The following is a 56,561-nucleotide window of genomic DNA, read 5'->3' as shown; positions in this document are numbered from 1 at the left end:
CGTCACGGTCCTGGAGGACTGGCTCGGCGGGCGCCCGTCGTACCCGCCCGTCGTGGTGGGGCAGCAGATGGACGACGTCGTCGCGATCTCCCCGACCGGCGGGACCACCGGCGTCCCCAAGGGGGTCATGAACACCCACCGCAGCTTCTCCGTCATGGTCGTCCACCAGATGCTGGCCCTCGCCTACACCGAGGACGAGCACCCCGTGAACCTGGCCGCTGCCCCGATGACCCACACGGCGGGCCTGTTCAGCCTGCAGACCTCCGCCCGCGGCGGCACGGTCGTCGTGGTGCCGCGGGCGACGCCCGAGCACATCCTGCCGGCGATCGAGAAGCACGGGGTCACGGAGCTCTTCCTGCCGCCGACGGTGATCTACCGCCTCCTCGACGTGCTCGCGGACCGGGTCGTCGACACCTCGTCCCTCAAGTACGTCATGTACGCCGCCGCGCCGATGTCGAGCAGGAAGCTGCGCGCGGGCATCGAGCGGCTCGGGCCCGTCTTCATCGAGTGCTACGGACAGGTCGAGGCGCCGGCCGCCATCACCTTCATGCGTCCGGAGGAGCACCTGCGCGACGGTGTCGTCGCCGACGACGACCGGCTCTCGTCGTGCGGCCGTCCCTACCCGCTCGTGCGCGTCGCGATCAAGGACCCCGACGAGGGCACCGTCCTCGCGCCGGGAGAGACCGGGGAGATCTGCGTGCAGGGCGACCTGGTGATGAAGGGCTACTACCGCGACCCGGAACGTACGGCGGAGACCATCCGCGACGGCTGGCTGCACACCGGAGACCTGGGGCGCCTCGACGAGGACGGCTACCTCCACCTCACGGACCGGAAGAAGGACATGATCATCACGGGTGGCTTCAACGTGTATCCCGGCGAGGTCGAGCAGGTGATCTGGTCGCTGCCCGAGGTCGAGGACTGCGCGGTGGTGGGCGCCCCCGACGCCGACTGGGGCGAGCGCGTCACTGCCGTCGTCGAGCTCAAGCCCGGGCGCTCGCTCGACGAGGACGCGGTGGTCGCCCACTGTCGTTCGTCGCTGAGCGGCGTGAAGACCCCCAAGCAGATCGTGTTCGTCGACCAGCTCCCCCGCAGTGCCAACGGCAAGGTGCTGAAGCGCGACGTCCGCCAGCGGTTCTGGGCCGCCGCCGACCGCGCCATCTGACCCGTCGGGCACGACACACTCGAGAGGAACGACATGAACGAGCTCACCGGCAAGGTCGCCGTCGTCGTCGGTGCGGGCTGCATCGGCGAGGGCATGGGGAACGGTCGCGCCACGGCCCTCACCTTCGCCCGCGAGGGCGCCCACGTGGTGTGCATCGACCGCGACGCCGAGTCGAACGCCGCGACCGCGGCCATGATCGCGGCCGAGGGCCACGCGGCGTCGACCCTGGTGGTCGACGCGACCGACGAGGACCAAGTCGCCGAGGCCGTCCGCGCCGTCGTGCGCGACCACGGGCGCATCGACGTGCTCGACAACAACATCGGGACCGCGGCCCTCGGCGGGGTCGCGGACGTGACGCCGGAGGACTGGCGCCGCGTCTTCGCGATCAACGTCGACTCCGCCTTCCTGACCATGCGTCACGTCCTGCCCGTGATGGAGGCCCAGGGCGGCGGCAGCGTCGTCAACATCTCCTCCGTCGCCAGCATCCGCTGGAGCGGCGTCGCCTACGCCGCCTACTACGCGAGCAAGGCCGCGCTGAACCACCTGACGCGCACGACGGCCGCGGAGTACGCCGCCCGTCACGTCCGCGTCAACGCGGTGCTGCCGGGCCTCATCAAGACGCCCATGGTGCAGAGCGTCGCCGGCATCACCGACGCCTACAGCAGCGAGGACGTCGAGGAGATGTGGCGCACCCGCGACCGCCAGGTCCCCATGGGACACATGGGCGACGCCTGGGACGTGGCCAACGCGGCGCTCTTCCTCGCCAGCGACCGCGCGAAGTACGTCACCGGCGTGGAGCTCGTGGTCGACGGGGGCCTCACGCTCGGCTTCGGCAAGGGCGCGGGGTCCTGACGCTCACGCCGCCACGACCCTTCCGCGCGTGCCGACCTCCAGCACCCGGTCGGCGCGGGCCGCGCCGTACGCCCGCATGCCCACCGGGACCCCGACGCACCGCGCGATGACCTCGTCGACCGGGCCCTCCAGCGGCATGACCTGCGGCCGGGCCGCCGCCAGGGCGGCTGTCAACCGCGACTGGTGGTCGAGGTCGGTGAAGTCCCCCAGCGGCAGGGAGGCATAGCCCGTCGCCACCCCCACCGGGGCCGCATCGAGGTGGCTGACGGCCAGCAGGTCGAGGCCGCCCGACGCCCGGCACACCCGCGCCGCGTAGTCGAGCAGCACGAGGTCGAGGTGCCCGGTGCGCCAGTCGCCCTGGTAGGCGCCGTACCCGTTGTGCTCCTCCGGCAGCTCAAGCGTGCGGTCCTCCGTCGGGAAGGGGCCGGCCCCGTGGCGCGTGGCGTAGGACCGCACGGCGCCCCAGACCTCGCCCCGGCCGAGGCCCGCCTCCGCCAGCAGGGCCTGCGCCGGGGCCGGCGTCACCGTCGACCACGTCGTGTGCGGGTGGAACCCGCGCCACTCGTCGAGCAGCACGCCCTGCGAGCCCTCGAGGACGAGCGACCCGGCCGCGGCGGCCGCCGTCAGGTACGCGACGTCGGGGACGATCGCCACCGCCGCCCCGAACTCCAGCAGGTCCACCGCCATCTCCCGCAGGGTCGGCACCTCGTGGCACCCCTGCGCGAGCAGCGGCGCGTAGTGCTCCAGCAGCGCCGCCAGCTTCACGCGCAGCACGTCCGGCGCGAGGCAGTCCCGCACCCGGATCGCCGCCGCGCCTCCGTTCTCGGGCAGCGCGTAGAGCTGCGTCTCCCCGACCCCCAGGCCGCACGACCCGTGGCGCGCGTCGCCGCGCAGGTCCTCCCGCGTGCGGTTCGCGGCGCGGTGCACCGGCGTGACGACCAGGGCGTCGGGGCTGACGGCGATCATGGCGAGGGGATCCGGTACGCCGCGCGCGGCCAGCTCGTCCGCCTCGGCCCCCAGCGCCTCGGGGCTCACCAGCACGTACCGGCTCAGGTAGGACGCCACCCCCGCGAGCGTCCCGCTCCCGAACTGCCGGAACGTGTGGTGGACCCCGTCGACGACCACGTTGTGCGCCGCCTGCGGGCCGCCGGAGAAGCGGACGACCGCCGCCACACCGCCTTCCGCGCAGAGCCGGTCGACGGTCGCGCCCTTGGCCTCGTCGCCGAAGCCGAGGCCGACGACGATGCGGTGCGGCTGGGTGGTCATCGCGCTTCTCCTCTCGTTCGTGTGCTCGGGCCCGGCTCAGGCCAGGTCGTCCGGCTCCGCGCCCAGGTCGCGCGCGAGGTGAGCGGGGAGCGTGGCGGTGCCCCGCGCCGTACCGACCGTGGCGAGCGCCCGCGAGACCGCGCCGCCGCTCGTGCTGCCCACGTCGCGCAGGTCCTCGAGGCCCTCGTCGAGGTCGATGGCGTCCTCGAGCAGGCCGACCGTCAGGGCGATCAGGTCGCAGACCGCGCGCGGGTCGTCGAGGCGCAGCAGGCGCTCGCTGAGCATCGCGCGCCAGTAGTCGTTGACCTGCGGGTTGTCGTAGTGCGCCGTCTGGCGCGGCAGGATGAAGAACACCTCCCAGCGCTCCTCGACCTCGCGCCACAGGTCCTCCGACCGCACGTCCTCCCGCGCCTTCACGCCGAGGATGTCGCGCAGCTGCCGCGCCCGGATCTTCGGCTTGCCCATCTCGTCGCCGATGACGAACAGGTAGCCCTTCTTGCCGCGCTTCTCCCACGCGTCGGTCGCGGTGTGGCGGGCCATGACGTAGGCCGCCAGCTCGTAGGACTCGCTCATCTGGCCGCCGCCGTTGCCCTCGAGGAAGATCGACCGCAGCTGGGAGTCCATGCGGTTGTCCGACTCGAACTGGCCGACCTGCAACGGCACGTAGTCCGTGTCCGCGTCGCCGACCGCGCCGAACATGATCTGCGGGTCGTCGACGTAGCCCTTCCGCTGCAGCAGCCCGTGCAGCTTCGACAGCTCGCCCTGCATCTGCTGCGGGACCGTGCCCATCGAGCCCGTCACGTCGAAGAAGACGGCGATCGGGGTGCTGTTCGGGTGCTCGGCCGAGTCGCGCGACTCGCGGACGGTGAGGCCCTTCGGGTCGAGCGTCGGGTGCGCCTTCCACTGCGCGACCGGCTTGCGGCGTACGTCGTCGCTGTAGCCGAAGGCCGCCCGACCGCTGCGCTGGCGGGCGCCCGCCGATGCGGCGAAGGTCCGGTCGCTCCATGCTCCGTTGCCCATTGTCCTGTTCCTTTCGTGTCTGTCGCTTCGGTGTGGGTGTGCGGGGGCCGTTCAGACGGCCAGGTCGAGGGGGCGGAACCGCCGCGGCCCGTAGAGCCGGTCGAGCAGCTCGTCGTACTCCCCCTGCAGGTCAGCGGCCCGCGGCCGCATGCCCGGGGCGTCCTGCCGCAGGCCGGCGGAGAACCGCCGTTGCACCCGCTGGTCGGGCCGCAGCATCGCCAGCCCGAGCGCGCCGAGCATCGCGACGTCCGTCGCCGGGGTGACGACGCCACCGGTGACCTCGGGCGGGTACGCCGCGGCCTGCGACGCGACGACCCCCTCCGCCGGGCGGCCGGGCCGGGTCGCGAACGACCAGCCCGCGAGGACGACCCCGTGCTCCTCGGGATGGATGAGGACGTTCTCCGGCAGCAGCGCGCCGTGGACGATCCCGATCGCGTGGACCGCGGCGAGCGCGCGGATGATCCGCCGCTGCATCCAGGCCCAGTCCCGGCCGTCGAGCCCGTCGGGGGCCGCCGCCTGCACGGCGGTCAACGGCACGAACCCGTCGGCGCGGGTCAGCGAGCCGAGCACGTTGGCCTCGCGCTGCTCGTTCTTGCTCCCGTCGGGGCTGCGCAGGGTCGCGGTGTCGAGGAGGCGGGGGAGGTACGGCGCGAGCCAGCTCTCGCTCTGTTCCCTGAGCCGGGTCAGGGCCGTCCGCTCGTTGCGGAGGTAGCGCGACGACGAGCGCCGGCGGGCGATCTTGACGACCGCGTCGCCGCCGGGGACGGCGTAGAGGTTCGCCACGGTGCCCCGGCCGACCTGGGCGCCGATGGTCCAGGTGCCGTTCGTGCCGATGATCGTGCCCTCGTCCGTGGCCTCGACGCCGTTGCTCCACTGCTCGAAGAACGTCGTGGCCTTGGCGAACGCGGCGTCCCCGCGGGCGGCGTCGATCGTCGGGTCGCGCCGGTCGGGGTGGAGGGCGGTGGCGATGACGCGGTGGGTACGCCGCGCGCGACGCCGCGCCTGGTCCGAGCCGTCCTGCGGGCCGAAGAGGTCCGCCGGGGTGGTGGCTGCCTCGACCTGGTGGAGGAGGTCCGTGTCGGTGCTCATGACTAATAGTCTGTGCGACAATTAATCGGGAGGCAAGGGGTTTGAGTCAGATTGACAAAAAGTTTTCGGCGGTGGCGGCGGTGGCGGCGTCGCTGCGGCGTCGCTGCGGACGTCATGCGGTGCGGTGCCCGGGGCGGCCGGGGCGCATGACGTCCGCGAGCGGCGCCCTGGCCAGCTCCGGAAAAGGGTCACGTACGACGGCGGGTTGGCGCGGGCCGCTGTCGTTCGTGCCCCTTTGCGTGGTGCCCGCCTGAGCGTTTCGTGCAGCTCGACACCCCACCGGCGACGAGTCCTGCGGAACGGATGCGATTCCGACCGGGCCAGAACTGCACCTGTTCCGCAGGACTTCCGTCCGGTCAGGCCGGGCGGAGGGCGGCCGCGAGCTGCTGGTGGACCGCCGCGACGTCGAGCAGCGCTCCGCGGGGCTCGGTCACCATCGCCGCCAGCTTCTTCGGCCACAGCACCTCGACCCCGCGGGTCACGAAGGCTCCGCCGATCAACGGCCAGTCGGCCTCGACGAAGCAGAGCGCACCGCGCACCGGGGTCACGTCACCCAGCACCCCGGTCACCACCTCGACCTGCCGGAGCACCCCGTCGACGAGGTTCGTCCGGTCACGACCCGCGACGACCAGCTTCTCCACGCGCGGGCGCAGCAGCCCTCCCTCGACGCGGAGGGCGGGGCGGCCGGCGTACCGCTTCGCATCCACCACCCACACCCCTCCCGGGGTGACGACGAGGTGGTCGATGTTGGCGCGACTGCGGGGGATCCGGCGGTCGTGCAGCACGCGGACCGTCGCGGAGGCGATGCCGTCGAGCCGAGCCCCGAGGCGCTCCTCACCGGTGGCGCCGGTCGCCCACGCCCGCGTCGATGCCGGGTCGTCGGTCACCGCGAGCAGGAAGCCGCCGATGCGCGGGTGCTTCTCCCGCACGCGCTGCTCGCGCCGATCCCGCCGCCGCTCGTGCTCCCGTCGGGCGGACGCACCCGCCGTACCGGGGTCGACGACGGCGTCCTCCGCCGGGCAGGTGAGGCAGCGGACGGTGCGGCTGGCGCGTTCGTACGTCGCGGTGGCGCCGGCAGCGAGCGGAGCGGCGCACACCCGGCACGTGTCGTCGCGGCGGAGCCGCAGGACCTTCTCGGACTCGTCCCCCATGGAGACATGCTGCGCCGGGCCCGCGACCCGCCGCGCGCGTTTCTCGCAACTCGACGCACCTGCCGCGGCGTACGTGACAACTCGACGCGTCAGTCGCGGGAGTCGGCCGGCACGACCATCGGGGCGCCGGTGAGGGGGTCGGGGAGGACGGTGGCCTCGAGGTCGAACACCGACCGCAGCAGCGGCTCCGTGATCGTCGCGGACGGCGGGCCCTCGGCGACCACCGCCCCGGAGCGCATCGCGACCACGTGGTCGGCGTAGCGCGCCGCCAGGTTGAGGTCGTGGAGCACCGCGACGACGGTCCGGCCCCGCGCCACGAGCCGGTGCAGCACGTTGAGCACCTCGATCTGGTGGGGCAGGTCGAGGAAGGTCGTGGGCTCGTCGAGCAGCACGAGCGGGGTGTCCTGGGCGAGCGTCATCGCGATCCACACCCGCTGGCGCTGGCCGCCCGACAGCTCGTCGAGCCGACGCTCGGCCAGGTCGGCCACGTGGGTCTCCTCGAGCGCCGCGGCGACGGCGTCGCGGTCGGAGGCGGAGTGACGTCGCAGCACCCGCTGGTGGGCGAACCGGCCGCGGTGCACGAGCTCGCGCACGGTAATGCCCTCCGGTGCGCTCATCGTCTGGGGCAGCAGCGCCATCCGTCGGGCCCGCTCCTTCGCCGGCAACGACGACAGCGGCGCCCCGTCGAGCAGCACCCGACCCGCCGCCGGGGCCAGCAGCCCCGAGAGCGCCCGCAGGAGGGTCGACTTGCCGCAGGCGTTGGGGCCGAGGACGACGGTGAACCGGTCGTCGGGCACCACGACGCTCAGGTCGGTGGCGACGGTGCGCGCGTCGTACCGCAGCGTCAGGCCCTCCGCCACGAGGCGGGGAGGAGCAGGGGTCATCGGTCGGTCCGCATCTCTCGTCGCAGGAGCCAGGTCAGGTACGCCCCGCCGATCACCACGGTGACGACGCCGACGGGCACGGTGAGGGGGACGACGTGCTGGGCCACGAGGTCGGCCCCCAGGAGCAGCACGGCGCCGGTGCAGCAGCTCGCCGCCAGCGGGATGCCCGGCGAGCGCACGAGCCGCCGCGCGATCTGCGGCGCCGCGAGCGCGACGAACGCGATCGGTCCGGCCACCGTCGTCACCGCGCTCACCAGGGCCACGGCGAGCAGCAGCAGCGCCGCGCGGTGGCGGTCGAGCGCCAGGCCGGTCGACCGCGCGAGGTCGTCGCCGAGCTCCAGCTGGCGCAACGACGCCACGCCCCACGGCAGGAGGAGCAGGAGCACCACCAGCACAGACGCCGCCGGCCACACCGCTCCCGCCGTCGCGTTGTTGAGCGTGCCCGCTCCCCACGCCGAGGCGAACAGCGCGGTCTCGACGTCGATGCGCAGCAGGATCCACGAGTTCAGCGCGGCCAGGAACGCGGAGACGCCGATGCCGACGACGATGAACCGGAAGTCGCGGAGCCCGTCGCGCAGCGCCAGCACGTAGACGAGCCCCGCCGTCACGAGGCCGCCCACCAGCGCGCCCGCCATGATCCCGGCCCACGCCCCGCCGAGGAGCACGAGGCCGAGCAGCATCCCGGTGAACGAGCCGTTGGCCAGCCCCATCACGTCGGGGCTCGCCAGGGGGTTGCGCGTGATGGTCTGGAAGATCGCGCCCGACGCCGCCAGCGCCGCGCCGAACACGAGGGCAGCGACCACGCGCGGCAGGTGCCACTCGACGACGACGGTGTAGACGATCGGCTCCACCGCCGGGAACGGCGCCCCGAGGAGCGCACCGGCCACCTCGCCCGGCGTCACGGGGAAGTCGCCGGCCCACAGCCCGACGAACCCGAGCCCGAGCGCCGCGACGAGCAGCACCGCGCACACCGCGAGCTCCCGCCGGTCGACACCGACGTGGGCCCGCTGGCTCCCGAGGAGCAGGGGCCGGCTCACAGGCCCGTCGCCCTCGAACGGCGCGCCAGCAGCACGAGCACGGGCGCCCCGAGGAACGCGGTCACGATGCCGGCCGGCATCTCCCCGGGCAGCACCGCGACCCGGCCGACGACGTCGGCGACGAGCACCAGCACGATCCCGGCGACCGCCGACACCGCGAGGATCGTGCGCTGGTCGACGCCCACGCACCACCGCACCACGTGGGGCACGACGAGACCGACGAACGCGACCGGCCCCGCGACCGCTGCCGCCCCGGCCGCCAGGAAGGTCACCGCGACGAGGGTCAGGGCGTCCGCCCGCCGCAGGTCGACGCCCTGCGCCTGGGCCACGTCCCGCCCCAGCGCCACGGCGTTGAGCGCCGGCGAGGTGAGGGCCGCGGCGATCCCGCCGAGCACGAGGAGGGGGAGGACGGCGAGCGTGACGTCGTACCCCCGGTCGATCAGGCTCCCCGCGTGCCACGTCAGCATCCGCTCGAACGCGTCGGGGTCGCTCAGCGAGATGCCCGTGGTGAGGCCCGCGAGCACCGCGCCGACGGCGACGCCGGTGAGCACCAGCCGCGTGGGCGGCACCCGCGGGTCGGTCGGCCGCCCGAGCACCACCACGAGCAGGCTCGCGAGGAGGGCGCCGACGACGGCGAACCAGACGTACGCCGCGGGCTGCGTCACGCCGACGTACGCCACCGCGATCGCGACCGCGAACGACGCGCCCGCGCTGACGCCGAGCAGGCCCGGGTCGGCGAACGGGTTCCGCGTGTAGGCCTGCATGAGCGCGCCGGACACGCCGAGCGCGAGGCCGACGACGACGCCGGCGACGGTGCGCGGGAGGCGCTGGTGGTCGACGACGTACGCCGCGGTGGGGTCCCCGCCGCCCGTCAGCGCCGCCCAGACGTCGCCCGGAGGAACCGGGTTGGAACCGACGAACAGGGACAGCGCCACCGCCGCCGGGATCGCGGCGACGAGGAGCAGCAGCGGGAACCGCCGACGGGTCACGAGCCGGACAGGATCCGCTCGAGGTCGTCGAGCACGGCCTGGCCGCCGAGGGGGCCGACGCCGGTGATCCAGAACGACTGGTCGACGAGGTGGAGGTCGGGGAACGCGTCGGCGTTGGCCGTGAAGGCGGTGGGCAGCGTCGACGGGTCGTCGACGTCCGTCGTCGTGACGAGCACGAGGTCGGCCTGCGCCTCGAGCACGCGCTCGGGGGAGAGGTCGGACGAGATCTCGTCGGCCCACTCCGGCCGGTCGGGGGTCGTGAAGCCGGCGCACTCGAGCGTGCTGCCGGCGAACGACGTCGGGCCGTAGAGCGTCACGAGCCCGTCCCGCGGCCGCACGAGCTGCGCGGTCTGTCCCTCGGTCGAGAACTCCTCGGCGATCTCGTCGCAGCGCTCCTGGTAGCCCTCCAGCAGCTCGTCGGCGCCCTCGGGGTCGCCCAGCGCCTCGGCGACGAAGCGCACGTTGTCCTGCCACGGGTCGGACTGCGACGCCATGAAGACGGTCGGCGCCACGTCGCTGAGCTGGTCGTAGAGCGCCGAGTGGCGCGTCTCCGTGCCGATGATGAGGTCGGGGCGGAGCGCCGCGATCCGGTCGACGTCGGGCTCGGTCACCGTGCCGACGGTCTCGACGTCGGCGGCCCCGTCACCGAGGTAGGCCGGCACGCCCGCCGCCTCGTTGAGCACCGCGGCGCCGACGGGGGTCGCGCCGAGCGCGACCGCGGTGTCGAGCTGCACCGGCTCCAGCACGACGACGCGCTGCGGGTCGGCCGGCACCGCGGTCGCGCCGCGTGCATGGGTGACCTCGCGCTCGTCGTCCGCGGCGTCGTCGCCCGCGTCGGCGGGGTTGCCGCAGCCGGCGAGGGCCAGGCAGGTGAGGGCGGAGACGGTGAGCGCCGTCGCGCGGCGGTGCAGGTTCACGGGGACCCTTTCGGGTGGGACGAGCGGACGGCAGGGAAGGTTAGCAATACCTAAGTCAGGCCCGTGACGCGACCAGGTGACGACGGGTCGACGACGTCGTCCTCGCCGTTCGCGAGACGACGGGCGGAGAAGGTGAGAAGGTCGGGTCGTGCTTTCCTTACCTCAGCGCCGTACTGTAATTCGAGCTGCCGCATGGGCAGCTCCCGCCGTCGCGGTGGTGGCTGCTGCACCAGCGCACGCGGCATCCGGCACCCTGCCGGTCGGCGCGCGTCTCGACATCGTCACCCGGACCGGTGACGGGAACGTCGTGTTCCAGGCGACGAACCTGGAGGCGGACCCCCTGGTGCTGACCATCTCCCTGCCCTACGTCAACGCGACGACCTGGCTGACGTCCGCGACCCTGTGGCCCGGTTGGGCCATGGACCACAACAGCCCCGGAATCGTGGCGACGACCACGATCGCCGCCCAGAGCGCGAGTCCCCCCGTGCAGGTCGCGTGGGACCGCAGGTCGGGAGAGGGAGACATGTTCGTCACCATGACCGCCCCGGGTCGGAGCGCCGTCGTGACGGGGATCCCGTGGGCCGCTCCGACGCGGGCCGCCCGGCGCGCGCCGGTCGAGCCGCCGGCCGACGCGACCGTCCTCCGCTTCGGCTGAGGGGCGGCACTCCGGAGGCCGCGCGTCAGTCGCGCGCGCGACCCTCCCGGTCGATCCAGTAGCCCTGCGTGTGCACGCGGTCCGCACCGATCCCGACCGCCAGCAGCGAGCGGCGCAGCTCCGCCACCTGCACGCTCTCCGTGGCGAACCACCCGTAGAACGCCGGGCCCGCGGCGGCGGCGCCCGCGCCGTACCGCTCCGCCCAGGCGCGCCCCGCCTCCAGGAGCGGTACGCCGCCGGGCCGCCCCGCGCGGCGCACGTGGTGCACCTCGAGGCGGGGATCGTCGGTGGCCACGAACGGGAGGGTGTCCGCCGGGTCGGCGGCCTCGAGCAGGAGCGTCGCCGTGGTGTCCGAGTCGAGCGTGGCGAGGATGCCGGCGACGGCCGGGAACGCCGTCTCGTCGGCGCCGAGGACGACGCGGGTCGCGGTGCCGGGGTCCCACTGCACGCCGTACGACGGGTCACCGACCCCGGCGGCCGGGGCCGAGACGAGCAGCGGGTCGCCGACCGCAGCGGCGGCCGCCCACGCGCTCGCCGGACCGGCGGGCTCGTGGAGGTAGACGTCCAGGTCGAGCCAGCGCGCGTCGGGGTCGACGCGCGGTGCGGTGTAGCTGCGCATGACCGGCCGGTCCGCCGCGGCGAGCGTGCGCCAGGCGGCGCGCCACGCGGCCTCCGTGAGGCCGTCGACGAGCGTCGCGGGGTAGCCGTCCGACGTCGGCAGCAGGATCTTGACGCGCAGGTCGCGGCCGGCGGGGGCGAAGGCGGCGAGGCCCGGGCCGGTCAGGCCGAGCCGCACGAAGGAGGGCGAGAGCTGCTCCCGACGCGCGACCGTCACCGCGAAGAGACGGTTGGGCGAGTCGGCGAAGCGGGCGTCGGGCACGGGACGTTGCTACCAGTTCGGGTGACCCCGGCCGGGCCGGGGGTGTTCCGCCGAAGCGGAGAACGGGTGCTCGGAGGGCCCGATCGCGGGGGGTCGGGCGTGCGTTTTCCGCCCCAGCGGAACAGCCCTCAGCCGAGGCGCTCCGCCATCGCCGCGCCCAGCTCGTGCCCCGAGCGCCACGCGGTCGCGACGCGCGGGGTCGGGCCCCAGCCGTCGCCGCAGACGCCGATGCCGCGGTCGTCGAGGAGGTACGGCGCCGCGCGGTCCCCGGTCGGCCGCGCGAACGACCAGCGGTGGACGACGGTGTCCGCCGGCTCGGGCAGGTCGAGCAGACGACGCAGGGCGGCGGTCATCGCCGGGCCGGCCGCGTCGGGATCGTCGAGGTGCTGCCGCGCCAGCTCCGGGGTCGAGTGCGCGACGAGCACGGGGGCGTCGTCGCCGCGTCGCCGCCCGTCGTCGGCGACGAACGACAGCCCCGGACCGTCGGCGAAGACGCCGTCGACGCCCCAGGTGCGCTCCGCGAACGACGCCACGAGCGCCAGCACCGGTTCGAAGTCCCGGTCCAGCCGGGCGGCGGGTCCGCGAGCGGATCGGCCAGCAGGCGGTGGGCCTGCGGGTCGGGCATCGCCAGCACGACGGCGCGCACCGGCTCGCCGTCGACCACCGGACCCTCGGGACCGGCATCGACGGAGGTGACGGCCCCGCGCCGTACGTCGAGGGGAGCCGCCAGGTCCTCCACCAGCGAGCGCAACCCGCCGGGGGCACCCCACCGCACGGGCCCGGGCTTCGGCGTGAGGGCGCCGTCGGCGACGGCGTGGAAGGTGTCCGTCCACGCCCGCGCGAGCCCTGCCGTGCGCCACCGCTCGACCACCTCGGCGAAGGCGGGGTCGTCGTCGGGGACGGTGAAGTACGACGCGCCCAGGTCGACCGGCCGCTCCGCGATGCGCCGGGACGCCATCCGCCCGCCGACGCGGTGGCCGCGGTCGACGAGGCGCACCGGCACGCCGGCATCGGTGAGCGCGCGGCCGCAGGCGACGCCCGCGATGCCGGCACCGACGACGAGCACGGGGTTCACCGGGCCACCCCCAGCGCCGCGAGGACGGACGCCGCGGCCCGGTGACCGCTGACGAGCGCACCCTGGATGGAGGTGGTGTCGCGGTGGTCGCCGGCGACGAACACGCCGTCGCCGAGGTCCGTGCGGCGCCGGTGCGTCAGCGGCGGCAGCTGGGCCGGCAGCGCGTGGGGCACGTCGTCGCGGCGCAGGAGCCGCCACGCGCCGGCGTCCGCGCCGAGCAGCTCGGCGGCGTGGGCCCGCATGGCGGCGGACGACGGGACGGGGCGGTCGGGACCGAGCAGGGCCGAGGCCGCGACCAGGTGCTTGCCGGGCGGGGCGTAGCCGGGCGCCGCCGCCGACATCACCGCCGTGTTGACCAGCGGCCCGGTCGGGCGGTCGTGGCCGTCGACGTGGAGCAGGCGCGCCCGCTCGGGAGGCGCGGGCGGCTCGTCGGTGGTGTACCACTCCGTCACGACCCCGCGCTGCGGCGGCGCGGGCGTGCCCAGCAGGTCCTCCGCCGCCGGGGCGGCCGTGGCCACCACGACGGCGCGGGCCCGGTGATCGCCGTCGGAGGTGCGTACGACGGGGGTCCGGCCCCGCACGACCCCCTCGACCTCGACGCGGGTGCGCACGGGTGCGGCCAGGCGCGCCGCGAGCTGCCGGGGGAGCGCCTCCATGCCCTCGCGGGGCAGGGCCGGGGTGGCGGCGACGAACGAGCCGATGAGCAGTCGGGCGAACTGCGCCGACGTCGCACCGGTGTCGTCGAGCACGACCCCGGCGAGGAACCGGTCGAGCAGCGTGCGCGGGACGCCCCGCACCCCGGCGGCGTCGAGGCTGCCGGCCAGGTCGGCGTCGGGCTTCACGAGCAGGCGCGCGGTCAGCGTCCTGCGGGACGGGCGCAGGACCGGCGCGAGCCAGCGGGCGAGCCGCAGCCCGGAGGGCACGTCCCCCGCCACCGCGGCGGCCGACGCGCCCAGCAGGTGCGGCGCGTGCCAGGGGTGGCCGAGCCGCCGCGTCCCGGTCGCGTCCCGCAGGGCGACGCCCGCGTCGAACGCGTGGAGGTCGAGGGCGTCGGTGTCGACCCAGCGGCGTACGGCGGGGTATCCCGGGTTGAGCAGCTGGAAGCCGCGGTCGAGGAGGTGCCCGTCGACGGTCTCCGTGCGGATCCGGCCCCCGGGCGCGTCGGAGCGCTCGAGCACGACGACGTCGAGCCCGGCACGCTCCAGCTCGTGCGCACACCGCAGGCCGGCCAGGCCGGCACCCACCACGACGACGTCGGACTCGGTCACCATGACGCCAGCATGGGCGAGGCGGCCAAGCGGTCAGGCGATGGCGGCCTGGATCTGGTCGGCGAGGCGCTGCGCGGCCCTCTTGTTCCTGCGCCCGTCGAGGAGTGCCTTCTTCCGGCCCCGCATCGTGTCGAGGTCGATGGCCACGTGGGAGCCCTGCGGCGTCGGGGTGATGAGCACGGAGGTGTCGAGCTCCCAGGTGAAGGCCGTCTTCTTGACGTCGAACTCGTTGCGCGCACGGGAAGCCATGCGCAGCCCCGTGCCCGGCGTGCCGGGGGCCCCAACCGCCGGGCGACCTCACGTCTCGGGGCGCTGCGTCGTCGTACGGAGGAAGATGCCCGTCGACGAAGGGGGAACCGTGGCCGAGGAGACGCTCGCCGAGGTGGCGCAGGAGCGGCGGCGCCTGCTGGCGCTCGCCTACCGCATGACCGGCACGCTCGCCGACGCCGAGGACGTCGTGCAGGAGACCTACGTGCGCTGGTACCGCCTCGACGACCCCGAGCGCGCCGCCGTCGCGAACCCCGCCGGGTGGCTGACGCGGGTCGCGAGCCGGGTCGCGCTCGACCAGCTGACGTCGGCGCGGGCGCGCCGGGAGCGGTACGTCGGCGAGTGGCTCCCCGAGCCCGTCCCGGCCGACCTGTTCAGCGGCACGGCACCGGCTCCCCCTCCCGATCCGGCCGACCGGGTGACCCTCGACGACGCCGTCAGCACGGCGCTGCTCGTCGTGCTCGAGGCCATGACCCCGGCGGAGCGGGTCGCCTTCGTGCTCCACGACGTCTTCGCGGTCCCGTACGACGAGGTCGCCGCCGTCGTCGGGCGCTCGGTCGCCGCCACCCGTCAGCTCGCCACGTCGGCCCGCCGGCACGTGCGGGAGCAGCGGTCGACGGTCGTCGTGCCCCAGGACCACGACACGGTCGTGCGGGCGTTCGTCGCCGCAGCGGGACGCGGCGACCTCGACGGGCTACTGCGGGCGCTGGCGCCCGACGTCGTGCTCCGCAGCGACGGCGGCGGTCTGGTGAGCGCGGCGCGCAAGCCGGTCCACGGCGCCGACCGGGTGCTGCGGTTCCTGCTCGGGATCCGCACGAAGCAGCCGGCGATGGTGCTCGAGGAGGTCGCGACCGCCGACGGGCTGGGCTACCGGATGACCGTCGACGGGCGGATCCACGGTGTGGCGGCGTTCCGCGTCGAGGAGGGGCGGATCGTCGACGTGTGGCTGTGCGTCAACCCCGAGAAGCTGCGCGCCTGGGGCTGAGGGTCAGGGGCTGGGGGTCAGGGCCTCACATCTCGCGGGCGAGGATCGCGAGGAACTCGTCGGCCATCGCGAGCTGCCGCACGAGCTTGGCGCGGCGCTCGACGGCGTCGGCGTGGACGGCGGCCAGCTGCTCGCGGGCGGCGGCGACGGCCTCGGGGGTGGCGGCGGGGTCGCGGAGCACCTCGACGTCGGCGAGGGCGTCCCTCATCTCCTCGAGGCTGAAGCCGAGCGGCTTCATCCGCCGGATCACGAGGATCTTCTCGACGTCGTCCTCCGTGTAGAGCCGGAAGCCCCCGTCGGTGCGCCCCGACGGCTGGAGCAGCCCGACCTCCTCCCAGTGCCGGAGGGACCGCAGCGACAGCTCCGTCCGCGCGGCGACCTCGCCGATGTGCATGACGGCGGGAGGGGTGCTGCTGCCGAGCGGGTCGCTCATGGTGGTCGGGCTCACTTCCTCGCGGGTGCGGTCGCAACCCTCACGCGACGTTAGGGTCGCTGCGGACGCGGCGCCCGCCGTACGACCCTCACCCTGCCGAACGGAGCCTGCCCGTGTCGAACGCGCCCGTACCCACCGGCGGCACGCCCACCGTGCGCGCCGCGCTGTGCTCGCCCCGCCTGCTCCGCACCGAGGTGCTCGCCGGTCTCGTCGTGGCGCTGGCGCTCATCCCCGAGGCGATCGCGTTCTCGATCATCGCGGGCGTGGACCCGCGGGTCGGGCTGTTCGCGTCGTTCACCATGGCCGTCGCGATCTCGTTCCTCGGGGGCCGACCCGCGATGATCTCGGCCGCGACAGGCGCTGTCGCGCTGGTCATCGCGCCGGTGATGCGGGACCACGGCTACGACTACCTCATCGCGACCGTGCTGCTCGGCGGTGCGCTCCAGGTCGTGCTCGCGCTTCTGGGGGTGGCGCGGCTGATGCGCTTCATCCCCCGGTCGGTCATGGTCGGGTTCGTCAACGCGCTGGCGATCCTCATCTTCGTCGCGCAGCTGGAGCACCTCGTCGACGTGCCGTGGGCCGTCTACCCGATGACGGCCGTCGGCATCGCCGTCATCGTGGGGCTGCCGCGCGTGAGCTCGGTGGTGCCCGCGCCGCTCGTCGCGATCGTCGCGCTGACGGCCTTCGCCGTCGTCGGCTCGGTCGCGGTGCCCGACGTCGGCGACCAGGGCCGGCTGCCCGAGAGCCTGCCGTCGTGGTTCGTGCCCGACGTGCCGTGGACGCTGGCCACGCTCGAGATCATCGCGCCCTACGCGTTGGCCATGGCCCTCGTCGGCCTGCTGGAGTCGCTGCTCACCGCGAAGCTCGTCGACGACATCACCGACACCGGCTCCGACAAGACCCGCGAGGCGTGGGGCCAGGGTGCGGCGAACATCGTCACCGGCTTCTTCGGCGGCATGGGCGGCTGCGCGATGATCGGGCAGACGATGATCAACGTGAAGGTCTCGGGCGCTCGCACGCGGCTCTCGACCTTCCTCGCGGGCGTCTTCCTGCTCGTGCTGGTCGTCGGCTTCGGCGACGTCGTGGCGCTCATCCCGATGGCGGCGCTCGTGGCGGTGATGATCATGGTCTCGGTCGGCACCTTCGACTGGCACAGCATCCGGCCCGCGACGCTGCGCCGGATGCCGCGGTCGGAGACCGCCGTCATGGTGGCGACCGTGGTGGTCACGGTCTGGACCCACAACCTCGCGATCGGCGTGGGCGTCGGCGTGCTGGTGGCGATGGTGCTCTTCGCGCGCCGCGTCGCCCACCTGACGCAGACCGAGCGGGCCGTCGAGGGCGGTACGGCGTCGTACCGGGTCACCGGCGAGCTGTTCTTCGCCTCCAGCAACGACCTCACGACGCAGTTCGCCTACGCGGAGGACCCCGCGCGGGTCGTCATCGACCTCAGCGCCGCCCGCGTCTGGGACGCCTCGTCGGTGGCGGCGCTGGACGCGATCACGACGAAGTACGAGCGACGCGGGACCGTCGTGGAGATCGTCGGGCTCGACGGCGCGAGCGCCGACCGGCACGAGCGGCTGTCCGGGCGGCTGGGGGAGCACTGAGGCGACACGCGGGGTCGTCGAAAATTCAGATACCCCAGTCGGGTCTCGAATATGATCACCGCGTGCCGCTGAGGTACCCGGACCGTCGCTGACGGTCCGCGCTGACGAGAGCCAGGGGTCGAGCATGGGGTCGGACGTGGGGGAGCAGCAGGGCGGCCGGACGGCCGTGGTCACGGGTGGCACCAGCGGCATCGGCCGCGCACTCGCCGTGCGGTTGGGGCAGGAGGGTGTGCGGGTGGTCGTGGCCGGGCGCGACGAGCGGCGGGGGGCCGACGTCGTGCAGGAGGTCACGGCCCGCGGAGGCCGTGCCGAGTTCGTGGCCACGGACGTCGCCGTCGATGCCGAGGTCCGGCGGCTCGCCGAGCGGGCGAGCGCGGACGGGCCGCTCGACCTCTGGTTCTCGAACGCCGGCACCGAGGGTCCGATCGGGCCCCTGTCGACCTGGGGCGAGGCTGCACTGCGGGAGGTGCTCGACGTCAACCTCCTCGGCGTGCTCTCGGGCCTGCGCCACGCGGCGGACCACCTGCGCAGCGGCGGGGTGGTGGTGAACACGGCTTCCTTCGTGGGCACGGCGCTGGCCGTGCCCATCGCGGTGCCGTACGCCGCGGCGAAGGCGGGCGTCGTCGCCGCCGGGCGGAGCGCGGCGCCGTTGCTCGCCGAGGTCGGGATCGCGGTCTACACGATCTGTCCCTGGGTCATCGACACGCCGATGGTCGACCGGCTGACCGGTGGCGCCCCGGACGACAAGGCGGGGTTCGCTGCCGGCTTCGCACCGAGCGGTCGGCTGACGACCGCCGCGGAGGTCGCGTCGGCGACGTGGGACCTCGTCGAGGGGCGGATCGCGGCGAGCAGCGGCGACGCGTTCCTCGTGGACGCCGGACCGACGGTGACCCGCGTGCGGGCTTAGTGCAGTCGCGCCTGCCGGCTCAGCGCGGCGCGAGCTGCTCGAGGAGCATCCGACGCAGCCACGCGCGGTAGTCCTCGTCGGTGAGGCCGGCGTCGACCGTGAGGCGCGTGTAGGTCTCGCTGGCGGCGAGCACCCAGAGCGTGGCGGCGAGCTCCTCGACCGACACGTCCTGGCGGAGCCAGCCGCGCCCCGCGGCGTACTCGATGCCCGTGCGGAACCCCCCGTGCGCCGACGCCATCTCGCGCTCCCAGGCGGCGGCCACGACCGGGTCGCCGGCCGCAGCGGCGCGCCAGGCCTGCCAGAACGCCGCCGCGCGCTGGTTGGACGTGGCGTAGAAGTCGACGAGCACGTCGACCGCGCCGGCGAGGTCCTGCTGCGCGGCGACCTCGCGGAGGAAGGTGGTGTCGAGCATGTCGTCGACGCCGCTCTCGTCGAAGACGGCGACCTCGCGCGCGCCGCCGAGCAGACCGCTCTTGGGGCCCATCTTGCGCACCGTCTCGACGGACACGCCGGCGGCGGCGGCGATCTGGGGGAGGGAGGTGGCTGCGTACCCCTGCTCGCCGAAGAGCCGGAACGCCGCCCGGTAGACCTCGGTCCGTGTCAGCCTGGCCTGGGCGCTGCGACGGGAGTTGTCGTAGGACCGCTTCTTCCCCTCGGGCACAGGGGAAGGCTACGCTGTGTATCGAAAGCCCTATCGGGGTATCGAATTATCGCTCGTCATCGGGAGGCCCCGTGTCCACTGCCGTCATCTGCAGCATGCCGGCCGAGGGCCACGTGCGCCCTCTCCTCGTCGTCGCCGCCGAGCTCCAGGCGCGCGGGTGGCGGGTGCGGATGCTGACGGGTGCGCGCTACGCCTCGATGGTGCGCGCGGCGGGGGTCGACTTCGTGCCGCTCCCGCCCGAGGCCGACACCCTCGACGAGCTCGGCGCCGGCGATCGCAAGCGCGGCCGCGACGCCATCAACTCCGGGGTCGAGCAGGCGTTCTTCGCGCCGGCGCCGCTGGCCGGCCAGGCACTGCTCGCCCTGCTCGCGGAGGAACCGACCGACGTGGTGCTGCACGAGCCGACCTTCGTCGGGGTGCAGGCCCTGCACCGGCTGGCCCCCGCGGAGCGGCCCTTCGTCGCGATGTGCGGGATCATCCCGCTCGGGCTGTCGAGCCGGGACACGCCGCCGTACGGGCTCGGGATCACCCCGCTGCGGCGCACCGTGCCGAACCGGGTGCGCAACGCGGTGCTCACCGCCGTCGCGACCCGGCTCGTCCTGCGCCCCGTGCACCGGGCGGCCGACCGGATGCTCGCCGACATGGGGGCGCCGGGCCTGCGCGGCCGGTTCTTCATGGACGTCCTGCGGAGCGCGGACCTCCACGCGCAGTTCACCGTCCCGGCGTTCGAGTTCCCGCGCAGCGACGCGCCGGAGTCGCTGCGGTACTACGGCCCCATGACCCGCGTCGAGCGCAGCGGGCTCGAGGCGCCGCCGTGGTTCGCGGAGCTCGGCAAGCACCGGCCGGTCGTCCACGTCACGCAGGGGACGGTCGCGAACACCGACTTCACCGAGCTGGTGCGGCCGACGGTCGAGGCCCTCGCCGACCTCGACGTCGACGTCGTCGTCACCACCGGAGGTCGGCCCGTCGCCGCGCTGACGGACGACCTGGCCGGCCTCGCCCCGCGGCCCGAGCGTCTGCACGTCGGCGAGTTCCTGCCCTACGACAAGCTGCTGCCGCTCACCGACGTGCTGGTGACCAACGGCGGGTACGGCGGGCTGCACCACGCCCTCCAGCACGGCGTCCCGATCGTGGTCGCCGGTGACTCCGAGGACAAGGTGGAGACCTCGGCGCGGGTCGCGTGGTCGGGGGCCGGGATCCGGCTGGGCACGAGCACGCCGACGGTCGCGCAGGTGCGCGCCGCGGTGCAGCGGATCCTGGGCGACCCGTCGTACGCCCGCGCCAGCCGCGCCATCGGGGACGCCATCGCGACGTCGCCGGGACCGGTGGGGTTCGTCGACGACGTCGAGGAGCAGGTGCGCCGCCGTCAGGCCGCTGGGGTGGCCTGACGGGGGTGGGGCTCAGGCGCGGGCGCGGCGGGCCCGGCGAGCGGCGTCGGCTCGGGTGAGGTCGGCGGCGGCGCCCACCGCCGCGAGCGCCTCCACCGCCTGGTCGAAGAGCGCGTCGACGGCCCGCGCGTCGAGCGCGGAGGCGGGGTCGGCGTCCTCGAGGGCGGCCCGCAACCACAGCGCCTGCGCCCGCAGCAGCGGCGTGAGGCCGGGCTCGTCGAGCACCGGCGCGAGCAGGGCACGGAGGCGGTCGTGCTCACCCGCCTCGAGGAACCACGGGGCGACCATCGTGAGGTGGTGCGGGTAGTCGTCGACGAGACCGCAGTGGTGCAGGGCGAGGGCGCAGAGCTGCTCGGCCCGGTCGAGCGCCTCGGAGCGGCGCCCCTCGAGGTGGGCCTGCAGGGCGAGCGTCGCGTCGAGCCACAGCCGGTCGTAGCCGTCGAGGTCGTCCCGGACCGGGGCGTCGAGGTGCCCGAGCGCCTCCGCCGACCGCCCCCGGGTGTCCGCGGCGAGCGCCCGCTGCACCCGCGTCATCATGGCGGCGACGTGGTCCTCGAGGTCGGGATGTGCCTCGGCGAGGGCGTCGAGCTCTGTCCAGCGCCCCGCCAGACGGAGGGCCAGCACCTGGTTGGACACGATCTGCTCGAGCATCGGCCGGCCGCCCGCGCGGCCCGCCGTGGTGACGGCCTCCTCGCCGACGGCCACCGCCTGTGCGACGTCGTCGGCGATGCCGAACGCGAGCGCCACCAGCAGGCTGTGGGTCAGCTGCGCGGTCAGGTGGTGCGTGCGGGCGTAGTCCACGGCGAGGCGGCGCAGCTCCCGGGCCACGAGGTGCTGGCCCCGGAGGCTCACGGACTGGGCAGCGGTGCACAGCGCCACGGCCACGACGGGCGGCTGCCCGCTCCGCTCGGCGTGGGTCAGCATCAGGTCGCGCCACACGAGCGCGGCCGACCAGTCCGCGCGTCCCTCGTGCCACAGCACCGCCTGCACGCAGAGCGTGGCGGCGGCTCCGGGCCCCACGCGCTCGAGTCCATCGGGTCCCAGGAACGGCCGGAGCGCCGCGCCCTGGGCCTCCACGTCGCCGCGCAGGCCGTGGGCACGGCTCGCGAGCGCCGCCGAGCGGGCTCGGTCGTCGGGGGTGGCGGCGCCCGGGACGGGCGTGGCGAGCACCGGCGCGAGCACGTCCACGACGAGGTCGAGCCGCGCGAGGTCGGTGGCCGCCTCGGCCATCGCGATGCGCGCGCGCACGGCGGGGACCGTGAGACCGTCGGCGTGCGTCAGCAGCTGGTCACCGAGGTGCAGGACCTCCTGCGCCGCTCCCATCTCCGCGGCCTGGGCCATCGCGGTGGCCAGCCACGCCACCAGCCTCGTCCCGAGCCCGTCGCGACGCGGGTCGGCCGCGGGCAGCAGGGCGTGGGCGTCGAGGAGGTGCTGCACGATCACGGCCCCCAGCTCGCCGTGCGCTCCGGGCACCGCCTCGAGGTGCCGCACGGCAGCCAGGTGGAGATCGGCCCGATCGCGCCGGGCCTGGCCCTCGTAGGCCACGACCCGCACGGTCGGTTGCACGAACGCGATCCGGCCGTGGTCGGCGCTGAGACGGTCCGTCACGCGCACGAACAGCTCGCGCGCGCAGAGGTCGGCCACGTGGGCCTCCACCTCCGGTGCCTCCGCTCCCGTCAGCGCGCACAACCCGGCGAGGGTGAACGTCTGCCCCAGCACCGCGGCGGCGTCGACGATCCGTCGTGGCGCAGGGGCGAGGAGGTCGAGACGACTCGCGACGAGGAGCTGGAGGCTGGTGGGAGCGCGCATCGACTCCACCGCGGTGGAGTCGGCAGCGGCGCACCAGCGCAGCGGGGGCCGCTGGGCCTGCCCGCTCGGCTCGAGGAAGTCCTGGTCGTGCAGCGCGCGCACCATCTCGACCGTGAAGAGCGGGAGACCCTCCGAGCGGTGCACGAGCAGGTCGGCCACCGCCTCGGGCAGGGCGGCGACGAGCTCGTCGACGATCGTGCGCAGCTGCTCCGGGGACAGCCGTTCGAGGTTGAGCACCGCGGTGCGTCCGTGGGTCGCGAGGCGCGGGCGCGCCTCGAGCAGCTCGGGCCGGGCCAGCACGACGACGAACCCGGGGAAGCGCCCCCGGGCGACGAGGTGACCGACGAAGTCGAGGAACCCCGCGTCGGCGTGGTGGGCGTCCTCGACGATCCACACGACGGGCGCGCGGTGGCGCTCGGAGAGCCGCTCGAACCAGAGGACCCAGGCGGCGAACCGGTCGTCACGCCCGGTGTCGGCGAGCTCGTCGCCCTGCGCCGGCAGACCGAGCAGCCGCAGCAGGTGCGCCTCCATCCATCGTCGCTCGGTGACGTCCGGCACGAGGTCCGCGAGCACCGTGTGCAGTCGCTCGCGCGCCTCCTCGGGGCCGTCGTCGTCGCCGATCCCCGCGCGCACCCGCACGGCGGCGCTCAGGGCGGAGAAGGCGACGCCGTCGCCGTACGAGACGCAGCGTCCCCCGTGCCACAGCACCGGCTGGGGGAGGCCGTCGACGTAGGCCTCGAGCTCGCGGGCGATCCGTGACTTGCCGATGCCCGCGGCCCCCGTGACGACGGCCATCCGCGGACGCCCCTCCTCCACGGCCGCGTGGAGGAGCTGCTGGAGCAGGGCGAGGTCGCGGCCGCGCCCGACGAGCGGGACGTCCAGCCGGTCGAGCCCCGTCGCGGTGGGGGTCGCGCCGGCGACCGCGTGCAGGCGCACGGGCTCGGCCTTCCCCTTGAGGTCGTGGTCGCCCGCGTCGCGGACGTCGAAGGTGCTCGCCACGAGCCGCGCGGTGGCGTGGTCGCACCACACGGTTCCCGGGGTCGCCGCGGCCTGCACGCGGGCGGCGACGTTGACCGGGTCGCCGGCGACCATGCCCTGCCCGACGGCGCCCACGGTGACGGCGACCTCGTCGGTGACGATGCCGACCCGCAGGGCCAGGGCGGGGACGCCCAGGTCCTCGCCCAGCCGGGCCACGGCGTCCACGAGGTCCAGACCGGCGCGCACGGACCGCTCCGCGTCGTCCTCGTGCGCCGTCGGGACACCCCAGACCGCCATGACGGCGTCGCCGATGAACTTCTCGATCGTCCCGCCGTAGCGCGCGACGATCTCCTGGGCCCGGTCGAAGTACGCCGTCAGCAGCTCACGCACCTCCTCCGGGTCCCTCAGCGCGGCCAGGCCCGTGAACCCGACGAGGTCGCAGAAGAGCACCGAGACGACCCGCCGCTGCGCCACGGGCGCGGCGGGGGTGGCGGGCGGGCCGGGCGTGAGCGGCGTGAGCCGGTCGTCGACCTCCCGCCCGCACGCGGGGCAGAAGCGGGCGCCGGGGGGCAGCACACCGGTGCAGGAGGCGCAGGCCGGCGGCGCCGGCGTCCCGCACCCGGCGCAGAAGCGGGCGCCGGGGAGCAGGGGCGACGCGCACGACGAGCAGACCACCGGTGTCCTCCCCACGTCGGGCGGCCGGGCGGACCGCGCCGCGAGCATATGCGCGATTCGCCTTCGTTACCCCGGAGATGTCTCTAATGTGCACGACGAGGACCGTGCGGCCCTCGACCGAGGAGGGACGTCGCAGTGGTGGGTGGGGACGAGGTCCGCCGTCCCGACGACGGAGGACGTCGGCGGTCGCGACGCATGCCGGTCGGAGCGGTGCTGGTCGAGACGCGCACCTCGCTCGCAGCGGTCGTCCGCAACCCCGACCTGCGGCGGGTGCAGCTCGCCCTCGTCACCTCTCTCATCGGTGACTTCGCGTGCGCCACGGCCGTGACCGTCTGGGCCTACACGGTCGGTGGGGCGAGCGCGGTCGCGCTGCTCACCGCCGTCCGACTGGCGGCCGCCGCCGTGACGGCGCCGGTGGCGGCGGTCGTCAGCGACCGGGTCAGCCGACGCACGGCCCTCCTCGTCACCTCGGGGCTACGGGCCCTGTTGATCGGTGCTGCCGCGGCGTACCTGGTCACCGGGGCGGACGACCCGTGGCCCGTCTACGTGCTGGCCACGCTCGCGGGGATCTTCGCCGCGCCCTTCCGGTCCGCGCAGCGTGCCTGGATGCCGGCGCTCGCCGACGACCCCCGTGAGCTGTCGGCCGCGAACGCGGCCAGCGGCACCCTCGAGAGCCTCGCGGTCTTCATCGGTCCGGCGCTCGGAGGCATGCTCGTGCTCGTCGCCAGCGTCCCGGCGGTGCTGGCGCTCAACGTCGTCACCTTCGCCGTGTCGATGCTGCTCATCGTCCGCGTACGACGCGGCGGTCGGCGTCCCGACGCCCCGGGCGAGCCGGGAGACGACCCCGTGCCGGGGCCCGGCCTCCTGCGCGAGCTCACCGCCGGGTTCGCCACCGTCGGGCGGGACCCGGACCTCCGCAACGTCGCCGGTCAGGTGTGTGCCCAGACCTTCGTGGGGGGAGCGTCGAAGGTGTTCCTGGTCGTGCTCGCGGTCGAGGTGCTGGGCACCGACGCAGGGGGCGTCGGGCTCCTCGAGGCGGTGCTCGGCGTCGGCGCGGTCGTCGGGGGACTGCTGACGCTGGCCCGCGCGTCGCGCCAGCGGCTGGGCGGTGACCTGGCGGCCGGGGTGCTGCTGTGGTCGCTGCCCCTGCTGGCGGTCGCCGCCTGGCCCTCGCCGGTGGTGCTGGTGGTCGCCCTCGTGGTCGTGGGAGCCGCCAACCCGGTGGTCGACGTCAACCTCGACACGATCGTGCAGCGCATGACCCCCGAGGCGACCATGGCGCGGGTGTTCGGGGCCCTCGACACCTGCTACATCGCCACGCAGGCCCTCGGGTCGCTCGTCATGGCCCCCCTGCTCGTGCTCGTCGGGGTGCGGTGGTCGCTGGTCGTGGTGGCGGTCCCGGTCGCGGCCGTGGCTGCCCTCAGCGTGCCGCGGATGCGGCGCCTGGACGCCCGTCTCGAGGCCCCGGCAGGGTTGCCGCTGGTGCAGGAGGTGCCCTGGTTCCGCCTCCTCGCCCCTGCGGTGCAGGAGACGCTGGCCCGGTCCCTGCGGCGCGAGGAGGTGCCGTCCGGCGTCGCGGTGGTGCGGGAGGGCGACCCGGCCGACACGTTCTTCCTCATCGCCTCCGGGCGCGTGGAGGTGACCCAGGAGGGACGGGTGCTGCGCCAGCAGGGCGCGGGCGACTACTTCGGCGAGATCGCACTGGTCCACGACATCCCCCGCACGGCGACCGTCACGGCGCTCGAGCCGACGGTGGTGCTCGGACTCGGGCGCGAGGAGTTCCTGGCCGCGGTCGCCGGGCGGCCCCGGTCGCTGGTGGAGGAGGTCGCGGCCACCCGGCTGGCGTTCCGCGGCTGAGCGGAGACGTACCCACGCCTCTGTTCGCCTCGCCCCGCGGACGTCATGCGAACCGCGGGCCGGGGGCACCGCGATGCATGACGTTCCGGGGTCGGGCGGGGTCGGGCGGGGTCGGGCGCGGAAACTGTGCGGCTGGTGCGGCCCCGGCCGAGTCCGAGCCGCACCAGGGTCCCATTTCCGACGACGGCGCCCGCCGGACCCCATCGCCAGCCGTGGGCCCCCCGCGACGGGTATCGTCGCGCCGGGGCCCCCACGCAAGCGGGCCGCCGCGGGGAGTCCCCCCCCCCCCGCGCCGCCCGGCCCCCCGGCTCACGCTTTCCGCCGGCGGGCCCCCACGACTCAGGCGAGCCGCAGCGTGACGTCCCCGCCGTCGGGTCGCGCGGCGTCGAGGATCGCGCTCGGCACGCGGAAGACCCGACCGGGCGCCGCCGGCCAGGGCAGCCGTCGTGAGCCGACGACCTCCCCGTCCTGCACGGCCTCGACGCGAGGGCGCTCGACCCAGGCGTCGGTCCAGAGCAGGAGCCGCCCGCGGGCCGGGGCCGGACCCGTGGGATCGACGACCTGCGGGGCCACCCAGCGCAACGGCGCCTCCACCCGGAGGCGCACACCGGACAGCGAGGGTGGGGCTGTCTCCCGCCCCAGCCAGCCCAGCACCGCCGGCACGACCTGCCGCCCGTCGATCGCCGCGACGTCGGCGGTGTCGACGGGGTGGAGGAGGTTGCCGACGGCGAACACGCCCGGCGCGGTGGTGCGGAGCGCGGCGTCGACCAGCGGGCCCCGCGTGCCGCGATCGAGCTCCAGCCCGCCCGAGCGGGCGAGCTCGTGGTCGGGGATCCAGTCGCCGGTGGTGACGACGAGGTCGCAGGGGACCGTACGGCGCGACCCGTCCCGCTCCTCCACCACGACGCCGGTCACGCGACCGCGGCCCTCGATGGCGACGACGCGGCTGCGGGCGAGCACCGGGACGCGGAGGGCGAGGCGGCCGAGGAGGCGGAACGCGGCGTACGACTCCGAGCGCTCGTGCTCGGTGACCATCGCGACCGTGCGGCAGCCGGCCTCGCGGAGCGTCATGACGGCCGACCAGCTGACGAGCTCGCCGCCGATGACGACCGCGCGCTCGCCCACGGGGCGGTGGTGGAGGTGGACGAGGTTCTGCAGCTGCCCGGTCGTGAGCACGCCGTCGGGTCGGTCGCCGGGGATGTGGCGCGCCGGGCGGGCCCGCTCGCGGGCGCCCGTGGCGAGCACGACCGCGGCCGCCTCGACGACGCGGCGCCCCGTCGGCGCGGTGACCTCGAGCGCGCGCTCGCCCGCCCAGCCCGTCACCATCGCGCGGGTCTCGACGACGACACCGGCTTCGCGAGCACGGTCCACGAGCACCCGGGCGTAGGCCGGGCCGCGGAGGACGCGGTGGAGGTCGCGGATGCCGTAGCCCGTGTGGTCGCTGTGCCGCGGGATGCCCCCCGCCTCGCGCTCGCGGTCGAGCACGAGCACCGTCGCGTCGGGCCCGAGGGCCTCGGCCAGAGCGGCGGCCGCGGTGAGGCCGGAGGGGCCGCCCCCGACGACGACGACGTCGGCCCGGGTGAGCGGCGCGGTGGCGGGCGCGGCGGCGGGCGCGGTGGCAGGGACGGTCATCGGTCGGCTCCTGCGAGGAGGCTGGCGCCGCGCGTCTCGAGCGCGGCCTGGGCGTCGGCGCCGCAGAAGAAGCCCTGGCAGCGGCCGTTCATGAGGCGGGTACGACGACGGAGACCGTCCATGTCGCGGGGCGGGATCGCCGAGTCGAACGCGTCCCGCACCTCGCCCGCCGTGACGCGCTCGCAGAAGCAGACGACGTGGCCGTAGGCCGGGTCGGCGGCGATCCGCTCGGCGTCGGCGTAGGGGCGCGGGCCGGCCTCGCCGATGTTCGGGATCCGCGGCGGGGCGGGGAGGTCGTCGCGGAGCGCGACGTCGACACCGCCCTCGGCGAGCAGCCCGGCGACGTGCTCGGCGATCGCGATGCAGGCCGTCAGGCCCGTCGAGCGGATGCCGCCGACGAGCACGTAGTGCTGCTCGTCGTCCCGCTCCAGCAGGTAGTCGCCGCCGGGCACGGCGGCCCGGAGCCCGGCGTAGGTCGTCGTCACCTCCTCGTCGAAGAGGGCGGGCATGATCCGCTCGCCCTTCTCGCGCAGGAAGGCGAACCCCGCGGCGGAGGTGCCGGTCGCCGTCTTGTCGTCGAGGTCCTCGGCGGTGGGGCCGAGCATCACGTTCCCGTAGACCGTCGGGCTCACCAGCACGCCCTTGCCCAGCGACGACGGCACCGGCAGCACGATGAGCGGCGCCAGCGGCCGGGCGAGCTTGTCGAAGACGAGGAGCTCGCCCCGGCGCGGCGTCACGGTGAAGCGGTCGTGCCCGAACAGCCCGTCGATCGTGTCGGCGTGCAGCCCGGCGGCGTTGACGACCCACCGCGCGCGCACGTCGCCGCCCGTGGTGCGCAGCACGCTGCCGTCGGTCGTGGCGTCCACCGCCGTCACCCGGTGCTCCAGCAGCACCTCGGCTCCCCGCGCCACGGCGTCGGTCGCCAGCGCGATGGTCGTCGACCAGGTGCAGATGATCGACTCGCCCGGCACGGTGAGCCCGCCGAGCGCGCCGGGCCCGAGCGCCGGCACCGCCGCGCGGACCTCCTCGGCGGAGACGATCGCGCACGCGTCGTACCCGTTCCTCCGCGCCTTGTCCCGCAGGCCCGGCAGGGCGGCGAGCTCCTCCTCGCTCCAGGCGACGAGGAGCGCGCCGGTGCGCTCGACGGGGATGCCGGTGGCCGCGGCGAAGTCGCCGAGCAGGTGGTAGCCCTCGGCGACCAGCCGCGACTCCACGGTGCCCGGGCTCGCGTCGAAGCCGGTGTGGAGGATCGCGGTGTTGGCCTTGCTCGTGCCGTCGCCGACGTCGCTGCGCGCCTCGACGATCGCGACGCTCAGGTCGGCGCCCGCCAGGCGGCGGGCGATCGCCGTCCCCACGACGCCGCCGCCGATCACGGCGACGTCGACGCTGCGGGGCGCGCCTGCGGGGGAGGGGGTGCTCACGGGTGCTCCGTTCGTTCGGTGCGGGCCACGAGCGCGGCGGCGTCGTGCCAGCGGCGCTGCTCGGAGGCGGCCCGGTCGGGGGACCAGGTGGGATGGACGACGTGACGGGGTACGACGCGGGGCAGCGCCTCGGCGGGGGTGAGCGCGGCGTCGAGACCGAGCCGGGCCGCGACCGCCGCGCCCAGGGGAGTGGCGTGCGCGGAGGGATGGACCTCGACGGCGACCTGCGCCCGGTCGGCGAGCGCCTGGACGAGCACGCGGGAGCGGGTGAGGCCGCCGTCGACGCGGAGGCTCGCCACGGGCGCGCCGTCACCGCGGACGGCCTCGAGCAGGTGGGCGACCGAGGCGGCGACGCCCTCGACGACGGCGCGCACGACCTCGCCGCGGCCGGTGCCGAGCCGCAGGCCGGTGAGCGACGCCGTCGCGGCGGGCTGCCACCACGGGGCGGCGAGCCCGGTGAGCGCAGGCACGAACTGCACGCCGCCGGCGTCGTCGGCGGCCACGGCGTCGACCTCGCTGGCGCTCCCGAGCACCCCGAGACCAGCGAGCCAGTCGACGGCCGAGGCCGCCGTGTACACCTGCCCGTCGACGCAGAACCGCGTCTCGTCGCGCAGGCGCCAGGCGGGCGAGGTCGTCAGCCCGCTCGAGGACAGGACGGGGTCGGTGCCGGTCTGCGCCAGGAGGAAGGCGCCGGTGCCGAAGGTGCACTTCACCGTGCCGGCGTCCCAGCAGCCCTGCGCGAGGAGCGCCGCCTGCTGGTCGACGACGAGCCCGGTCACCAGAACGCGCGGACCGAAGACGTCGGTCGTGCCGACGACGTCGTCGCTGGCGACGATCGTGGGCAGCTCCTCGGCGCCGAGCCCGAGGAGGTCGAGCAGCGCGGGGTCCCAGGTCGTCGGGTCGTCCAGCGTGGTCAGCATCGAGCGGCCGGCGGTCGAGACGTCGGTGACGAACGCGCCGCACAGCCGGTGGACCAGCCACGTGTCGAGCGTGGTGACGACCCCGTCGCGCGTGACGTGGTCGCGCAGCCAGCGCAGCTTCGGCGCCGAGAAGTAGGGGTCGAGCACCAGACCTGTACGCCGCGCGACCTCGTCCGCCGCGCCGCGGGCCCGCAGGGCGTCGGTGACGGCGGCGGCCCGCCGGTCCTGCCAGACGACGGCGGGCGAGAGCGGGACGCCGGTCGCCCGGTCCCAGGCGAGCACGGTCTCGCCCTGGTTGGCGAGCGCCACCGCGGCGAGGGCGCCGTCGGGCAGGGCGGCCGCGGCGAGTGCCCGACGACCGGTGTCGACGACCGCCTGCCAGATCACCGCGGGGTCGTGCTCGACGCCGCCGTCCGCGAGGTGGCGGGGGGCGTGGGCGACCTCGGTCGCGGCGAGGGCGGTGCCGTCCGGGGCGACCACGACGGCCTTGGTGCCGGAGGTGCCCTGGTCGATCGCGAGCACGTGCATCGGCAGCTCCTCGGGTGGTCGGTAGTTGGTATATACCATGCGCCCTAGGCCAAGTCCGGCGCAAGTGCTACGTTGCGGCGGTGCCGCCGACCGCGTCCTCCCCGACCCCGCGCGGGAGCGTGCCGCGGTACGCCGAGATAGCCGCTGACCTGCGCCGACGCATCGTCGAGGAGGACCTCGCGCCCCACACGCTCGTGCCCTCGGAGCGCGAGCTGTCCGAGCTCCACGGGGTCTCGCGGATGACGGCCCGCCACGCCCTCACCGTCCTCGCGAACGAGGGCTACGTCTACCGGCGCACCCCCCGCGGCACCTTCGTCGCCGAGCAGCGGCACGTCTTCCGCATCGGCAGCTTCAGCCGCGAGGTCGAGCGGGGCGGCAAGACCCCCGCGGCCGTCGTGCTCTCCGCCCAGGTGGGGGAGGCCGATGCCGCGGCCGCCACCGCGCTCGGCCTCGTCCCGGGCGCCCCCGTCCACGTCGTGCGCCGCCGCCGCAGCGCCGACGCCGAGGCCATCGCGCTGGAGACCTCCGTCTTCCCCGTCGCGCTGACCCCCCACCTCCTCGAGGCGGACCTGACGGGCTCGCTGTGGGAGCTGCTCGCCGCGACGTACGGCGTGGTGGTCACCACCGCGCGCGCCACCCTGGCCTCCGTCGTCCTGGACGACGAGTCGTGCCGGCTGCTCGACGCGGTCGCGGCGACGCCGGGCACGCGGTTGGAGCGGTCGGCGTACGACGCGGACGGACGCTGCGTGGAGTTCGCCCGCGACGTCTACCGCTCGGACCGCGCCGTCTTCGAGGTGGAGGCGGACGTCACCAGGTGACGACCTCGACGTCGGGCCAGCGGAGGCGGGCGGCGGCGACGACCGCGGGCCGGGCGTTGACGAGCACCTTGCGTCGGGCCGGGGCGAGCAGCGGGAAGTCGGACGCGGCGTCGGTGTAGGCCACGTCCCAGCGGTGCAGCCCCGCCGCGGCGGCGCGCACGACCTTCGCCGCGCCGTACGTGTGGTCGGTCAGGTGCACCCCCCCGAGCCGGCCGTCGAGGCGGGAGGCGACCACGGCGACGTCGTGGAGGTCGAGCGCGTCGAGGTAGGCGCGGACCGTGATGTCGAGGCCCGCCGAGACGACGGTGACGGCGCCCGCGGCGAGGTGGGTGCGGACGGCCTCGACGGCGGCGTCGACGCGCCACCGGTCGTCGCCGGCGAGCTCGGCGCCCAGGGCGCGGCCCGACGCCTCGACGCGGGCGCGGGTCGTGCCGGCGAGCGCGGCGCGCACGACCACCCGGGACGCGGGCGCCTGGAGGGGCGGGGCGGCGACGGTCGCGGCGTACGCGGTCAGCGGCCCGAGGGCGAGCGGCAGGAGCCAGGGCCGGCGGTGGAACCGGCGGCGGAGCAGCTCGACCGTCGAGTCCCGCCGCACCAGCACCCCGTCGAAGTCGAACACGGCGTGGTGCGGGGGCTGCTCCTGGTGGGTCACGCGGGCGACCGTACCTTCGCCGAGTTGTCACGTACGCCGCGGCGGGGGCGTCGAGTCGTCGCGGCGTACGTGACAACTCGGCGCGCGACGCGGCGTACGTGACAACTCGGCGCGCGACGCGGCGTACGTGACAACTCGGCGCAGCCTCCATAAGCACCCCGCCTGATGGTGCATGGATCCGTGCATGAACCGGTTCGTGTAACACGCGGGTGACAGGACCGGCCTACCGTCGCACCGTGACCGTGTTCCGACAGACCCTCGGGCCGACGACCTACACCTTCGACCACCTCGTCGACCTCATGGCCAAGGCCTCGCCGCGCCGCTCGGGCGACGAGCTCGCCGGGTGCGCCGCGGAGACCGACGCCGAGCGGGCGGCCGCGCAGTGGGCGCTCGCCGACGTGCCGCTCGACCTCTTCCTCACCGAGCTGCTCGTGCCCGCGGAGACCGACGACGTCACGCGCCTCATCCTCGAGCAGCACGACGCGGCGGCGTACCGGCAGATCTCCCACCTCACCGTCGGCGGCCTCCGCGACTGGCTCCTCGACACGGTCACCCGCGACGACGCCGCCGACCGCCTGACGGGGATCCGCTGGGCGCTCACGCCCGAGATGGTGGCCGCGGTCAGCAAGCTGATGCGCAACCAGGACCTCGTCACCGTCGCCCGCGCCGTGCAGGTGACGACGGCGTTCCGCACGACGGTCGGCCTCCCGGGCCGGCTCTCGACCCGGCTGCAGCCCAACCACCCGACCGACGACCCCCGCGGCATCACCGCGGCCACGCTCGACGGGCTCCTCCTCGGCGCCGGTGACGCGGTCATCGGCATCAACCCGGCGACCGATTCCCCGCAGGCGGTGAGCGACCTGCTGCACCTCCTCGACGACGTGCGTCAGCGCTACGAGATCCCCACCCAGTCGTGCGTGCTCACCCACGTCACGACGTCCATCGGGCTCATCGAGGCCGGCGCCCCGGTCGACCTCGTCTTCCAGTCCATCGCCGGCACGCAGGGGGCCAACGAGGGCTTCGGTGTCACGCTCGACCTGCTCCGCGAGGCGAACGAGGCGGCGCGCTCGCTGCGCCGCGGCACCGTGGGCGACAACGTCATGTACCTCGAGACCGGCCAGGGCTCCGTGCTGTCCGCCGACGCCCACCGCGGCACCGAGGGGCGTCCCGTCGACCAGCAGACGCTGGAGGCCCGGGCGTACGCCGTGGCCCGCGACCTCGACCCCTTCCTCATCAACACGGTGGTGGGCTTCATCGGCCCGGAGTACCTCTACGACGGCAAGCAGGTCGTGCGCGCCGGGCTCGAGGACCACTTCTGCGCCAAGCTGCTGGGCCTGCAGATGGGCGCCGACGTCTGCTACACCAACCACACCGAGGCCGACCAGGACGACATGGACGTGCTGCTCACGCTGCTGGCCGCCGCCCGCGTCGGCTTCGTCATCTGCGTGCCGGGCGCCGACGACGTGATGCTGGGCTACCAGAGCCTCGGCTTCCACGACGCCCTCTACGCCCGCGACCTGTTCGGCACGCGCCCCGCGCCCGAGTTCGAGGAGTGGCTCACCCGCTGCGGCCTCATGTCGGAGAGCGGGCGGGTGCTGCCCGTCGACCCGAGCACCTCGGTGCTCCGCACGCTGGGAGCGGGCGCATGAGCGACGACGACTTCTGGGCCGCGCTGCGCCGCACCACCCAGTCGCGGATCGGCCTCGGCCGCGCCGGCGACACGATGGCGCTCGGCGATGTGCTCGCCTTCCGCGCCGCCCACGCGCAGGCCCGCGACGCCGTGCACGTGCCGGTCGACGTCGACGCCCTGGTGGCGGACCTCGAGTCCCGCGGACTCGGTACGCCGCTGCTCGTGGCCAGCCAGGTCGCCGACCGTGGTGAGTACCTGCGCCGGCCCGACCTCGGGCGTCAGCCACGCGACCTCGACCACCTCCCGCGCGACACCGGGGCCGACCTCGGGATCGTGCTCGCCGACGGGCTCTCGGGCCAGGCGCTCACCGACCACGCCCCGGCCCTGGTCGCGGCCCTCGTCGAGCGGCTGACCCCCCGCTACTCCCTCGCGCCCCTCGTCGTGGCCACCAACGCCCGGGTGGCGCTCGGTGACCACGTGGGGGCCCACCTGGGCGTCGAGACCGTCCTCGTGCTCGTGGGGGAGCGGCCCGGCCTGTCCGTGCCGAGCAGCCTCGGCATCTACCTCACCCACCACCCGCGCCCCGGCCGTCGCGACTCCGAGCGGAACTGCATCTCCAACGTGCACCCGCCCGACGGGCTCGACCACGCCCACGCCGCCCGCATCGTCGACGCCCTCGTGGCCGGCGCGCGCGACCTGGGGGAGTCCGGCGTGCGGCTCAAGGACACGTCGCGCTCGCTGGACGCCGCCGCGGACGGCCCGGTCACGCTCTCCTGACCCACGGCTCGTCCACCATGTGACCCGACCGGGCGCTCGGTGTGACGCCGGTCGCCACCCCTGTGACCGGCGCCACCGCGGCCGGTCGGGCGGCGTGCCCGAGACTCGCCTCACAGCGATGACCTGCGCGGTTAACCGCGGTGCAACCGGATCGCGCAGATCCGTTCGCCTCGTGTCTCCCGGGTTGCGCCCTCGTGACGGGCTCATTACATAAGCGGATCCTTATTCTGGTCCGCAGTAGATCTATTGGACGCATATGTTGCGGGCCGCGCATAGTCCTCTCGACCCCTCCGCCTGACGCTCGGTTCAAAGGCGGTCACGTCGGCACCCCCGAGCCGACCTGCACACCCCCGAGAGGACCCCATGCGCACCTCCCTCACGTCCCGGCTCCGCGCCGCGGCCCGTCCCCGCACGGCAGCGCTCACGGCGGCGGCCGTCGCCTCGATGACCCTCGCCGCCTGTGGTGGCGGCAGCGGCAGCTCCGGCGAGGCCGGCACGCTCCGCTTCGGTCTGTCCGCCGAGCCCGTCACCCTCACGACCGGCGTCTGGCAGGGCTCCGCCACGAACTTCGTCCTGACCCTCATCCACCGCGGGCTCATGACGCTCGACGAGGACGGCGAGCTCGTCCCCGGCCTGGCCGCGTCGGTCGACACGCCGGACCCCACGACGTACGTCTTCACGCTCCACGAGGGCCTGACCTTCTCGGACGGCTCGCCGCTCACGGCGACCAACGTGAAGAACTCGCTGGAGTACTACGCGAACCCCGACAACGGCTCCACCCTCATCGCCGGCCTGCAGGACATCGCGTCCATCACCGCCGACAGCGACACCCAGGTGACGGTCACCCTCGAGGCGCCCAACAACGCGTTCCTCGAGTTCCTGGCCGTGCCGACCGCCGCGATCGTGCCCGACGCGAGCCTCAACGCCGACACGCCCAACATCGTCGGTGCCGGGCCCTTCGAGATCGAGGAGCAGAACGAGGGCGTCGGCATGACGCTCGCGAAGTTCGACGGCTTCTACGACGCCGACGACGTCGCGCTCGACGAGATCGACGTGGCCTACTACCCCGACGGCGACGCCCGCGCGAACGCCCTCGTCAGCGGCGACGTCGACATGATCGACTACGTCACCTGGGAGAACTTCGACCGCGTCGGCGACACCGACGGCGTCGAGCTCGCCGCCCAGCCCGGCCCGTTCCAGTACGTGCAGTTCAACGTCACCGACGGCCCCTTCGCCGACCCGCTGGTGCGCGAGGCCGTGGCCTACGCGATCAACCGCGACAACGCGCTGACCGCCGCCTTCCAGAGCAACGGCCAGCCGCTCGAGGGCGTCGTCACCTCGAACGACCCGGCCCTCGAGGGCCTCGGCGACGAGCTGTGGACCTACGACCCCGACCGCGCGAAGGAGCTGCTGGCCGAGGCCGGCTACCCCGACGGCTTCTCGGCGACGCTGCTCGCGACGTCGCAGTACACCTTCCTCCAGGACACCGCGCTCTCGGTGCAGCAGGACCTCCAGGCGGTCGGCATCGACGTCACCCTCGACGCCCCCGACTGGTCGGGACGCCTCGAGAAGGGCGCCGCGGGCGACTACGACCTCGCCGTCTCGGGCGACGTCGGCATCGTCACCAACCCGATCTACCTGCTGTCCTTCGTGCAGGGCCCGGACAACTTCAACCGCAGCTTCGGCTACGCGAACGAGGAGATCGCCGCGTCCCTGACCGACGGCCTGCGGGCGACGGACGACGAGACCCGCGCCGCGGCGTACGAGGAGGCCTTCGACCTCTTCGCGACCGACGTGCCCTTCGCCTCGATCGACACCCGCGACCAGGCCTGGGCCTACAGCGACGACGTCGAGGGCTTCTCGAACCTGCCCGGCTTCCACACGTTCTTCAGCGGCTACACGCTGGCGAACACCTCCATCGAGCGCTGAGAGAGCGCCGGAGAGGAACCTGTCGTGACCACATACGTGCTGCGCAGGATCGGGGTGGGTGTCGGACTCGTCCTCCTGGTCCTGACGCTCATCTTCCTGGCCCTGCACCTGGTGCCCGGTGACCCGGCGATGCTCCTGCTCTCGCAGGGCGACGGCGGCTCCGCGACCCCCGACGCGGTCGCCCGCGTGCGGGAGCAGCTCGGGCTCGACCAGCCACTGCTGACGCAGTACTGGCAGTTCCTCTCCGGTGCCCTCACCGGCGACCTCGGAGAGTCGTTCCGCAACGGTCAGGCCGTCTCCGAGGCGATCGGCGAGCGTCTCCCTCGGACGCTCGAGCTCGTCGGCCTGGCCACCCTCATCGCGGTCGTCGTCGGCGTGCCGTGGGGCGCGCTGGCGGCCCGCAAGGGCGGCTGGTTCGACTCCGTCACGTCCGTGCTGACGTCGATCGGCGTCGCGCTGCCGGTGTTCGTCTTCGGCTCGCTGCTCGTGCTGCTGTTCTCGCTCGAGCTCGGGCTGCTGCCCGCCGGCGGGTTCACGGAGTGGGGCGACGACCCGGGGCGCCACGCCCAGCTGCTCATCATGCCGGCGATCGCGCTGGCGGTCGGCTTCGCCTCGACCATCGCCCGCATGACCCGCTCCGCGGTGCTCGAGATGCTCCACCAGGACTGGGTCCGCACGGCGCGGTCCCTCGGCCTGTCGCGGCGCACGGTCTTCCGCAAGTACGTGCTGCGCAACTCGCTCAACCCGGTCGTGACCACGGTCGGCATCGGGGTCGGCACCCTGCTCGGCTCGACGGTGCTGGTCGAGAAGGTCTTCAGCTACCCCGGCCTCTCGAGCCTGCTGGTCGACGCGGTGACGGCCCGCGACTACCCCGTCGTGCAGGGCGTCGTCATCACCATCGCCGTGCTCTTCGTGTCCATCAACATCATCGTCGACGTGCTCTACGGGGTGCTCGACCCGAGAGTGAGGCGCTGACATGCGACGCCGTCTGGCTCACGCGCTGACCCCGCTGCGGCTCGCCGCCCTGGTGTACGTCGGCCTCATGCTCCTCGTGCTCGTCGCCGCCCCGCTGCTGGCGCCGGCCGACCCGCTCTCGCAGGACGTGGCCGACCGCCTCGCCTCCCCCGGCGGAGCGCACGTCCTCGGCACCGACGAGCTGGGCCGCGACATCCTCAGCCGGATCATCTACGGCGCCCGGGTCGAGCTGCTCATCGCGCTCGGCGCGACGCTCGTGTCGATGCTCCTCGGCACCCTGCTCGGGCTCCTGGGCGGCTACTTCGGCGGCATCGTCGAGGTCATCACGATGCGGGTCGTCGTCGACGTGCTGCTCGCCTTCCCGCCGATCATCCTCGTGCTGCTCGCGGTGACCCTCCGGGGTCCCGGCACCGGCACCCTCATCGCGGCGATGGGCGTGCTCTTCGCGCCGACCTTCGCCCGCATCGCCTACGGCCAGGTGATCTCGGTGAAGCGGCTCGAGTTCGTCGAGGCGGCCACCGCGTTCGGCGCCCCGACCCGCACCCGGCTCTTCGGCGTGATCCTGCCCAACATCTCCGCCCCGCTCATCGTGCAGGTCTCGCTCACCATCGCCACCGCGATCCTGCTCGAGTCCGGCCTCAGCTACCTCGGGCTCGGCGTCGTGCCGCCCACCCCCTCGTGGGGCTCGATGGTGGCCCAGGGCCAGCGCTACCTGTCCAGCGACCCGCACGTCCTGCTCGTGCCCGGAGCCTTCGTGGTGCTGACGATCCTGGCCTTCGGCCTGGTCGGCGACGCCCTGCGCTCGGGGCTCGACCCGAAGTCGAGGAGCAACCGATGACCCAGCCCGTGCTCGAGAAGGCCCCGCCGCCGCCCGCCACGGCGCTGCTGGAGATCGACGACGTGTCCGTCGAGTTCGGCGGCGGCAAGAAGTGGAAGCCCGTCACCCACGGCATCAGCTTCTCCGTGGCGCCCGGGGAGACCGTCGCCCTCGTGGGCGAGTCCGGCTCGGGCAAGTCCGTCACCGCGATGGCGATCCTCGACCTGCTGCCGGCGAACGCGCGCCGTACCGGTTCCATCCGCCTCGACGGCGAGGAGCTCGTCGGGGCGAGCGAGAAGCGGCTGCGGCAGGTGCGCGGCTGCGACGTCGCCGTGATCTTCCAGGAGCCGATGACGGCGCTGAACCCGGTCTACACGATCGGGCACCACCTCTCCGAGGCGATCCGCAGCCACCGCGACGTCTCCAAGGCGGAGGCCGCGGAGAAGGCCGTCGACCTCCTCCGGCAGGTGCACATGCCGAGCCCGGAGGAGAAGGTGAAGCACTACCCCCACCAGCTCTCCGGCGGGCAGCGCCAGCGCGCCATGATCGCGATGGCGATGGCCTCCGAGCCGCGGCTCCTCATCGCGGACGAGCCGACGACGGCGCTCGACGTGACCGTCCAGGCCGAGATCCTCGACCTGGTGCGCGAGCTGCAGCAGCGCACCGGGATGGGCGTCCTCATCATCACGCACGACATGGGCGTCGTCGCCGACGTCTCCGACCGCGTGGTCGTCATGCGCGACGGTCGCGTCGTCGAGACCGCCCCGTCGCGCGAGCTCTTCGCCCGCCCGCAGCACGACTACACGACGGCGCTCCTCGAGGCCGTCCCCCGCCTCGGCTCCGGTACGACGAGCTCCGCCGTCGCCGACCGCTCGGCGCCCCCCGTGCTGGACCTCGAGGGCGTGGCCATCGAGTACCCGGGCTCCTGGCGCAAGTCCGGGTTCCGCGCCGGCCACGACCTCGACATCAGCGTCGCCCCCGGGGAGATCGTCGGCCTGGTCGGCGAGTCCGGCTCGGGCAAGTCGACCATCGGGCGGCTCGCGATGGGGCTGCTGCCCGTCGCCGCGGGCCGGATGGAGGTCGGCGGCCGCGACGTCTCCGCCGGGTCGCGGGCCGACCTCGTCCACATCCGCTCGCAGGTCTCGATGGTGTTCCAGGACCCGGCCTCCTCGCTCGACCCCCGCCGCACCATCGGCCAGTCGATCACCGACCCCCTGCGGTGGACGCGGAAGCTCACGAGCACGAAGGCCTGCCGGGCCCGGGCGCAGGAGCTGCTCGACGACGTGCGGCTGCCGAAGGAGTGGGTGGACCGCTACCCCCACGAGCTCTCCGGCGGACAGCGCCAGCGCGTCGGCATCGCCCGCGCGATGGCGACCAACCCGCGCCTGCTCGTCGCCGACGAGCCGACCTCGGCCCTCGACGTGTCGGTGCAGGCCGCGGTGCTCGACCTGTTCTCCGAGCTGCAGCGCGAGCACGGCTTCTCCTGCCTCTTCATCACCCACGACCTCTCGGTCGTCGAGCAGCTCGCGACCTCGGTCGTCGTGCTGCAGCACGGTCGGGTCGTCGAGCAGGGTCCGACCGCGCGGGTGCTCAACGACCCGCAGGAGGACTACACGCGCCGCCTCATCGCCGCCGCCCCGGTGCCCGACCCCGACCTGCAGGCGCAGCGCCGCGCCCAGCGTCTGGCCGGCTGACCCGTGGAGACCCGACGGCTCGAGATGTACGTGTCGCTCGTCGACGCCCAGAGCTTCCGCACGGCGGCGGAGCAGCTCTTCATCAGCCAGCCCGCGCTCAGCCAGCAGATCATCCGCCTGGAGTCGGACCTCGGCATCCAGCTGCTCGACCGCTCCACCCGCCCGTTCACGGTGACCGCGGCCGGGCGCGAGTTCTACCTGCGGTGCCGCTCGGTGCTCGAGCAGGTGCACGGCCTCGAGGGACTGCTCAACGAGCTCCAGGCCGGCGAGCTCGGCCGGGTGCGGGTCGCGCTGACCCGCGCGCTCGTCTACGGGCACCTGCCCGCGGTGATCAAGGAGTTCCGCGACGCCTCCCCGCGGGTCGACCTCCCCATCACCTACTCGACCACCGTGCAGATCCTCGAGGAGCTCGAGGGCGGGCGGCAGGACGTGGCGGTGCTCTACACCCGCCACACCGACAAGGGCTTCGCGTGCGTGGAGCTGTACGCCGAGCCCTACCTCCTCGCGCTGCCGGCGGACCACCCGCTGGCGGAGCGCACGGAGGTCGCCGTCGCCGACCTGCGCCACGAGCAGATCATCACCATCCCGCGGCACGCCGCGCCCGAGGTGCACGACGCTCTCGTGGTGGCGTGCATGAAGGCCGGGTTCTCCCCGCGCGGACCGGTCGCGGCCGGCTCCTACCTCGACCACATCGGCATGGTCGCCGCCGGTGCCGGCGTGTCGTTCCTGCCGCGGTCGCTGGCCGCCACGCGGCTGCCCAACGTCGTCTACCGCCCGATCGTGGAGCCCCGCCTCACGGCGACGGCCTACCTGGTCTGGCACCCCGACCGCGCCACCCCGGAGGTCCAGCGCTTCCTCGACGTCGTCGTGGCGGCCTACCAGCGCGAGGCCGACGCCGAGCGGCCCTGGATGCCCGCCTACCAGGACGCGCTCGCCGTCGAGGGGCGCCACAGCCACCGCGACGGCGACGACCCGTGGCTGCCCTCCCCCGACGCACCCGCGTCGACCACCGTCCCGTTCCGCTCCCGAGAGGAGAACAGCGCATGAGGATCGCGCTCTGCCAGATGCTGACCACCGAGGACAAGGAGGCCAACCTCGCGCAGATGGCCCGCCTCGCCGAGGTGGCGGTCGCCCGCGGGGCGGACCTGCTCGTCTTCCCGGAGTTCGCCATGTTCGAGCTGCCGGCGATGTCGCGGGACTTCGTCGCCGCCGCCGAGCCGCTCGACGGGCCCTTCGCCGGCCAGGTCGCCCAGCTCGCCAAGGAGCACGGCGTCGCGATCGTCTTCGGCCTCGTCGAGACCTCGCCCGACCCGGACCGGGCCTACAACTCGCTGCTCGTGCTCGACGCCGACGGGCAGCGGGTCGCGGCGTACCGCAAGCAGCACCTCTACGACGCGTTCGGCTACCAGGAGTCGGAGTTCATCTGCCCCGGCGACCTCGACGCCCCCGAGACGTTCGTGGTGGACGGCGTCACCGTCGGCCTCCTGACCTGCTACGACCTGCGCTTCCCCGAGGCGGCCCGTCGCGTCGTCGACGCGGGCGCCGACGTGGTGCTCTACCCCGCCTCGTGGGTGCCCGGGCCCCGCAAGGAGTACCACTGGAAGACCCTCCTGCTCGCCCGCGCCATCGAGAACACCGTCTTCGTCGCCGGCGTCTCCCAGGCACCGCCGATGGGCATCGGCTCCGCCGTCGCCGTCGACCCGATGGGCACGGTGCTCGCCGAGCTCGCCGAGGCGGTCGACGTGACCGTCTTCGACGTCGACACCGCCCGCACCGGCGTGGTGCGCGCGAGCAACCCCAGCCTGGCCAACCGCCGCTACCGCATCGCGTGAGCGGCCGGCGCTTCCCCGCGCCGTACCCGACCCCGCACGTTCCCCGAAAGGACCTCCCCATGACCACGACCCCGCAGCTGGGTGCCTGGCTCTCCGACTCCAACACCGCCGTGGCGGAGATCGTGGCGAAGCTCGGCTACGACTTCGTCATCCTCGACATCGAGCACGGCCCGTTCGACCTCGAGACCCTCGAGCGCTTCATGCCCGTGCTGAAGGGCCTCGGCCTGAAGGTGCTCGCCAAGGTGCTCGTGCCGGAGCGGGGCCCCATCCAGCAGGCCCTCGACTTCGGCGCCGACGGCGTGATCATCCCGCACATCGAGAACCTCGAGCACGCGAAGCTCATCACGAGCTACGCGAAGTTCCCCCCGCTCGGCGACCGCAGCGCGGCCGGCGGCCGCACCGTGGGCTACGGCGGGTTCTCCGAGGAGTGGTACCGCAACGCCGACGCCACCACCCTCGTCTTCCCGATGATCGAGGACGCGGGCGCCTTCGACGACGCCGAGGCGATCCTGGCGCTCGACACCGTCGACGGCGTCTTCATCGGGCCCACCGACCTGTCGCTCCGCCGCGGACGCGGCCACTACACGCGCAGCGAGGAGGACTTCGCCGACATCGCGCACATCGCGAAGCTCGCCGAGGCCGCCGACAAGCCGTGGGTGCTCCCCGCGTGGTCCGAGGCCGAGAAGCGCCTGGCCGTCGAGCACGGTGCCGCGTTCATCGCGCTGCAGATGGTGCACGAGGCGATCGTGCAGGGCTTCACCGCGCCGAAGCAGCTGATGGAGGGCATCCTCGCCGAGGCGTGACCCGCGGCGTACGCCGCACTCCGACGCCACCTCCGACGCCGACGGGCGGCGGGACCACGAGTCCTGCCGCCCGTCGGTCGTGTGCTGCCGGGGGTGCGTGGGTGGGTGCGGGGGGGTCGGAACTGTGCGCTTGGTGCTGCTCGGATCGCGCGGGGCGTGTCCCTGCTGCACATTGCCGGGCCGTACCGGGACGTCATGCGGTTCGGTGCCCCGGGCGACCGCTGCGCATGACGTCCGGCGGCTGGGGGGTGCCGGCCGGGGGAGGCGCGGGAACTGTGCGCTTGGTGCTGCTCGGATCGCGCGGGGCGTGTCCCTGCTGCACACTTCCGGGGATGCCCGGCGGGGGCGTCCGGCGCAGAGCCGGCGCGCGGGGTGCCCGGCGGGGAAGCTCAGGCAGCCGACATGCGGTAGCCGACGCCCCGCACGGTGTGGATGATCGACTTGTCGCCGGAGGCCTGCGTGAGCTTGCGGCGCAGGTTGCCGATGTGGACCTCGACGAGGTGCGAGTCGCCGACCCAGTCGTTGCCCCACACGGTCCGCAGCAGCGCCTCGCGGGTCCAGACCCGGGCGGGCGTGCGCATGAGGTGGGTCAGCAGGTCGAACTCGGTGCGCGTGAGGTCGACCTCGGCGTCGTCGACGAACGCGCGGCGACCGTCGACGTCGATCCCGACGACGCCGTGCCGCAGCACCTCGTGGCCGTCGGGCACGGCGATGCCGCCGAGCACGACCGGCTCGCCACCGGCCGCCGCGGGATCGGTGGCCTGGCCGGTCGGTGCGCTGCGCGGGCGGCGGAACATCGCGGTCACGCGGGCCTGGAGCTCACGCGGGCTGAAGGGCTTGACGAGGAAGTCGTCGGCGCCGGTCTGCAGGGCCATGAGCCGGTCGACCTCGTCCTGGCGGGCGGAGACGACCACCAGGTAGGCGTCGGAGAACTCGCGCACGCGCCGGCACACCTCGAGACCGTCGATGCCCGGGAGGCCGAGGTCGAGGGTGATGAGGTCGGGCTCCCACTCGCGGGCGAGCTGGAGACCGTCGCGTCCGGTCGCCGCCGTGCGGATCACGAACCCCTGCGCCGACAGCGTCAGGTCGATCAACGAACGGATGTCGGCATCGTCCTCCACGACGAGGGCACGACGATCAGGGCTGCCGTCCCCCGCGACTCCTGGCTCCACAATGCGCGATTCTGTCAGATGGGTCGGCGTCCGCGTCGCAGGCCCGGCCGAGCAGGTCCGTACTCTTGACCCGTGCCCCCGTCCCGCCTCCACCCGGTGCTGCGGCCACGGGTCTGGCCGCTCCACCTGATCGGCGTCGCCGCCGTGGTGGTGGCGCTGTCGCTGGGACTGTGGCAGTACGGCGCGTGGCAGGCCCACCGCGAGCGTGCGGCCGCCGAGGTGAGCACGCAGGACCCCGCGCCGCTGGCCGACCTCCTGGTGCCCGGCGAGGGGTTCCCGGGAACCGACGTCGGCGCTCCCGCCGAGGTCGAGGGCACGTGGCGCGACGACCTCACCTTCCTCGTCGACGACCGGCGTGTCGACGGTGTTGCGGGCAGCTGGGTGGTGACGCCCGTGGAGACGACGGACGGTGCCGGGGCCCTGCTGCCCGTCGTGCGCGGGTGGACCACCGACCCCGCCGCCGCCCCGGCGGCGGAGGGCACCGTCACCGGCGTGGGCTGGCTGCAGCCCGGTGAGGGCACGGGCGCGGTGGACGACGACCCGACCGACCGGGTGCTGCCCCAGCTGCGGCTCGCAGATGTCGTGCGGCTCGTCGACGCGGACATCTACCCGGGCTACCTGGTGCTCGACATCGACGGCGAGACCGGCGTCGCCGCGGACAACGCGGCCGCCGAGGGACTGCGCGCCGTGACGCCCGACCAGGTCCCCGAGGTCGCGCCCAACACGAGCCTGCGCAACCTGCTCTACGCCATCGAGTGGTGGGTCTTCGCCGCCTTCGCCGCCTTCGTGTGGTGGCGCTTCGCCCGCGACGAGGTCGAGAAGGCACGTGCGCTCGAGGAGGGGCCGGACGACGGCCCCGGGGGCGAGGAGGGCCACGCCGACCCGGCGGGGGACGCTCAGGAAGCGGCAGTAGCGTCCTCCCCGTGAGAGGAACCCTGCTCCGTTACCGCGTCATGGCCACGATCGTCGGCGTCCTGCTGGTCGTGCTGATCCTCGTCGGCGTCCCGCTGGCGAACTTCGACGGCTCGTCGATGTGGGGCTTCATCCCCAGCACCCCGGCGTGGGTCACCCCCGGCTCCGGGCCCCAGCAGCTCGGCGAGGACATCACGCACTACCTCGGCGTGGCGCACGGGTGGCTCTACATGATCTTCCTCGTCACCGCGTTCCTCCTGGCGCGCAAGGCGCTGTGGGAGCCGGGGTTCACCGTCGTCACGCTGCTCTGCGGCACCATCCCCCTGCTGTCCTTCTGGGCCGAGCACCGGGCGACGAAGCGGGTGCGCCGGGAGTACGCCGACGAGCTCGCCCCCCGCGCCACCGCAGGCCCGACGGCCTGACGCGCGCCGCGGCGTACGCGGTCGGTCGGGAAGGAAAACGCGGACGGGGCCGCGCGGCCGGGAAAGAAAACGCGGACCGGACGATCCCGCGCCTCGGCGTGTCGCGTCCCCGGGTCCGCGTTTTGTTTACCGAACGACCGCGGCCCGCCCCCCCCCGCGCCGCGGCGTGTCGCGCCCCGGGGCCCGCTTTTTCTTCCCCCCACGACCGCCGCCCGCGCACTTTCCTCCCCCGGGACGCTGAACGGCCGCCCCGATCGGATCGGGGCGGCCGTTCGTGCGGTGCGGGTCGGGCTCAGGCCTTGTCGTCGTTGATCTCGACGACCTCGGCCGGCTCGTCCGGCGTGGTCACGGGGTGCGGCTGCTCGGCCGAGTCGGCCAGCGCCTCGCCCGGGCCCGCGCCGCCGCTCTCGTCGGCCTGCGGGGCGTCGGGGTCGGCCGCAGCGGCCGGCTTCGTCGCCGGGTTGCTGGCCGGAGCCGGCGGTGGGGGCGGGGTGTAGGTCGACTGCCAGTTGTCGCCACCGCTGCTCGTCAGCTTCTTGACCGCGAACGCGGCACCGCCCGCGAGGAGCGTGAAGAGCACCAGCTTGCGCAGGCGTCCCTTCTTCTTCGGCGGGTCGCTCTGCAGGTCGGCGACCTTCGCCTCCGCCTTCTGCAGACCGGCGAGGGCCTTGGCCGCGGCCAGGTCCTTGCTGTCGATGACCTTGGCGCGGCCCTGCGCGACGTACGGCGCAGCCGCAGCCGCGGCGGCACCGGCGGTGGCCGCGGCCTTCGCCTTGCCGTCGGCGATGTGCGGGGCCGCCTTGTCGCGCGCCTCGGCGATCACCGGAGCCGACTTCTCCTTCGCGGCCTCGACCGCAGCCTCGATCTGGGGCCGCACGGAGTCAGCGAGGTCGCTCGCCTTCTCCTGTGCCTGCTCGAGGATCGTCTTCTTCTTCCGGAAGCCCATCACAGTCCTCTCTCGTCGCGTTCAACTCATTCGATCATGCCGTGCCAAGCGGGGTCGTACACCTGCGTCCCGCGTGGGGGCCGTTGCGTCTCCGTGGGAGCATGGCGTGGGCGGCGGAACGGCCGTCCGAGCAGACGAACGGAAAGGCTGACATGGCTGACCTCAAGGCCACCCTGAAGACGAACCGCGGCGACATCGTGGTGACCCTCTTCCCCAACCACGCGCCGAAGACGGTCGACAACTTCGTCGGGCTCGCCGAGGGCACGAAGGACTACAAGGACGACGCCGGTCGCAGCGGCGTGCCGTACTACGACGGCCTCGGCTTCCACCGCGTCATCGACGGCTTCATGATCCAGGGCGGCTGCCCCCTGGGCACGGGCACCGGCGGCCCGGGCTACACGTTCGACGACGAGATCCACCCCGAGCTCGTCTTCGACAAGCCCTACCTCCTCGCGATGGCCAACGCCGGCACCCGCATGGGCAAGGGCACCAACGGCTCGCAGTTCTTCATCACCACGACGCCGACCGCGTGGCTGAACCGCAAGCACACGATCTTCGGCGAGGTCGTCGACGAGGAGTCGAAGAAGGTCGTCGACGCCATCGGCACCACCAAGACCGCCGCCGGCGACCGCCCGGTCGAGCCGGTCGTCATCGAGTCGGTGGAGATCACCCGCTCGTGAACGACGTCCCGGCCGGGGTGCCGGTCTGCTACCGCCACCCCGGCCGGGAGTCGCACATCGCGTGCCAGCGCTGCGGGCGGCACATCTGCCCCGACTGCATGCGGGAGGCCTCCGTCGGCTTCCAGTGCCCCGACTGCGTCGCCGCCGGTCAGCGGAGCATCCGCCGACCGACGGCCCCCTTCGGGGGCGAACGTACGGCGCGGCCCGAGCTCACGTCGTACGTGCTGATCGCGCTCAACGCGGCCGTCTTCGTCGCCCTCCTCGCGGTGGGCGGCGCGAACAGCGCCCTCGGCCGCCTGCTCCTCCTGACGCCCCGCGGGGCGTGCGAGGCGGGCGGTGGGCAGGTGTACGTCGACATCTCCAACGCCACCACCTGCGGCTTCGCGCCCGGTGGCTCGTGGACCGAGGGCGTCACGACCGGCGCCTTCTGGCAGCTCGTGACGAGCGGGTTCTCGCACGTCGCGATCTGGCACATCGCGGGCAACATGCTCGCGCTCTACTTCCTCGGTCCGTTCGTCGAGCGGGTGACGGGTCGGTGGCGGTTCCTGGCGATCTACGCCGTGTCGCTGCTCGCCGGGTCGGCGGCCGTCATGTGGCTCTCCGAGCCCTACTCCTCGACGCTCGGTGCCTCCGGCGCGATCTTCGGGCTCATCGGCGCCGCGCTCGTCGTCGTGCTGCGCGTCGGCGGCGATCCCCGCCAGCTCGCGCTCTGGCTCGGCCTCAACGTGGTCATCACCGTGGCCGGCGGCAGCGGCATCTCCTGGCAGGGCCACCTCGGCGGCCTCCTGGGCGGCATCGCGGCAGCGAGCGTGATCGTGCTGGCTCCCCGCCGCAACCGGCTGTTGTGGCAGGCCAGCGGGCTGCTGGCCGTCGCCGCGGTCGTGATCGGACTGGTCGCGCTGCGCGTCGCCGAGCTCGTCTGAGGGCGAATGACACGCGTGTAAGTTCTCCACACTGTGGATAACTCCTGTGGATAACCGGGCGGCATGTTCCCCGGTCGACCGGGGAACACGCCGCTTCGCGCATCAACATTGATGGTCGAAGCGACACCTTCCCCGGTCGACCGGGGAAAGTGTCGGCCCGCCCACCCTCCACAAGGGGCGGAAATACGAACGACGCCGGCCCGCGGTGCGGGCCGGCGTCGTGGCGTGAGCGGGGTGGGCTACTCCCACTTGGTGGCGTAGGAGAACCCCACCGCCATGAACGCGATGCCGACGACGAGGTTCCACTGGCCGAGGGCGCCGAAGACCCAGATCGACGAGATGTCGTCGGCGAACAGGTAGAAGGTGCAGATCCACAGCAGGCCGATGCCGAAGCAGGCGAGCATGCCGACGACGACGCCGTTGCCGCGGCCGAGCGGGGTGGAGGGGTGCGCGCCGACGATGAGGCCGAGCAGGATCGCGCCGAAGCCGATCGCGTAGTTCCACAGCCCGAGCTCCCAGACCCAGCGCCGCGGCTGCTCGCCGTCGGGGATCAGGCTCCACTCGTCGAACGTGTCGAGGCCGAGGGACCGCCAGGTGAGCGCGATCCACGCGATGCCGGCGACGACGAGCAGCACCATGAGCACGAAGCGCACGCTGAGCAGCGGCGGACGTTCCCCGGCGAGCGGGTCGCGGCGGCTCTGCAGGCGACCGCGCAGCCCACCGGCAGCCGTCGCCTTCGCGGGCGTCCCGTCCTTGGCGGACGCCTTCGACTCCTTGGCGGACGCCTTCGACTCCTGGGCGGACGCCTTCGACGTGCCCGTGGTCTTCGACGTCTCCGAGGTGCTCTCGGGATCGGACTGGGACTTGCTCACGACATCTCCTCGCCGAACGACGCGGTCGTGCAGGTTCGCACGCCGCGGGCTAGCGTAGTCGCCGTGCCCCCCGGTCCTCACCCGAGCCCGCCGAGCGACGCGCCGCGCCCTCCGCGCGCGCGGTCCCGGTCGTGGCGCTGGGGCACGCCGGTGGTGCTGCTGCTCTCGGGCGGACTGTTCGTCACGAGCGCCCTCAGCAGCGACGGCACGGACCTCCGTCCGGGGCGCTACCAGGACCTGGCCGGCCTCGTCAGCAACGAGGCCGCGCAGGCGGAGGCGCTGACGGAGCGGGTCAACGACCTCGACCAGGAGGTCCAGGAGCTCTCCGAGGGGCTCGGCGACGCCCAGGTCGACGACCTGCAGAGCCAGGTGGACTCCCTGCGGGCCCCGGCGGGTCTCACCGAGGTGGCCGGCGCGGGCGTCACGATCACCCTGAGCGACGCGCCCCTGTCGGTGCGGGAGTCCTCCGACCTCAACCAGAACCTCCACGTCGTGCACCAGCAGGACATCCAGACGGTCGTCAACGCCCTCTGGGCGGGCGGTGCGGAGGCCATCACCATCCAGGGCCAGCGCATCGTCACCACGACGGGCATCAAGTGCCAGGGCAACGCGATCCTGCTCCAGGGCATCGCCTACCCGCAGCCGTACGTCATCTCCGCGATCGGCGACCCGAGCACCCTCGAGACCGCGATCGACGGCGACCCCACCATCGACACCTACCGCGAGCAGGCCGCCGACCCGCGCATCGCCGTCGGTTGGGAGATGGAGGAGGACGACGACCTCGTCGCGAGCGAGTACCGCGGCCTCCTCGACGTCCAGCTCGCCGAGCCGCTCGACTGACCTCCCACCCCGGTACGCCGCTGGGCCGCCCACGCACGAGCCCCCCGCCCGGATCGGGCGGGGGGCTCGCGTGCGCTACGGGATCAGTCCGCCGCCGGGATCGGGCTCCTCGGTGGTCGGGGGATCGGTCGCCGGCGGCTCGGTCGTCTCCGGGGGCGGCTCGGGTGCCCGGTAGGTGTTGTAGACGATCGTCACCGTGTCGCCCTGGCGGAGGGTGCGGCCCTCGGCCGGGGACTGGCGCACGACCTCGCCGAACGCCTTCGTCCGGTCCTCCGTGGGGATGGCGTCGGGCTCGAAGCCCTGGGCGCGGATGGCGGCCTCGGCCTCGGTGCGGGTGGACCCCACGACGTTCGGCACCTGCTTCGGGCCCAGCGAGACCTGCAGCGTGACGACGGTGCCGGGGGCGAACTCGCCGCCGTTGCCGCCCTCGGGGTCCATCGCGACGACGGTGCCCTTCTCCTCGTCGGAGGGGACGTCCTCGCACCGTGCGTCGAACTCGGCGAGCTGCGCCAGCGCCTCGTCGCACGTGTCGCCCGTGACGTCGGGCAGCATCACCGTCTCCGGGCCCGTGGAGACGATGAGGGTGATCGTCGTGCCGGGGTCCGCGAAGGTGTCGCCCGACGGGTCCGTGCCGATCACGAGCCCCTCCTCGACGGTGTCGCTGGTCTGCGACTCCACCTGGCCGGCGACGCGGAAGCCGGCGTCCGCCAGCTCCGTGCGGGCGACGTCCTGGGTCTCGCCCGCCACGTTCGGGATGGCCTTGTCGGTGGGCGGGTCCTCGAAGAGGTCGACCCGGTTGACGAACCACACCGCCACGAGGAGCAGCGCCACGAGGAGCGCGACGATGGCCGCGATCCACGGCCCGCGTCGTGGCCCGCGCTCCGGGGCGGCCGTCTCGGGCACGCGCCGCGTCGGCGGGGGTACGGCGGGGGTCGCGCCCGCGGTCGGCTGCTCGGCCTCGTCGGGGATGACCGGGGCCTGCACGGGCCGGCCCGCGAGGTAGCGCTCGATGTCGCTGCGCATCTGCGCGGCGCTCTGGTAGCGGTCCTCGACGCGCTTGGCGAGCGACTTCATGACGATCTGGTCGATCTCGGGCGCCAGCGTCGGGTCGAGCTCGGAGGGACGCTGCGCCTGCTCCCGCACGTGCTGGTAGGCCACCGCGACGGGGGAGTCGCCCACGAACGGCGGCCGACCCGTGAGCAGCTCGTAGAGCAGGCAGCCGGCCGAGTAGACGTCGGAGCGGGAGTCCACGACCTCGCCGCGGGCCTGCTCGGGCGAGAGGTACTGGGCCGTGCCGACGACCGCGGCCGTCTGCGTCATCGTCGACGAGGCCTCGGAGATGGCGCGGGCGATGCCGAAGTCCATCACCTTCACGTCGCCGCTCGGGGTGAGCATGACGTTCCCGGGCTTGATGTCGCGGTGGATGATGCCGGCGCGGTGGCTGTAGTCGAGCGCCGACAGCACGCCGCTCGTGATCTCCAGCGCGCGCTCCGGGAGGATCTTGCGCCCCTCGTGGAGCACGTCGCGCAGCGTGCGGCCCGCCACGAACTCCATGACGATGTACGGCTGCGCGACGCCGTCGTCGGAGATCTCCTCGCCCGTGTCGTAGGTCGACACGATCGAGGGGTGGTTGAGCGAGGCCGACGACTGTGCCTCGCGGCGGAAGCGCGCCTGGAAGGTCGCGTCGCTCGCCAGGTCGGTGCGCAGGCGCTTCACGGCCACGACGCGGCCGAGCCGCGTGTCGGTGCCCTTGCGCACCTCGGCCATGCCGCCACGGCCCAGCAGCCCACCGAGCTCGTAGCGCCCGCCCACCAGGGTCGGGCTGTCGGCGTCCGTCATCGCTCTCCCTCCGGGCCCGCCGCGGGGCGCGGGGGCGAGTACCTCGGGTCAGACACGGTCCGGCTTCCTCACGGTGCTTCGGTCGTGGCGGTGTCGGTCGGGACGGGCAGGGTCGGCTCGGTCTCGGTCGGCTGGGTCTCCGTGGGCTGGGTCTCCGTGGGCTCCGGGGACGGCTCGGGGCCCCAGAACTGGACGGTCACCGAGTCGCCCGCGGTCAGGCCCGTCGACGGGCTGATCTCGCTGACCGTGTTGGGCACCTGCGAGCCGTCGTTCTCGACCTCGTCCCGCGTGACCTCGAGGCCGAACTGGTCGCGCAGCTCGTCGCGCACCTCGTTGATGTTGCGACCCCGGTAGGAGTCCACGTCGAGGTCGAACGTCTCCGGCTCCGCCGAGGTGGTCTCGCTCGTGGGCTCCGAGGTGGTCGTCTCCGTGGTCGCCGAGCTGGTCGGCGGGGCGGACGAGGTCTCGCTGGGCGGCGCAGCCGGGTCGTCGTCGTCCCCGCCGCTCGTCGCGACGAAGATCCAGACGAGCGCGGCGACGAGCAGCAGCGCGAGGATGCCCGCCACCCACGGCAGCACCGGCGTCTTGCGGGGCTCGTCGGCACCGGCGGGCTCGGTCGTCTCCTCGGTGACGACGGCCGCGGCCCCGGTGGGCGGGAACGCGGTGGCGGCGGCCGCGGCGGCCGGGACCGCTGCACCCCCGAGCACCTGCGTGGCCTGGGTGGGGGCGGGCTCCGCCGCTGCGGCGGGCGCGGCAACTGACGAGGGGTCGCGCAGGGCGCGCGCGAGCTCCGCCCCGTCGGCGAACCGCTCCTCCGGCTTCTTGGCCATCGCGCGCCGTACGACGCTCGCGAGCCCCGGCGGCACGTTCCCCGGCAGGTCGGGCACGGGGTCGCGGAGGTGGGCCAGCGCGGTGGCCACGGCCGTCTCCGCGACGAAGGGACGGCGGCCGGCGAGGCACTCGAAGGCGACGACGCCGAGCGAGTAGACGTCGGCGGCCGGTCCGGCCGTCATGCCCTGCGCCTGCTCGGGCGAGATGTACTGCGGCGTGCCCATGACCATGCCGGTCTGGGTGAGCGCGAGCCCGTCGGCGGCGCGCGCGATGCCGAAGTCGGTGATCTTGACCGTGCGGTCCGGCGTGACCAGCAGGTTCGCGGGCTTCACGTCGCGGTGCACGATGCCGGCGCGGTGCGCGGCGCCGATGCCGTCGGCGGCCTGGGCCATGATGTCGACGACGATCGCCGGGTCCATCGGCTGGTCGGGACGCAGCAGCGCCGAGAGCGGCTGGCCGTCGACGAGCTCCATGACGAGGTACGGCCGCGTCGAGCCCGACCCGTCGGACGTCGCCGACTGGCCGAAGTCGAAGATGCCCGCGACGTTGGGGTGGAACAGCGCCGCGGCGTTGCGTGCCTCGGTCTCGAAGCGTCCGCGGAAGGTGGGGTCGTCGGCGTACTCGGCCTTGAGGATCTTGACCGCGACGACACGGCCGAGCACGGTGTCGGTCGCGCGCCACACCTCCCCCATGCCGCCGGTCGCGACGCGCGCGTCGAGGCGGTAGCGGCGCGCGTCGTCGGCGAAGCGCTCGGGGTTGTTCGGGTCCATCGTCACTCTCCCACTCCCAGTGCCTGCTCCATGACGGCCTTCGCGATGGGGCCGCCGAGGCCGCCACCGGAGATCGACACGTTCGGCGAGACGTTCTGCAGCATCACGGCGACGGCGACCTGTTGGCCGTCGCGCTCGCCGTACGACACGAACCAGGCGTACGGCCGGCAGCCGTCGCAGTTCTCCGCCGTACCGGTCTTGCCGCCCACCTCGACCCCGTCGATGCGGGCCTGGCGGGCGGTGCCCTGCTCGACGGTGTTGACCATCAGCTCCTGCAGGATCCCGGCGGTGCGCGAGGAGACGACCTCGGCCCGCTCCTCCGGCTCGTGGCGCGTGATGGTCTCGCCGTCGGGCGAGGTGACGCGGTCGATGAGGTACGGCTCCATCAGCACGCCGTCGTTGGCGATCGTGGCCGCGACCATCGCCATCTGCAGCGGCGTGGCGCGCACGTCCTGCTGACCGATGCCCGACTTCGCGAGGAGGTCGTCGGAGGCGTTGTCCGGGTACGCCGACGCGGCGGTGCCCGGGTAGTCCTCGGCCGGGTCCGCGTTGAACCCGAAGGCGTCGGCCACCTCGGTCATGCCCTCCTGGCCCTCCTCGACCGCCAGCTGCAGGAACGTCGTGTTGCACGACTGCTCCATCGCCTGGGTGAGGGAGACCGTGGTCTCGCCGCAGGAGCGCCCGCCGTTCGCGATCGACGTGCGGGTGCCCGGCAGCTGGTAGCTGCTGCCGCCCGGCACCTGCGTGTTCGCGTCGACGTCGGGGTGGTCCTCCAGGTACGCCGCGGCGGTGACCAGCTTGAACGTGGAGCCTGGCGGCAGGGTGGTCGCCACGGCCCGGTTGGTCAGCGGGTTCGCCTCGTCGTCGTAGAGCGCCTGGTAGTTCTCCTGGACCTGGTTGACGTCGCGCAGCGCCAGCTGGTTGGGGTCGAACGTCGGCAGCGAGACCGAGGCCAGGATCCGCCCCGTGCTCGGCTCGAGGGCCACGACGGCGCCCTGCACGTCGTCGCCCTGCGCCGCCAGCTGGTCGTAGGCGACCTGCTGCACGTCGGGGTCGATGGTGAGGCCGACGTTGCTGCCGGCCGGGTTGCGGTTGGCGAGCAGGTCGGAGAGCTGGTTGACGAAGAGGCTCGGGTCGTCGCCGGAGAGCACACGGTTCTGCGAGCGCTCGAGGCCCGAGGCGCCACCGAAGTAGAACCATCCGGTCATGTGCGCGTACGGGGCCGCCACCGGGTACTGCCGCTGGTAGAGGTAGCGGTCGTCCACGGGGACGCTGAGCGCGATCTCCGTGTCGCCCGCGAGGATCGAGCCGCGCTCGGCCGAGAAGCGGGCCTCCTGCACACGACGGTTCTCGGGCCGGTCGTTGAGCTCGCCGGAGCGGAAGAACTGCAGGTTCGTCGACTGCGCGAGCAGCGCGATGAAGAGGAGCATGCAGAACACGCCCACGGTGCGGATCGGCTTGTTCACGGCTTCACCACCTTGACCACCTGGGTGGCCTCGTCGGCGCCGGAGTCGTAGGTGCCGTAGGGCTCCTCGACGCCCGGCAGCGGACGACGGGCCTGGTCGGAGATGCGCAGCAGCAGCCCGACGAGCACCCAGTTGGCGACCAGGGAGGAGCCGCCGTAGGAGAGGAACGGGGTGGTCAGACCGGTCAGCGGGATGAGCGTGGTGACACCGCCGACGACGACGAAGACCTGCAGCGCGACGATCGTGGCGAGACCGGTCGCGACCAGCTTGCCGAAGCCGTCGCGGCAGACCAGGGCGGTCCGGAGGCCGCGCTCCACGATGATGGCGAACAGCAGGATGACGGCCATGACGCCCGTCAGCCCGAGCTCCTCGCCGATGGCGCCCATGATGAAGTCGGACTCGGCGAACGGGATGCGCCAGGGCTGCCCCTCGCCGAATCCGCGCCCGATCAGGCCGCCCCAGGCCATGCCGAACATCGACTCGACGAGCTGCCCGCTGCCGGGCGTGCGGTCGACGTAGTCGAAGGGGGAGAGCCAGATGTCGAAGCGGTTCCGCACGTGGCTGAAGGCCTGGTAGCCGAGGAAGGCACCGGCGACGAAGAGCGCGCCGCCCACGACGAGCCAGCCGGGGCGCTCGGTCGCGACGTACAGCAGCACCAGGAACATGCCGAAGAACATCAGCGACGAGCCGAGGTCGCGCTGGAAGACGAGGATCCCGAGGCTGACGAGCCACATGCCGAGGATCGGGCCGAGGTCGCGGCCGCGCGGCAGGTCCACGAACAGCAGCCGACGGCCCGCGAGCGCGAGCGCGTCGCGGTGCAGCACCAGGTAGCCCGCGAACGTGATGACGAGCAGCAGCTTGGCGATCTCGCCCGGCTGGAAGGAGAAGCCGGCGACGTTGATCCAGATGCGGGCGCCGCGCACCTCGTTGCCGATGATCGGCATCATCGGGAGCAGCAGCAGGCCGATCGCCAGCAGCCCCGACGTGTAGGTGTAGCGCTGCAGCACGCGGTGGTCGCGCAGCAGGGTGATCGTCACGATGAAGAGGACGACCCCGAGGGTCATCCAGATCAGCTGCTGGCGGGCGAAGTTGCTGTTGTTGGCCAGGTCGAGACGGTGGATCACCGCGAGGCCGAGCCCGTTGAGGGCGGCGACGACGGGGAGCAGGATCGGGTCGGCGTACTGCGCCGTCATGCGGATCGCCACGTGCGCGGCAATCATCAGCACGGCCAGCCAGCCCGTGTAGCCGATCATGTCGGGCGGGACCTCGCCCTGGATGCCGAGACCGACGGCCGCGTAGGCCCCGGCCCCGACGCCCAGCGCCAGGATCAGGAGGAAGAGCTCGGCGCCCCGGCGGGACCGGTGCACGAACTGGTCGGGGGAGGCGGAGGTGACCTGGGACATCAGTCGACCTCGCCCGACCCGCCGCGGGTGGACTGCAGCTCGGCGGTCGGCGCGGACGTGGGCCCGGAGGTGGGGGAGGACGGCATGTCCTCGGTCTCGTCGGGCGTCTGCCCCGGGCTCTCCTCGCCGGAGCCGTTGCCGCTCGTGCCCGCGGCCTCGGCGTCCTCCAGCGCCGTCGTCCAGCGGCGCTCGAACTCCTCCTTGGCGCTGTCGACGTCGTCGTGGACGGGCAGGCCCTCCTGGATGGCGTCGGCGAGGCGCGGGTTGACGGCCTCCACGTCCTCGATCGAGATGTCGGTGCCCTCGACGGCGTCCTGCAGCGAGAACCCGGCCAGGCTGTAGTCGAAGCCGCGGTAGACGACGACCTCGCCGTCCTGCACGCCGACGTAGTAGCGGCCCTGGAGGAAGCCGTAGCCCGCCCCGACCGCCGCGGCCAGGAGCCCGGCGACGACGACCAGCCAGAAGAAGCGCTTGACCCACACGAAGCGGCGCGGCGGCAGCGGTGCGTAGCGCGCGGCCTCGGGGTCGATGGGGTCGCTCGGTATGGCCCAGCCGACGTCCGGCGGGATCGTCGCCTGCACGGGCTCCATCTCGCCGGTGTCGCCGGAGCGGTGGCCCCGGAACAGGCCGGTGAGCCCGGTGGCGCGTCGCGGCAGGTCGGCCGCCGCGCCGACGAGGAGGGGCTCGGTCTCGACCGGCTGACGGGTGACGTCGGCGACGACGCAGGTCACGTTGTCGGTGCTGCCCGCCTCGAGGCTGGCCCGCACGAGCTCGATCGCCGCGAAGTCGGGGGTGCCGGAGCCGAGGATGTCGAGCAGGCGGTCGTCGTCGAGCACCCCGCACGCGCCGTCGCTGCACAGCAGCAGCCGGTCGCCCTCGGCGAGGTCGACCACGAACAGGTCGGGGTCGGTCTCGTGCACGCCGTCGAGGGCCTTGAGGATCAGGTTGCGGTGCGGGTGCGTGCGCGCCTCCGCCTCCGTGATCCGCCCCTCGTCGATGAGGCTCTGCACGAAGGTGTGGTCCTTCGTCAGCTGCGTGATCTCGCCGGACCGCACCAGGTAGGCGCGGCTGTCGCCCACGTGCGCGATCCCGAGCCGCGCGCCGTCGAAGACCGCGACCGTCGCCGTCGTGCTGGTGCCGTTGAGGCTCGGGTCGTCGTCGACGAGCTCGCCGATGCGGTTGTGGGCCCGCAGCAGGCCGCCCGCGACCTGGCCGAGCAGGTCGTCGGCCGGGCCGTCGTCCAGCTTG

The 56,561-nt window shown here is 73.9% G+C and carries 51 protein-coding genes (2 of these 51 cut by a window edge); 23 read left to right on the top strand and 28 right to left on the bottom strand.

Translation table 11 applies throughout. The features are described 5' to 3' along the window. Both G3T38_RS07185 and G3T38_RS07180 read left to right on the top strand, forming a co-directional pair. On the top strand, positions 1 to 1,162 hold the 3' portion of the coding sequence (locus tag G3T38_RS07185; protein WP_163771432.1) for an AMP-binding protein. The gene continues 395 nt to the left of window position 1, outside the view; the window shows 1,162 of its 1,557 coding nt (coding positions 396-1,557); the start codon falls outside the window, past its left edge; its stop codon occupies positions 1,160 to 1,162. Positions 1,163 to 1,195: 33 nt separating this feature from the next. After that, positions 1,196 to 2,014 (top strand): SDR family NAD(P)-dependent oxidoreductase, encoded by an 819-nt coding sequence (locus tag G3T38_RS07180; RefSeq protein WP_163771430.1) that lies wholly within the window; start codon positions 1,196 to 1,198, stop codon positions 2,012 to 2,014. A gap of 3 nt (positions 2,015 to 2,017) precedes the next feature. Here the strand turns inward: G3T38_RS07180 and G3T38_RS07175 are convergent, their stop codons facing one another. From G3T38_RS07175 to G3T38_RS07140, 8 genes are all read right to left on the bottom strand, one after another. Further along, positions 2,018 to 3,280 carry an adenylosuccinate synthetase gene (locus tag G3T38_RS07175; protein ID WP_163771429.1) on the bottom strand — a complete coding sequence of 421 codons (1,263 nt, stop codon included), beginning with the start codon at positions 3,278 to 3,280 and terminating at the stop codon, positions 2,018 to 2,020. A gap of 36 nt (positions 3,281 to 3,316) precedes the next feature. Then, a complete protein-coding gene (locus tag G3T38_RS07170; protein WP_163771427.1) occupies positions 3,317 to 4,300 on the bottom strand; it encodes a hypothetical protein in 984 nt (327 codons plus the stop codon). Positions 4,301 to 4,351: 51 nt separating this feature from the next. Then, on the bottom strand, positions 4,352 to 5,389 hold the full coding sequence (locus G3T38_RS07165) for a protein kinase family protein (protein ID WP_163771425.1): 1,038 nt from the start codon (positions 5,387 to 5,389) through the stop codon (positions 4,352 to 4,354). A 356-nt stretch (positions 5,390 to 5,745) separates the two neighbouring features. Continuing rightward, positions 5,746 to 6,540: a nuclease-related domain-containing protein gene (locus tag G3T38_RS07160; protein ID WP_163771423.1), complete on the bottom strand. Its 795-nt coding sequence runs from the start codon at positions 6,538 to 6,540 to the stop codon at positions 5,746 to 5,748. A gap of 89 nt (positions 6,541 to 6,629) precedes the next feature. Beyond that, positions 6,630 to 7,424 carry an ABC transporter ATP-binding protein gene (locus G3T38_RS07155; RefSeq protein WP_163771422.1) on the bottom strand — a complete coding sequence of 265 codons (795 nt, stop codon included), beginning with the start codon at positions 7,422 to 7,424 and terminating at the stop codon, positions 6,630 to 6,632. After that, a complete protein-coding gene (locus G3T38_RS07150; RefSeq protein WP_338037512.1) occupies positions 7,421 to 8,461 on the bottom strand; it encodes a FecCD family ABC transporter permease in 1,041 nt (346 codons plus the stop codon). Before G3T38_RS07150 ends, G3T38_RS07155 begins: the two co-directional genes overlap by 4 nt. After that, positions 8,458 to 9,450 (bottom strand): FecCD family ABC transporter permease, encoded by a 993-nt coding sequence (locus G3T38_RS07145; protein WP_338037511.1) that lies wholly within the window; start codon positions 9,448 to 9,450, stop codon positions 8,458 to 8,460. The genes G3T38_RS07150 and G3T38_RS07145 overlap by 4 nt, the downstream gene beginning before the upstream one ends. Further along, on the bottom strand, positions 9,447 to 10,367 hold the full coding sequence (locus G3T38_RS07140; RefSeq protein ID WP_163771420.1) for an ABC transporter substrate-binding protein: 921 nt from the start codon (positions 10,365 to 10,367) through the stop codon (positions 9,447 to 9,449). Before G3T38_RS07140 ends, G3T38_RS07145 begins: the two co-directional genes overlap by 4 nt. 217 nt (positions 10,368 to 10,584) lie before the next feature. Between G3T38_RS07140 and G3T38_RS07135 the strand changes: the two genes are divergently transcribed. Further along, positions 10,585 to 11,022: a hypothetical protein gene (locus tag G3T38_RS07135; RefSeq protein ID WP_163771418.1), complete on the top strand. Its 438-nt coding sequence runs from the start codon at positions 10,585 to 10,587 to the stop codon at positions 11,020 to 11,022. Between the two features lie 25 nt (positions 11,023 to 11,047). Here G3T38_RS07135 and G3T38_RS22545 read toward each other — a convergent pair whose 3' ends face one another. From G3T38_RS22545 to G3T38_RS07115, 5 genes are all read right to left on the bottom strand, one after another. Further along, on the bottom strand, positions 11,048 to 11,902 hold the full coding sequence (locus G3T38_RS22545) for a siderophore-interacting protein (RefSeq protein ID WP_163771416.1): 855 nt from the start codon (positions 11,900 to 11,902) through the stop codon (positions 11,048 to 11,050). A gap of 128 nt (positions 11,903 to 12,030) precedes the next feature. Beyond that, positions 12,031 to 12,255: a hypothetical protein gene (locus G3T38_RS21165; protein WP_206675817.1), complete on the bottom strand. Its 225-nt coding sequence runs from the start codon at positions 12,253 to 12,255 to the stop codon at positions 12,031 to 12,033. Next, positions 12,252 to 12,977: an NAD(P)-binding protein gene (locus G3T38_RS07125; RefSeq protein WP_206675816.1), complete on the bottom strand. Its 726-nt coding sequence runs from the start codon at positions 12,975 to 12,977 to the stop codon at positions 12,252 to 12,254. Before G3T38_RS07125 ends, G3T38_RS21165 begins: the two co-directional genes overlap by 4 nt. Next, on the bottom strand, positions 12,974 to 14,248 hold the full coding sequence (locus tag G3T38_RS07120) for a flavin monoamine oxidase family protein (protein ID WP_163771415.1): 1,275 nt from the start codon (positions 14,246 to 14,248) through the stop codon (positions 12,974 to 12,976). The genes G3T38_RS07125 and G3T38_RS07120 overlap by 4 nt, the downstream gene beginning before the upstream one ends. Positions 14,249 to 14,278: 30 nt before the next feature. Beyond that, positions 14,279 to 14,494, bottom strand: a complete 216-nt coding sequence (locus G3T38_RS07115) for a hypothetical protein (RefSeq protein WP_163771414.1) — start codon at positions 14,492 to 14,494, stop codon at positions 14,279 to 14,281. Positions 14,495 to 14,603: 109 nt separating this feature from the next. Here G3T38_RS07115 and sigJ point away from each other — a divergent pair, with 109 nt between their 5' ends. After that, positions 14,604 to 15,497: an RNA polymerase sigma factor SigJ gene (gene sigJ, locus G3T38_RS07110; protein WP_338037510.1), complete on the top strand. Its 894-nt coding sequence runs from the start codon at positions 14,604 to 14,606 to the stop codon at positions 15,495 to 15,497. A 25-nt stretch (positions 15,498 to 15,522) separates the two neighbouring features. Here sigJ and G3T38_RS07105 read toward each other — a convergent pair whose 3' ends face one another. Then, positions 15,523 to 15,930, bottom strand: a complete 408-nt coding sequence (locus G3T38_RS07105) for a MerR family transcriptional regulator (protein WP_163771412.1) — start codon at positions 15,928 to 15,930, stop codon at positions 15,523 to 15,525. A gap of 113 nt (positions 15,931 to 16,043) precedes the next feature. Between G3T38_RS07105 and G3T38_RS07100 the strand changes: the two genes are divergently transcribed. Both G3T38_RS07100 and G3T38_RS07095 read left to right on the top strand, forming a co-directional pair. Beyond that, positions 16,044 to 17,534: a SulP family inorganic anion transporter gene (locus G3T38_RS07100; protein WP_163771411.1), complete on the top strand. Its 1,491-nt coding sequence runs from the start codon at positions 16,044 to 16,046 to the stop codon at positions 17,532 to 17,534. Positions 17,535 to 17,658: 124 nt separating this feature from the next. After that, positions 17,659 to 18,441, top strand: coding sequence for an SDR family NAD(P)-dependent oxidoreductase (locus G3T38_RS07095; RefSeq protein WP_163771410.1), 783 nt, complete (start codon positions 17,659 to 17,661; stop codon positions 18,439 to 18,441). Positions 18,442 to 18,460: 19 nt separating this feature from the next. On the opposite strand, the gene G3T38_RS07090 is transcribed toward G3T38_RS07095, so the two are convergent. Continuing rightward, positions 18,461 to 19,102: a TetR family transcriptional regulator gene (locus tag G3T38_RS07090; RefSeq protein ID WP_163771409.1), complete on the bottom strand. Its 642-nt coding sequence runs from the start codon at positions 19,100 to 19,102 to the stop codon at positions 18,461 to 18,463. Between the two features lie 71 nt (positions 19,103 to 19,173). Here G3T38_RS07090 and G3T38_RS22540 point away from each other — a divergent pair, with 71 nt between their 5' ends. Beyond that, positions 19,174 to 20,490, top strand: a complete 1,317-nt coding sequence (locus G3T38_RS22540) for a nucleotide disphospho-sugar-binding domain-containing protein (protein WP_163771408.1) — start codon at positions 19,174 to 19,176, stop codon at positions 20,488 to 20,490. Positions 20,491 to 20,502: 12 nt separating this feature from the next. Here the strand turns inward: G3T38_RS22540 and G3T38_RS07080 are convergent, their stop codons facing one another. Then, entirely contained in the window at positions 20,503 to 23,952 is a 3,450-nt protein-coding gene (locus G3T38_RS07080; protein ID WP_163771407.1) for an AAA family ATPase, read from the bottom strand. A 195-nt stretch (positions 23,953 to 24,147) separates the two neighbouring features. Here G3T38_RS07080 and G3T38_RS07075 point away from each other — a divergent pair, with 195 nt between their 5' ends. Next, positions 24,148 to 25,809, top strand: coding sequence for an MFS transporter (locus G3T38_RS07075; RefSeq protein ID WP_163771406.1), 1,662 nt, complete (start codon positions 24,148 to 24,150; stop codon positions 25,807 to 25,809). A 339-nt stretch (positions 25,810 to 26,148) separates the two neighbouring features. On the opposite strand, the gene G3T38_RS07070 is transcribed toward G3T38_RS07075, so the two are convergent. From G3T38_RS07070 to G3T38_RS07060, 3 genes are read right to left on the bottom strand one after another with little or no spacing between them, the layout of a single operon-like run. Continuing rightward, a complete protein-coding gene (locus tag G3T38_RS07070; RefSeq protein ID WP_163771405.1) occupies positions 26,149 to 27,441 on the bottom strand; it encodes an FAD-dependent oxidoreductase in 1,293 nt (430 codons plus the stop codon). Further along, entirely contained in the window at positions 27,438 to 28,862 is a 1,425-nt protein-coding gene (locus G3T38_RS07065) for an FAD-dependent oxidoreductase (protein WP_163771404.1), read from the bottom strand. The genes G3T38_RS07070 and G3T38_RS07065 overlap by 4 nt, the downstream gene beginning before the upstream one ends. Then, on the bottom strand, positions 28,859 to 30,349 hold the full coding sequence (locus G3T38_RS07060) for an FGGY family carbohydrate kinase (protein WP_206675815.1): 1,491 nt from the start codon (positions 30,347 to 30,349) through the stop codon (positions 28,859 to 28,861). The genes G3T38_RS07065 and G3T38_RS07060 overlap by 4 nt, the downstream gene beginning before the upstream one ends. Positions 30,350 to 30,390: 41 nt before the next feature. Here G3T38_RS07060 and G3T38_RS07055 point away from each other — a divergent pair, with 41 nt between their 5' ends. After that, the gene (locus tag G3T38_RS07055; protein ID WP_163771403.1) at positions 30,391 to 31,128 is read left to right on the top strand and encodes a UTRA domain-containing protein; all 738 of its coding nucleotides are present in this window, start codon (positions 30,391 to 30,393) and stop codon (positions 31,126 to 31,128) included. On the opposite strand, the gene G3T38_RS07050 is transcribed toward G3T38_RS07055, so the two are convergent. After that, positions 31,118 to 31,780 (bottom strand): haloacid dehalogenase-like hydrolase, encoded by a 663-nt coding sequence (locus G3T38_RS07050; protein ID WP_163771402.1) that lies wholly within the window; start codon positions 31,778 to 31,780, stop codon positions 31,118 to 31,120. The two genes, G3T38_RS07055 and G3T38_RS07050, sit on opposite strands and share 11 nt — an antisense overlap. 236 nt (positions 31,781 to 32,016) lie before the next feature. Between G3T38_RS07050 and G3T38_RS07045 the strand changes: the two genes are divergently transcribed. The 9 genes from G3T38_RS07045 to G3T38_RS07005 all read left to right on the top strand — a co-directional run bounded on the left by G3T38_RS07045 (position 32,017) and on the right by G3T38_RS07005 (position 42,237). Further along, positions 32,017 to 33,429 carry an ethanolamine ammonia-lyase subunit EutB gene (locus tag G3T38_RS07045; RefSeq protein WP_163771401.1) on the top strand — a complete coding sequence of 471 codons (1,413 nt, stop codon included), beginning with the start codon at positions 32,017 to 32,019 and terminating at the stop codon, positions 33,427 to 33,429. Continuing rightward, entirely contained in the window at positions 33,426 to 34,187 is a 762-nt protein-coding gene (eutC, locus tag G3T38_RS07040) for an ethanolamine ammonia-lyase subunit EutC (protein WP_163771400.1), read from the top strand. Before G3T38_RS07045 ends, eutC begins: the two co-directional genes overlap by 4 nt. A gap of 363 nt (positions 34,188 to 34,550) precedes the next feature. After that, on the top strand, positions 34,551 to 36,116 hold the full coding sequence (locus tag G3T38_RS07035) for an ABC transporter substrate-binding protein (RefSeq protein ID WP_163771399.1): 1,566 nt from the start codon (positions 34,551 to 34,553) through the stop codon (positions 36,114 to 36,116). 24 nt (positions 36,117 to 36,140) lie between these two features. Next, on the top strand, positions 36,141 to 37,091 hold the full coding sequence (locus G3T38_RS07030; RefSeq protein ID WP_206675814.1) for an ABC transporter permease subunit: 951 nt from the start codon (positions 36,141 to 36,143) through the stop codon (positions 37,089 to 37,091). Between the two features lies 1 nt (position 37,092). Beyond that, positions 37,093 to 37,929, top strand: coding sequence for an ABC transporter permease (locus G3T38_RS07025; protein ID WP_163771398.1), 837 nt, complete (start codon positions 37,093 to 37,095; stop codon positions 37,927 to 37,929). Beyond that, the gene (locus tag G3T38_RS07020; RefSeq protein ID WP_206675813.1) at positions 37,926 to 39,602 is read left to right on the top strand and encodes an ABC transporter ATP-binding protein; all 1,677 of its coding nucleotides are present in this window, start codon (positions 37,926 to 37,928) and stop codon (positions 39,600 to 39,602) included. Before G3T38_RS07025 ends, G3T38_RS07020 begins: the two co-directional genes overlap by 4 nt. Before the next feature lie 3 nt (positions 39,603 to 39,605). Continuing rightward, positions 39,606 to 40,649 (top strand): LysR substrate-binding domain-containing protein, encoded by a 1,044-nt coding sequence (locus G3T38_RS07015; RefSeq protein ID WP_163771397.1) that lies wholly within the window; start codon positions 39,606 to 39,608, stop codon positions 40,647 to 40,649. Next, positions 40,646 to 41,434: a carbon-nitrogen hydrolase family protein gene (locus G3T38_RS07010; RefSeq protein WP_163771396.1), complete on the top strand. Its 789-nt coding sequence runs from the start codon at positions 40,646 to 40,648 to the stop codon at positions 41,432 to 41,434. Before G3T38_RS07015 ends, G3T38_RS07010 begins: the two co-directional genes overlap by 4 nt. Positions 41,435 to 41,493: 59 nt before the next feature. Beyond that, on the top strand, positions 41,494 to 42,237 hold the full coding sequence (locus tag G3T38_RS07005) for an HpcH/HpaI aldolase family protein (RefSeq protein ID WP_163771395.1): 744 nt from the start codon (positions 41,494 to 41,496) through the stop codon (positions 42,235 to 42,237). A 389-nt stretch (positions 42,238 to 42,626) separates the two neighbouring features. On the opposite strand, the gene G3T38_RS07000 is transcribed toward G3T38_RS07005, so the two are convergent. Next, positions 42,627 to 43,409 (bottom strand): response regulator, encoded by a 783-nt coding sequence (locus tag G3T38_RS07000; RefSeq protein ID WP_163771394.1) that lies wholly within the window; start codon positions 43,407 to 43,409, stop codon positions 42,627 to 42,629. 72 nt (positions 43,410 to 43,481) lie between these two features. On the opposite strand from G3T38_RS07000, the gene G3T38_RS06995 reads away from it, so the two are divergent. Both G3T38_RS06995 and G3T38_RS06990 read left to right on the top strand, forming a co-directional pair. After that, on the top strand, positions 43,482 to 44,336 hold the full coding sequence (locus G3T38_RS06995) for an SURF1 family cytochrome oxidase biogenesis protein (protein ID WP_163771393.1): 855 nt from the start codon (positions 43,482 to 43,484) through the stop codon (positions 44,334 to 44,336). Next, positions 44,333 to 44,743: a DUF3817 domain-containing protein gene (locus G3T38_RS06990; RefSeq protein WP_206675812.1), complete on the top strand. Its 411-nt coding sequence runs from the start codon at positions 44,333 to 44,335 to the stop codon at positions 44,741 to 44,743. The genes G3T38_RS06995 and G3T38_RS06990 overlap by 4 nt, the downstream gene beginning before the upstream one ends. Positions 44,744 to 45,035: 292 nt before the next feature. Here the strand turns inward: G3T38_RS06990 and G3T38_RS06985 are convergent, their stop codons facing one another. After that, on the bottom strand, positions 45,036 to 45,689 hold the full coding sequence (locus tag G3T38_RS06985; RefSeq protein ID WP_163771392.1) for a hypothetical protein: 654 nt from the start codon (positions 45,687 to 45,689) through the stop codon (positions 45,036 to 45,038). A gap of 152 nt (positions 45,690 to 45,841) precedes the next feature. On the opposite strand from G3T38_RS06985, the gene G3T38_RS06980 reads away from it, so the two are divergent. Beyond that, positions 45,842 to 46,369, top strand: coding sequence for a peptidylprolyl isomerase (locus G3T38_RS06980; RefSeq protein ID WP_163771391.1), 528 nt, complete (start codon positions 45,842 to 45,844; stop codon positions 46,367 to 46,369). After that, entirely contained in the window at positions 46,366 to 47,292 is a 927-nt protein-coding gene (locus tag G3T38_RS06975; protein WP_338037508.1) for a rhomboid family intramembrane serine protease, read from the top strand. The genes G3T38_RS06980 and G3T38_RS06975 overlap by 4 nt, the downstream gene beginning before the upstream one ends. Positions 47,293 to 47,531: 239 nt before the next feature. Here the strand turns inward: G3T38_RS06975 and G3T38_RS22535 are convergent, their stop codons facing one another. Next, entirely contained in the window at positions 47,532 to 48,164 is a 633-nt protein-coding gene (locus tag G3T38_RS22535) for a cell division protein CrgA (protein WP_338037507.1), read from the bottom strand. Between the two features lie 63 nt (positions 48,165 to 48,227). Here G3T38_RS22535 and G3T38_RS06965 point away from each other — a divergent pair, with 63 nt between their 5' ends. Then, positions 48,228 to 49,004, top strand: coding sequence for a DUF881 domain-containing protein (locus tag G3T38_RS06965; protein ID WP_338037506.1), 777 nt, complete (start codon positions 48,228 to 48,230; stop codon positions 49,002 to 49,004). Between the two features lie 75 nt (positions 49,005 to 49,079). On the opposite strand, the gene pknB is transcribed toward G3T38_RS06965, so the two are convergent. The 5 genes from pknB to G3T38_RS06940 all read right to left on the bottom strand — a co-directional run. Next, positions 49,080 to 50,843 carry a Stk1 family PASTA domain-containing Ser/Thr kinase gene (gene pknB, locus G3T38_RS06960; protein ID WP_163771390.1) on the bottom strand — a complete coding sequence of 588 codons (1,764 nt, stop codon included), beginning with the start codon at positions 50,841 to 50,843 and terminating at the stop codon, positions 49,080 to 49,082. A gap of 68 nt (positions 50,844 to 50,911) precedes the next feature. Further along, positions 50,912 to 52,444, bottom strand: a complete 1,533-nt coding sequence (locus tag G3T38_RS06955) for a serine/threonine-protein kinase (protein ID WP_163771389.1) — start codon at positions 52,442 to 52,444, stop codon at positions 50,912 to 50,914. A gap of 2 nt (positions 52,445 to 52,446) precedes the next feature. Then, entirely contained in the window at positions 52,447 to 53,910 is a 1,464-nt protein-coding gene (locus tag G3T38_RS06950) for a penicillin-binding transpeptidase domain-containing protein (RefSeq protein ID WP_163771388.1), read from the bottom strand. Then, positions 53,907 to 55,313 (bottom strand): FtsW/RodA/SpoVE family cell cycle protein, encoded by a 1,407-nt coding sequence (locus G3T38_RS06945; RefSeq protein WP_163771387.1) that lies wholly within the window; start codon positions 55,311 to 55,313, stop codon positions 53,907 to 53,909. Before G3T38_RS06945 ends, G3T38_RS06950 begins: the two co-directional genes overlap by 4 nt. Continuing rightward, positions 55,313 to 56,561, bottom strand: partial view of a PP2C family protein-serine/threonine phosphatase gene (locus tag G3T38_RS06940; RefSeq protein ID WP_338037505.1) — the 3' portion only. The gene runs 392 nt beyond the window's last position; 1,249 of the gene's 1,641 nt are visible here — the last part of the coding sequence; its start codon lies beyond the right edge, outside the window — the gene reads right to left on this strand; it ends in the stop codon at positions 55,313 to 55,315. Before G3T38_RS06940 ends, G3T38_RS06945 begins: the two co-directional genes overlap by 1 nt.

The sequence above is a fragment of the Nocardioides zeae genome (assembly GCF_010686755.1).
Classification (GTDB): Bacteria; Actinomycetota; Actinomycetes; order Propionibacteriales; family Nocardioidaceae; genus Nocardioides; species Nocardioides zeae.
The sequence above is the reverse complement of the archived record's forward strand: the minus strand, read 5'-3'. Positions and strand labels throughout refer to the sequence as shown.

Excerpts from the sequence above, each read along its gene's own strand:
- G3T38_RS07180 (WP_163771430.1), top strand. The coding sequence starts at position 1,196 with ATGAACGAGCTCACCGGCAAGGTCGCCGTCGTCGTCGGTGCGGGCTGC.
- G3T38_RS07175 (WP_163771429.1), bottom strand. The coding sequence starts at position 3,280 with ATGACCACCCAGCCGCACCGCATCGTCGTCGGCCTCGGCTTCGGCGAC.
- G3T38_RS07170 (WP_163771427.1), bottom strand. The coding sequence starts at position 4,300 with ATGGGCAACGGAGCATGGAGCGACCGGACCTTCGCCGCATCGGCGGGC.
- G3T38_RS07165 (WP_163771425.1), bottom strand. The coding sequence starts at position 5,389 with ATGAGCACCGACACGGACCTCCTCCACCAGGTCGAGGCAGCCACCACC.
- G3T38_RS07160 (WP_163771423.1), bottom strand. The coding sequence starts at position 6,540 with ATGGGGGACGAGTCCGAGAAGGTCCTGCGGCTCCGCCGCGACGACACG.
- G3T38_RS07155 (WP_163771422.1), bottom strand. The coding sequence starts at position 7,424 with ATGACCCCTGCTCCTCCCCGCCTCGTGGCGGAGGGCCTGACGCTGCGG.
- G3T38_RS21165 (WP_206675817.1), bottom strand. The coding sequence starts at position 12,255 with ATGACCGCCGCCCTGCGTCGTCTGCTCGACCTGCCCGAGCCGGCGGAC.
- G3T38_RS07120 (WP_163771415.1), bottom strand. The coding sequence starts at position 14,248 with ATGGTGACCGAGTCCGACGTCGTCGTGGTGGGTGCCGGCCTGGCCGGC.
- G3T38_RS07115 (WP_163771414.1), bottom strand. The coding sequence starts at position 14,494 with ATGGCTTCCCGTGCGCGCAACGAGTTCGACGTCAAGAAGACGGCCTTC.
- G3T38_RS07105 (WP_163771412.1), bottom strand. The coding sequence starts at position 15,930 with ATGAGCGACCCGCTCGGCAGCAGCACCCCTCCCGCCGTCATGCACATC.
- G3T38_RS07095 (WP_163771410.1), top strand. The coding sequence starts at position 17,659 with ATGGGGTCGGACGTGGGGGAGCAGCAGGGCGGCCGGACGGCCGTGGTC.
- G3T38_RS07075 (WP_163771406.1), top strand. The coding sequence starts at position 24,148 with ATGCCGGTCGGAGCGGTGCTGGTCGAGACGCGCACCTCGCTCGCAGCG.
- G3T38_RS07070 (WP_163771405.1), bottom strand. The coding sequence starts at position 27,441 with ATGACCGTCCCTGCCACCGCGCCCGCCGCCGCGCCCGCCACCGCGCCG.
- G3T38_RS07060 (WP_206675815.1), bottom strand. The coding sequence starts at position 30,349 with ATGGTATATACCAACTACCGACCACCCGAGGAGCTGCCGATGCACGTG.
- eutC (WP_163771400.1), top strand. The coding sequence starts at position 33,426 with ATGAGCGACGACGACTTCTGGGCCGCGCTGCGCCGCACCACCCAGTCG.
- G3T38_RS07035 (WP_163771399.1), top strand. The coding sequence starts at position 34,551 with ATGCGCACCTCCCTCACGTCCCGGCTCCGCGCCGCGGCCCGTCCCCGC.
- G3T38_RS07025 (WP_163771398.1), top strand. The coding sequence starts at position 37,093 with ATGCGACGCCGTCTGGCTCACGCGCTGACCCCGCTGCGGCTCGCCGCC.
- G3T38_RS07020 (WP_206675813.1), top strand. The coding sequence starts at position 37,926 with ATGACCCAGCCCGTGCTCGAGAAGGCCCCGCCGCCGCCCGCCACGGCG.
- G3T38_RS07010 (WP_163771396.1), top strand. The coding sequence starts at position 40,646 with ATGAGGATCGCGCTCTGCCAGATGCTGACCACCGAGGACAAGGAGGCC.
- G3T38_RS07005 (WP_163771395.1), top strand. The coding sequence starts at position 41,494 with ATGACCACGACCCCGCAGCTGGGTGCCTGGCTCTCCGACTCCAACACC.
- G3T38_RS06985 (WP_163771392.1), bottom strand. The coding sequence starts at position 45,689 with ATGGGCTTCCGGAAGAAGAAGACGATCCTCGAGCAGGCACAGGAGAAG.
- G3T38_RS06980 (WP_163771391.1), top strand. The coding sequence starts at position 45,842 with ATGGCTGACCTCAAGGCCACCCTGAAGACGAACCGCGGCGACATCGTG.
- pknB (WP_163771390.1), bottom strand. The coding sequence starts at position 50,843 with ATGACGGACGCCGACAGCCCGACCCTGGTGGGCGGGCGCTACGAGCTC.
- G3T38_RS06955 (WP_163771389.1), bottom strand. The coding sequence starts at position 52,444 with ATGGACCCGAACAACCCCGAGCGCTTCGCCGACGACGCGCGCCGCTAC.
- G3T38_RS06945 (WP_163771387.1), bottom strand. The coding sequence starts at position 55,313 with ATGTCCCAGGTCACCTCCGCCTCCCCCGACCAGTTCGTGCACCGGTCC.